The sequence below is a fragment of the Mesorhizobium sp. SP-1A genome (assembly GCF_032460275.1).
Lineage (GTDB): Bacteria > Pseudomonadota > Alphaproteobacteria > Rhizobiales > Rhizobiaceae > Mesorhizobium.
This window is the reverse complement of record NZ_JAVXZD010000001.1, coordinates 625849-680960: the sequence shown is the minus strand read 5'-3', so window position 1 is coordinate 680960 and position 55112 is coordinate 625849. Positions and strand designations below refer to the sequence as shown.

56 protein-coding genes, 1 tRNA gene and 1 pseudogene (1 of these 58 running past the window's edge) are annotated in these 55112 nt (G+C 65.3%); 29 read left to right on the top strand and 29 right to left on the bottom strand.

The features are described 5' to 3' along the window. From QU595_RS03265 to QU595_RS03245, 5 genes are all read left to right on the top strand, one after another. Positions 1 to 33, top strand: partial view of a CerR family C-terminal domain-containing protein gene (locus QU595_RS03265; RefSeq protein ID WP_315919126.1) — the end only. It extends 696 nt beyond the left edge of the window; the window shows 33 of its 729 coding nt (coding positions 697–729); the start codon falls outside the window, past its left edge; it ends in the stop codon at positions 31 to 33. Continuing rightward, entirely contained in the window at positions 30 to 986 is a 957-nt protein-coding gene (locus QU595_RS03260) for an HlyD family secretion protein (protein WP_315919124.1), read from the top strand. Before QU595_RS03265 ends, QU595_RS03260 begins: the two co-directional genes overlap by 4 nt. Before the next feature lie 69 nt (positions 987 to 1055). Further along, entirely contained in the window at positions 1056 to 1979 is a 924-nt protein-coding gene (locus QU595_RS03255; RefSeq protein ID WP_315920668.1) for an ABC transporter ATP-binding protein, read from the top strand. 219 nt (positions 1980 to 2198) lie between these two features. After that, positions 2199 to 3335 (top strand): ABC transporter permease, encoded by a 1137-nt coding sequence (locus QU595_RS03250; RefSeq protein WP_315919123.1) that lies wholly within the window; start codon positions 2199 to 2201, stop codon positions 3333 to 3335. 113 nt (positions 3336 to 3448) lie between these two features. Then, positions 3449 to 3850, top strand: a complete 402-nt coding sequence (locus QU595_RS03245; RefSeq protein WP_315919122.1) for a hypothetical protein — start codon at positions 3449 to 3451, stop codon at positions 3848 to 3850. Between the two features lie 86 nt (positions 3851 to 3936). On the opposite strand, the gene QU595_RS03240 is transcribed toward QU595_RS03245, so the two are convergent. Then, on the bottom strand, positions 3937 to 4257 hold the full coding sequence (locus QU595_RS03240) for a hypothetical protein (RefSeq protein ID WP_315919120.1): 321 nt from the start codon (positions 4255 to 4257) through the stop codon (positions 3937 to 3939). A 155-nt stretch (positions 4258 to 4412) separates the two neighbouring features. Here QU595_RS03240 and mbfA point away from each other — a divergent pair, with 155 nt between their 5' ends. Next, the gene (mbfA, locus tag QU595_RS03235; protein WP_315919119.1) at positions 4413 to 5396 is read left to right on the top strand and encodes an iron exporter MbfA; all 984 of its coding nucleotides are present in this window, start codon (positions 4413 to 4415) and stop codon (positions 5394 to 5396) included. 38 nt (positions 5397 to 5434) lie between these two features. On the opposite strand, the gene ligD is transcribed toward mbfA, so the two are convergent. Both ligD and QU595_RS03225 read right to left on the bottom strand, forming a co-directional pair. Beyond that, entirely contained in the window at positions 5435 to 7945 is a 2511-nt protein-coding gene (ligD, locus tag QU595_RS03230; RefSeq protein WP_315919118.1) for a DNA ligase D, read from the bottom strand. Positions 7946 to 7963: 18 nt separating this feature from the next. Beyond that, the gene (locus QU595_RS03225) at positions 7964 to 8842 is read right to left on the bottom strand and encodes a Ku protein (protein ID WP_315919116.1); all 879 of its coding nucleotides are present in this window, start codon (positions 8840 to 8842) and stop codon (positions 7964 to 7966) included. A 334-nt stretch (positions 8843 to 9176) separates the two neighbouring features. On the opposite strand from QU595_RS03225, the gene QU595_RS03220 reads away from it, so the two are divergent. Then, positions 9177 to 9320 (top strand): hypothetical protein, encoded by a 144-nt coding sequence (locus QU595_RS03220; RefSeq protein ID WP_315919115.1) that lies wholly within the window; start codon positions 9177 to 9179, stop codon positions 9318 to 9320. 180 nt (positions 9321 to 9500) lie between these two features. Here the strand turns inward: QU595_RS03220 and cysK are convergent, their stop codons facing one another. Together cysK and QU595_RS03210 are read right to left on the bottom strand one after the other, a co-directional pair. After that, positions 9501 to 10481: a cysteine synthase A gene (gene cysK / locus QU595_RS03215; protein WP_315919113.1), complete on the bottom strand. Its 981-nt coding sequence runs from the start codon at positions 10479 to 10481 to the stop codon at positions 9501 to 9503. A gap of 154 nt (positions 10482 to 10635) precedes the next feature. Next, entirely contained in the window at positions 10636 to 11253 is a 618-nt protein-coding gene (locus QU595_RS03210; protein WP_315919111.1) for a LysE family translocator, read from the bottom strand. Between the two features lie 220 nt (positions 11254 to 11473). On the opposite strand from QU595_RS03210, the gene QU595_RS03205 reads away from it, so the two are divergent. Further along, entirely contained in the window at positions 11474 to 12730 is a 1257-nt protein-coding gene (locus QU595_RS03205; protein ID WP_315919109.1) for an Hsp70 family protein, read from the top strand. Between the two features lie 16 nt (positions 12731 to 12746). On the opposite strand, the gene QU595_RS03200 is transcribed toward QU595_RS03205, so the two are convergent. The 3 genes from QU595_RS03200 to hrcA form a co-directional block, all read right to left on the bottom strand. Continuing rightward, a complete protein-coding gene (locus tag QU595_RS03200; RefSeq protein ID WP_315919108.1) occupies positions 12747 to 14090 on the bottom strand; it encodes a sorbosone dehydrogenase family protein in 1344 nt (447 codons plus the stop codon). A gap of 78 nt (positions 14091 to 14168) precedes the next feature. Beyond that, positions 14169 to 14354 (bottom strand): hypothetical protein, encoded by a 186-nt coding sequence (locus QU595_RS03195; RefSeq protein WP_315919106.1) that lies wholly within the window; start codon positions 14352 to 14354, stop codon positions 14169 to 14171. Between the two features lie 35 nt (positions 14355 to 14389). Next, positions 14390 to 15475: a heat-inducible transcriptional repressor HrcA gene (gene hrcA, locus QU595_RS03190; RefSeq protein ID WP_315919104.1), complete on the bottom strand. Its 1086-nt coding sequence runs from the start codon at positions 15473 to 15475 to the stop codon at positions 14390 to 14392. Between the two features lie 137 nt (positions 15476 to 15612). Between hrcA and rph the strand changes: the two genes are divergently transcribed. From rph to QU595_RS03155, 7 genes and pseudogenes are all read left to right on the top strand, one after another. Then, positions 15613 to 16329, top strand: coding sequence for a ribonuclease PH (rph, locus tag QU595_RS03185; protein WP_315919102.1), 717 nt, complete (start codon positions 15613 to 15615; stop codon positions 16327 to 16329). Positions 16330 to 16364: 35 nt separating this feature from the next. Further along, positions 16365 to 16793, top strand: a complete 429-nt coding sequence (locus QU595_RS03180; protein ID WP_315920666.1) for a VOC family protein — start codon at positions 16365 to 16367, stop codon at positions 16791 to 16793. Then, positions 16793 to 17440 (top strand): RdgB/HAM1 family non-canonical purine NTP pyrophosphatase, encoded by a 648-nt coding sequence (gene rdgB / locus QU595_RS03175; protein ID WP_315919101.1) that lies wholly within the window; start codon positions 16793 to 16795, stop codon positions 17438 to 17440. The genes QU595_RS03180 and rdgB overlap by 1 nt, the downstream gene beginning before the upstream one ends. Before the next feature lie 76 nt (positions 17441 to 17516). Beyond that, positions 17517 to 18674, top strand: coding sequence for a radical SAM family heme chaperone HemW (gene hemW / locus QU595_RS03170; protein WP_315919099.1), 1158 nt, complete (start codon positions 17517 to 17519; stop codon positions 18672 to 18674). 3 nt (positions 18675 to 18677) lie between these two features. Next, positions 18678 to 18815, top strand: a pseudogene (locus QU595_RS03165) (transporter); the annotation flags it as partial. Between the two features lie 209 nt (positions 18816 to 19024). Further along, positions 19025 to 19939 (top strand): 16S rRNA (cytidine(1402)-2'-O)-methyltransferase, encoded by a 915-nt coding sequence (gene rsmI, locus QU595_RS03160; RefSeq protein ID WP_315919097.1) that lies wholly within the window; start codon positions 19025 to 19027, stop codon positions 19937 to 19939. Continuing rightward, positions 19932 to 20309 (top strand): YraN family protein, encoded by a 378-nt coding sequence (locus QU595_RS03155; RefSeq protein WP_315919095.1) that lies wholly within the window; start codon positions 19932 to 19934, stop codon positions 20307 to 20309. The genes rsmI and QU595_RS03155 overlap by 8 nt, the downstream gene beginning before the upstream one ends. 33 nt (positions 20310 to 20342) lie before the next feature. Here the strand turns inward: QU595_RS03155 and QU595_RS03150 are convergent, their stop codons facing one another. Both QU595_RS03150 and QU595_RS03145 read right to left on the bottom strand, forming a co-directional pair. Then, on the bottom strand, positions 20343 to 20621 hold the full coding sequence (locus QU595_RS03150; protein ID WP_315919094.1) for an acylphosphatase: 279 nt from the start codon (positions 20619 to 20621) through the stop codon (positions 20343 to 20345). Next, positions 20618 to 21988 (bottom strand): cytochrome P450, encoded by a 1371-nt coding sequence (locus QU595_RS03145; RefSeq protein ID WP_315919093.1) that lies wholly within the window; start codon positions 21986 to 21988, stop codon positions 20618 to 20620. The genes QU595_RS03150 and QU595_RS03145 overlap by 4 nt, the downstream gene beginning before the upstream one ends. Positions 21989 to 22195: 207 nt before the next feature. Between QU595_RS03145 and QU595_RS03140 the strand changes: the two genes are divergently transcribed. Both QU595_RS03140 and gyrB read left to right on the top strand, forming a co-directional pair. Next, the gene (locus tag QU595_RS03140) at positions 22196 to 22771 is read left to right on the top strand and encodes an NADPH-dependent FMN reductase (RefSeq protein ID WP_315919091.1); all 576 of its coding nucleotides are present in this window, start codon (positions 22196 to 22198) and stop codon (positions 22769 to 22771) included. 180 nt (positions 22772 to 22951) lie between these two features. Then, positions 22952 to 25429, top strand: coding sequence for a DNA topoisomerase (ATP-hydrolyzing) subunit B (gyrB, locus tag QU595_RS03135; protein WP_315919090.1), 2478 nt, complete (start codon positions 22952 to 22954; stop codon positions 25427 to 25429). 118 nt (positions 25430 to 25547) lie between these two features. Here gyrB and QU595_RS03130 read toward each other — a convergent pair whose 3' ends face one another. The 7 genes from QU595_RS03130 to QU595_RS03100 form a co-directional block, all read right to left on the bottom strand. Further along, positions 25548 to 25748 (bottom strand): hypothetical protein, encoded by a 201-nt coding sequence (locus QU595_RS03130; protein ID WP_315919089.1) that lies wholly within the window; start codon positions 25746 to 25748, stop codon positions 25548 to 25550. A gap of 168 nt (positions 25749 to 25916) precedes the next feature. Continuing rightward, positions 25917 to 26549, bottom strand: coding sequence for a transcriptional regulator BetI (betI, locus tag QU595_RS03125; RefSeq protein ID WP_315919088.1), 633 nt, complete (start codon positions 26547 to 26549; stop codon positions 25917 to 25919). A 218-nt stretch (positions 26550 to 26767) separates the two neighbouring features. After that, complete coding sequence (locus QU595_RS03120) at positions 26768 to 27958, bottom strand: aminomethyltransferase family protein (RefSeq protein WP_315919087.1); 1191 nt, start codon at positions 27956 to 27958, stop codon at positions 26768 to 26770. 67 nt (positions 27959 to 28025) lie between these two features. Next, entirely contained in the window at positions 28026 to 28727 is a 702-nt protein-coding gene (locus tag QU595_RS03115) for a methylenetetrahydrofolate reductase (protein ID WP_315919086.1), read from the bottom strand. 863 nt (positions 28728 to 29590) lie between these two features. After that, a complete protein-coding gene (locus tag QU595_RS03110) occupies positions 29591 to 29827 on the bottom strand; it encodes a hypothetical protein (RefSeq protein ID WP_315919084.1) in 237 nt (78 codons plus the stop codon). Between the two features lie 229 nt (positions 29828 to 30056). Then, a tRNA-Arg gene (locus QU595_RS03105) sits at positions 30057 to 30133 on the bottom strand. 106 nt (positions 30134 to 30239) lie between these two features. Next, complete coding sequence (locus QU595_RS03100; protein WP_315919082.1) at positions 30240 to 31403, bottom strand: M20 aminoacylase family protein; 1164 nt, start codon at positions 31401 to 31403, stop codon at positions 30240 to 30242. Between the two features lie 207 nt (positions 31404 to 31610). On the opposite strand from QU595_RS03100, the gene QU595_RS03095 reads away from it, so the two are divergent. Both QU595_RS03095 and QU595_RS03090 read left to right on the top strand, forming a co-directional pair. After that, positions 31611 to 32726 (top strand): D-alanyl-D-alanine carboxypeptidase family protein, encoded by a 1116-nt coding sequence (locus QU595_RS03095; RefSeq protein WP_315919081.1) that lies wholly within the window; start codon positions 31611 to 31613, stop codon positions 32724 to 32726. 31 nt (positions 32727 to 32757) lie between these two features. Further along, a complete protein-coding gene (locus QU595_RS03090; protein ID WP_315919079.1) occupies positions 32758 to 33861 on the top strand; it encodes a GTP-binding protein in 1104 nt (367 codons plus the stop codon). Here the strand turns inward: QU595_RS03090 and QU595_RS03085 are convergent. The 3 genes from QU595_RS03085 to QU595_RS03075 are packed head-to-tail and all read right to left on the bottom strand — an operon-like array spanning position 33858 to position 36837. Further along, positions 33858 to 35165: an HlyC/CorC family transporter gene (locus tag QU595_RS03085; RefSeq protein WP_315919078.1), complete on the bottom strand. Its 1308-nt coding sequence runs from the start codon at positions 35163 to 35165 to the stop codon at positions 33858 to 33860. The two genes, QU595_RS03090 and QU595_RS03085, sit on opposite strands and share 4 nt — an antisense overlap. Further along, a complete protein-coding gene (gene aroB / locus QU595_RS03080; protein ID WP_315919076.1) occupies positions 35162 to 36277 on the bottom strand; it encodes a 3-dehydroquinate synthase in 1116 nt (371 codons plus the stop codon). Before aroB ends, QU595_RS03085 begins: the two co-directional genes overlap by 4 nt. Continuing rightward, a complete protein-coding gene (locus QU595_RS03075; RefSeq protein ID WP_410000466.1) occupies positions 36274 to 36837 on the bottom strand; it encodes a shikimate kinase in 564 nt (187 codons plus the stop codon). Before QU595_RS03075 ends, aroB begins: the two co-directional genes overlap by 4 nt. 194 nt (positions 36838 to 37031) lie before the next feature. Here QU595_RS03075 and QU595_RS03070 point away from each other — a divergent pair, with 194 nt between their 5' ends. The 5 genes from QU595_RS03070 (at position 37032) to QU595_RS03050 (ending at position 40885) form a co-directional block, all read left to right on the top strand. Further along, positions 37032 to 37181, top strand: a complete 150-nt coding sequence (locus QU595_RS03070) for a histidine kinase (protein WP_315919073.1) — start codon at positions 37032 to 37034, stop codon at positions 37179 to 37181. Continuing rightward, positions 37178 to 38095 (top strand): site-specific tyrosine recombinase XerD, encoded by a 918-nt coding sequence (locus tag QU595_RS03065; protein ID WP_315919071.1) that lies wholly within the window; start codon positions 37178 to 37180, stop codon positions 38093 to 38095. Before QU595_RS03070 ends, QU595_RS03065 begins: the two co-directional genes overlap by 4 nt. 96 nt (positions 38096 to 38191) lie before the next feature. After that, a complete protein-coding gene (locus QU595_RS03060; protein WP_315919070.1) occupies positions 38192 to 39142 on the top strand; it encodes an acetyl-CoA carboxylase carboxyltransferase subunit alpha in 951 nt (316 codons plus the stop codon). A 207-nt stretch (positions 39143 to 39349) separates the two neighbouring features. Further along, positions 39350 to 40648, top strand: coding sequence for a murein L,D-transpeptidase family protein (locus QU595_RS03055; RefSeq protein WP_315919068.1), 1299 nt, complete (start codon positions 39350 to 39352; stop codon positions 40646 to 40648). 9 nt (positions 40649 to 40657) lie between these two features. Continuing rightward, positions 40658 to 40885: a hypothetical protein gene (locus tag QU595_RS03050; RefSeq protein ID WP_315919067.1), complete on the top strand. Its 228-nt coding sequence runs from the start codon at positions 40658 to 40660 to the stop codon at positions 40883 to 40885. A gap of 7 nt (positions 40886 to 40892) precedes the next feature. On the opposite strand, the gene QU595_RS03045 is transcribed toward QU595_RS03050, so the two are convergent. After that, a complete protein-coding gene (locus tag QU595_RS03045; RefSeq protein WP_315919065.1) occupies positions 40893 to 41195 on the bottom strand; it encodes a BolA family transcriptional regulator in 303 nt (100 codons plus the stop codon). Positions 41196 to 41336: 141 nt separating this feature from the next. Between QU595_RS03045 and QU595_RS03040 the strand changes: the two genes are divergently transcribed. The 5 genes from QU595_RS03040 (at position 41337) to QU595_RS03020 (ending at position 46374) form a co-directional block, all read left to right on the top strand. After that, a complete protein-coding gene (locus QU595_RS03040) occupies positions 41337 to 41948 on the top strand; it encodes a J domain-containing protein (protein ID WP_315919064.1) in 612 nt (203 codons plus the stop codon). A 118-nt stretch (positions 41949 to 42066) separates the two neighbouring features. Next, positions 42067 to 43053 (top strand): cobaltochelatase subunit CobS, encoded by a 987-nt coding sequence (cobS, locus tag QU595_RS03035; RefSeq protein ID WP_315919062.1) that lies wholly within the window; start codon positions 42067 to 42069, stop codon positions 43051 to 43053. A gap of 13 nt (positions 43054 to 43066) precedes the next feature. Beyond that, positions 43067 to 43414, top strand: a complete 348-nt coding sequence (locus QU595_RS03030) for a GFA family protein (protein ID WP_315919060.1) — start codon at positions 43067 to 43069, stop codon at positions 43412 to 43414. Between the two features lie 12 nt (positions 43415 to 43426). Further along, complete coding sequence (gene cobT, locus QU595_RS03025; RefSeq protein WP_315919059.1) at positions 43427 to 45325, top strand: cobaltochelatase subunit CobT; 1899 nt, start codon at positions 43427 to 43429, stop codon at positions 45323 to 45325. Next, a complete protein-coding gene (locus QU595_RS03020) occupies positions 45322 to 46374 on the top strand; it encodes an esterase-like activity of phytase family protein (protein WP_315919057.1) in 1053 nt (350 codons plus the stop codon). Before cobT ends, QU595_RS03020 begins: the two co-directional genes overlap by 4 nt. A gap of 90 nt (positions 46375 to 46464) precedes the next feature. On the opposite strand, the gene QU595_RS03015 is transcribed toward QU595_RS03020, so the two are convergent. From QU595_RS03015 to QU595_RS02980, 8 genes are all read right to left on the bottom strand, one after another. Beyond that, positions 46465 to 47790 (bottom strand): NAD(P)H-dependent oxidoreductase, encoded by a 1326-nt coding sequence (locus tag QU595_RS03015; protein WP_315919056.1) that lies wholly within the window; start codon positions 47788 to 47790, stop codon positions 46465 to 46467. Positions 47791 to 47953: 163 nt separating this feature from the next. Further along, the gene (locus QU595_RS03010; RefSeq protein ID WP_315919054.1) at positions 47954 to 49354 is read right to left on the bottom strand and encodes an NAD(P)(+) transhydrogenase (Re/Si-specific) subunit beta; all 1401 of its coding nucleotides are present in this window, start codon (positions 49352 to 49354) and stop codon (positions 47954 to 47956) included. A 1-nt stretch (position 49355) separates the two neighbouring features. Next, on the bottom strand, positions 49356 to 49778 hold the full coding sequence (locus QU595_RS03005) for an NAD(P) transhydrogenase subunit alpha (RefSeq protein ID WP_315919052.1): 423 nt from the start codon (positions 49776 to 49778) through the stop codon (positions 49356 to 49358). Continuing rightward, positions 49778 to 51076: a Re/Si-specific NAD(P)(+) transhydrogenase subunit alpha gene (locus QU595_RS03000; RefSeq protein ID WP_315919051.1), complete on the bottom strand. Its 1299-nt coding sequence runs from the start codon at positions 51074 to 51076 to the stop codon at positions 49778 to 49780. The genes QU595_RS03005 and QU595_RS03000 overlap by 1 nt, the downstream gene beginning before the upstream one ends. Before the next feature lie 84 nt (positions 51077 to 51160). Continuing rightward, positions 51161 to 51406 carry an aa3-type cytochrome c oxidase subunit IV gene (locus QU595_RS02995; protein ID WP_315919050.1) on the bottom strand — a complete coding sequence of 82 codons (246 nt, stop codon included), beginning with the start codon at positions 51404 to 51406 and terminating at the stop codon, positions 51161 to 51163. Between the two features lie 127 nt (positions 51407 to 51533). Continuing rightward, a complete protein-coding gene (locus QU595_RS02990; RefSeq protein WP_315919048.1) occupies positions 51534 to 51683 on the bottom strand; it encodes a DUF3096 domain-containing protein in 150 nt (49 codons plus the stop codon). Positions 51684 to 51783: 100 nt separating this feature from the next. Beyond that, positions 51784 to 52554, bottom strand: coding sequence for an N-acyl amino acid synthase FeeM domain-containing protein (locus tag QU595_RS02985; RefSeq protein WP_315919046.1), 771 nt, complete (start codon positions 52552 to 52554; stop codon positions 51784 to 51786). A gap of 168 nt (positions 52555 to 52722) precedes the next feature. After that, positions 52723 to 55035, bottom strand: a complete 2313-nt coding sequence (locus QU595_RS02980) for a putative bifunctional diguanylate cyclase/phosphodiesterase (protein WP_315919044.1) — start codon at positions 55033 to 55035, stop codon at positions 52723 to 52725. Between the last annotated feature and the right edge of the window lie 77 nt (positions 55036 to 55112).

The following is a 55112-nucleotide window of genomic DNA, read 5'->3' as shown; positions in this document are numbered from 1 at the left end:
GGCCGTGCCGCAGACACGGAGAACGACGCATGAGCCTTTTGTGCGCCCTGCCGCTGGCCGCCCAGCTCTTTTCCGCCTGCGCAACACCGGCGCCGCTGGCCGTGGGCTATGTGGAGGGCGATTTCGTGCTGCTGGCGCCGATCGAGGTCGCGACGGTCGAAACAGTGTCCGTGAAGCGCGGCGACCGGGTCGAACCCGGCGCGCCGCTGGTTAAGCTGGAGGATTCGGATGCCCGCAGCGCGGTGGCGCAGGCGCAGGCGGCGCTTGCCCAGGCACGGGCGCAACTCGCGAACTTGCAGGTCGGCAAGCGGCCCGAGGAAATCGCCGTGCTGGAGGCGGCGGTCCGCTCGGCCAAGGCGCAATCCGACGACGCCAACCGCACGCTGGAACGCACGCGCGACCTTTTGAAGCGCGGGGTGGCCACGCAGGCGCAATATGACGACGCCGCCACCCAGGCCGCGGTCGCGGAGGCAGCGATCGGCCAGAGCGACGCCAATCTGGCGGTCGGGCGACTGCCGGCCCGGCCGGAGGAGATCAAGGCGGCGGAAAACCAGGTGAAGCAGTCGCGGGCCGCGCTCGACCAGGCGAATTGGCGGCTTTCCAAGCGCGTTCTCACCGCTCCCTCGCCCGGCCGCATCAACGACGTCATCCGCAACCCCGGCGACACGGCGGGTCCGACGGCACCGGTGCTTTCGATGCTGCCGGACGGTGCCGTCAAGCTGACCGTCTACATTCCGGAAGCCGCCTTCGCCTCGGTCAAGGTCGGGTCCGAGCTTTCGGTCCGCTGCGACGGCTGCGGCGAGGGGCTGAAAGCCAGGGTGAGCTACGTCTCGCCGGACCCCGAATTCACCCCGCCGGTGATCTACTCGCTCGAGAACCGGCAGAAGCTGGTCTACCTCGTGGAGGCGCATCCGGAAGGCAAAGCGGACGCCCTGCAGCCGGGCCAGATCGTGGATGTGGATATCGCAGCAAAGACAAGGGAATAGGAGGAACAAGGCGGAAGGGAAAAGCATGCTCCCCTGCTTCCTGGATCCCCTGCTCCCCTCATGGCAGCCATGAACGCAATCGACGTCAGGAACCTGGTCAAGCGCTTCGGCGACAGGACCGTCGTGGATCACGTTTCCATGACGGTGGCCGAGGGCGAGATCGTCGGCTTCCTCGGCCCCAACGGCTCCGGCAAGACGACCACCATCCGCATGATGTGCGGGCTGCTGACCCCCGACGAGGGCGAAGGCACGGTGCTTGGCTACGATCTCAGGAGCGAAAGCCTGAAGATCAAGCGCGAGGTCGGCTACATGACCCAGCGCTTCTCCTTCTACGAAGACCTGACCATTGCCGAAAACCTCGAATTCGTGGCGCGGCTCTACGAGCTGCGTCCGGTCGCCGACCATGTGGACCGCACGCTGGAGGATCTGGGCCTGACCTCGCGCCGCGACCAGCTTGCCGGCACGCTTTCGGGCGGCTGGAAACAGCGGCTGGCGCTGGCCGCCTGCATCATGCACCAGCCGAAGCTGCTGCTGCTCGACGAGCCCACCGCCGGCGTCGATCCCAAGGCGCGGCGCGAGTTCTGGGACGAGATCCACCGGCTGGCGCATGGCGGACTGACGGTGCTGGTCTCGACGCACTACATGGACGAGGCCGAGCGCTGCCACCGCATCTCCTACATCTCCTACGGCAAGATGCTGGCCACGGGCACGGTAGACGAGGTGGTGAAGAATGCCGGGCTCACCACCTTCGTGGTGCAGGGACCGAACCTCGATGCCGTGGCGCGCGAACTGGAGAGCCGGCCCGGCGTGGAACAGGTGGCGCCGTTCGGCGCGACTCTGCATGTCGTCGGTTCGGATCGAAAGGCGCTGGAGGCGGCGCTGGCCGACATCGGCAAGGCGCACAAGGGCGTCACCGCCGCCCCCGGCGAGACCAGCCTCGAAGACGTGTTCATCCAGTTCATGGCCGGGTCGAAGGACAACATGGCGCAATGAGAAGCGGTATTTTTTCCTCTGCGCCGGCCAGGCGCGGCGCCCCACCCTCCCCCTTGTGGGGAGGGTCGACGAGAACGCTATGCGAAGCAGAGCGATCAAGGCGGGGTGGGGGTTGGGGATCTAACTTGCTGGCAGACCCCACCCCGTCTCGCGTGTTTTGCCCTGCAAAACACGCGCGCCGACCCTCCCCACAAGGGGGAAGGTAAAGGTGTCGCTCCCATGAACACCGTCTTCTCCCTGTCCCGGCTGCGCGCCCTGCTGGCCAAGGAATTCATCCAGATGCGGCGCGACCGCGTCACCTTCGCCATGATGCTGGGCGTGCCGCTGATGCTTCTGGTGCTGTTCGGCTTCGCCATCAACAACGATCCCAAGCGGCTGCCGGCCGCGCTGCTGGCGATGAGCAACGACCAGTACACGCGCGCCATGGTGGTGGCGCTGGAGAACACCAACTACTACCGCTTCGACCACATCGCGCAGACGCAGGGAGAGGCCGATCTGCTGCTGGCGCGCGGCGACGTCGCCTTCGTGGTCACGATTCCCGCCGATTTCGGCAAGCGCGTCGAACGCGGCGACCATCCGCAGATTCTGGTCGAGGCCGACGCCACCGATCCTGCCGCCGCCAGCGGCGCGGTCGCGACGCTGGGCACCGTCGCTTCCCAGGCGCTGCTGCGCGCCCAGGGCATGGAGGCGATGGCGAAGGAGCAGGCCGCCGGCCAACTACAGATCGTGGTGCACCACCTCTACAATCCCGAAGGCATCTCGCAATACAACATCGTGCCCGGCCTGCTCGGCGTGATCCTGCAGATGACCATGGTGATGATGACGGCCATGGCGCTGACGCGCGAGACCGAGCGCGGCACCATGGAAAACCTGCTGGCGATGCCCGCGAGCCCCGCCGAGATCATGCTGGGCAAGGTGCTGCCCTATGCCGGCGTGGGCGCGGTGCAGGTTGTGGTGGTGCTGATCGCCGCCAAGCTGTTGTTCTCGGTGCCGTTCGTGGGCGGCTTGCCGCTGCTGTTGTCGAGCATCCTGGTCTTCGTGCTCGGGCTGGTGCTGCTCGGCTACACCATTTCCACCGTGTCGCGCACGCAGATGCAGGCCATGCAGCTCACCTTCTTCTTCTTCCTGCCCTCGATCCTGCTTTCGGGCTTCATGTTCCCCTATCGCGGCATGCCGGGCTGGGCGCAGAAGCTCGGCGAAATCTTCCCGCTCACGCATTTCCTGCGCATCGTGCGCGCGGTGATGCTGAAAGGCGCGACGCTGCCCGCCGTGGCGCCCGAAATAATCTGGTTGCTGGGGTTCGTGGTGCTGTTCGCCACGATGGCGCTGCTGCGCTTCCGCCGCACGCTGGACTGACGACGCAAGCCGCCAATACGCGTCCGCTCACCTAATATTTCGGGCATGGGCAAAAAACTGACTTGAACCGGAAGGGATATCCCTGCGTTTAGCCGCAGCAACAGGAGGTACCCATGAACAAGATTCTCCACGCGGCAATACTCGCCATTTCCGTCGCCGCCACGGCCTTTCCGGTTTCCGGGGCTTCCGCCCAGGACCTCAACATCCAGATCGGCCCGGACGGTCCCAAGGTCCGGATGCGGGACAATTGCGATCCCCGCTACGACGACAATTGCTACGATCGGCGCGATAGCCGGCGCGACTGGCGCGAGGATCGCCGCGACGACTATGGCGAATACCGCCGCGACGAATGCACGCCCGATCGCGCGCTGCGCAAGGCCGAGCGCATGGGCATCCGCCGGGCCCGCATCGAGTCGGTCGGACGGCGCACCATCAACATCATCGGCCGTTCGCGCGGCGATCGGGTCATCGTGACCTTCGACCGCAGCGACCGCTGGTGCCCGGTGCTTCGCTGACCGCGGCTCGGCCGAAACCAGGTAAAAAGGGAGCGTTGTTCGGCGCTCCCTTTTCTTTTGGCCCCGGCTTTAGGGCGAAGTGCCCGTCAGCCCAGAAGCGCCCTCTTGCGCTTGGTGCCGCCGACCTTTCGCCAGGCGTTGAAACGGTGGGTGGCGGCGGCGAAGGAGATCTTCATCTGCTGCGCCACCGTGTAGCGCGACTTGCCCTCGTCGAACATGCGGTAGCAGCACTCCACCCCTTCCTCGGTCAGTTTGCCGTCAGGGCTCTTGTTGTGCGGATTGGCCGGATCGAATTTTTCCACCGGCTGGGCCAGCAGGCCCTTGAGGCGTTCAAGATCCGCCTCGATCGACGCGATGAGTTCCAGCGCCGGCTTGGGATCGAACGCTTCGGCACGCTTTGCGGTCATGCTACGGATTTCCTTCCTGATCGTCGGCCTTTTCATATAGGCTAATGTTTGCCGATAAAAAGACCGGCATTACGCATTCGGCGAACCCGCTTCCGGTTGACCCGCACACGCAAACTATCTAGTTTAGAACCATTCTAAACTAGAGTATCACAATCATGCTTTCCCGCGTCTTCGGCTTCGGCCGCCGGTCCTTCGATTCCCTGTCCGAGCAGGAAGTCCTGGCGCTCGCCATCTCCTCCGAGGAGGACGACGCCCGCATCTACCGCGCGTATGCCGACGGACTGTCGCAGGATTTCCCGCATTCGGCCAAGCTGTTCGAGGAGATGGCCGCGGAGGAGGACGGGCACCGCGAGGCGCTGATAGACCTGCACCGCAAGCGCTTCGGCGACCGCATCCCGCTGATCCGGCGCGAACACGTGCGCGGCTATTACCAGCGCAAGCCCGACTGGCTGGTGCGGCCGCTGGGCATCGACCATGTGCGCGGGCAGGCGGCGGAAATGGAACGGCAGGCGCAGCTTTTCTACGTCGCCGCAGCCAAACGGAGTTCGGATGCCTCCACGCGCAAGCTCCTGGGCGCGCTGGCCGCTGCCGAACAGGGCCACGAATCGCTGGCGGAATCGCTGGAGCGCAAGCATGTGCCCGCAGAAGCCAAGGAAGAAGAAAGCGCCGCCGAGCGGCGGCAGTTCATCCTGACCTATGTCCAGCCGGGCCTTGCCGGGCTGATGGACGGTTCGGTGTCGACGCTGGCGCCGATCTTCGCGGCCGCCTTCGCCACGCACGACACCTGGCAGACCTTCCTCGTCGGCCTCGCCGCCTCCATCGGCGCCGGCATCTCCATGGGTTTCACCGAAGTCGCCTCCGACGACGGCAGGCTGTCGGGACGCGGCTCGCCGATCAAGCGCGGCTTAACAACCGGCATCATGACGGCGCTGGGCGGGCTCGGCCATGCCCTGCCCTACCTGATCCCGCATTTCTGGACGGCGACCGGCGTCGCGGCCGTGGTGGTGTTCTTCGAACTGTGGGCCATCGCCTTCGTGCAGAACCGCTACATGGAAACGCCATTCCTGCGCGCCGCCTTCCAGGTGGTGCTCGGCGGCGCGCTGGTGTTCGCAGCCGGCATCCTGATCGGCAACGCCTGAAGGACCCGCCGGCTCGGTGCGGCTGGTTTCTACCGCGCCTATCCGCGCTTCAGCGCCTTGGCCCTCGCAAAGAAATCCGCCCACGGGTCATCGCCGGCAAGCCGCTTCAGCGTGGTCTTGTCGCCGATCGGGAAGGCGTTGGGCGGCAGGCCGTGCTCGATCTCCTTCCACGTCACCGGCATGGACACCGTCGCGCCCTTCTTGGCCCGCGACGAATAGGGCGCCACGGTGGTGGAGCCGCGTCCGTTGCGCAGATAGTCGATGAAGATCCTGCCCGTCCGCGCCTTCTTCGACAGCGTGGCGGTGTAGCGGTCCGGCGCGGCCTGCTCCATGGCCCGGGCGAAATCATGCGCGAAGCCCTTCACCTCGTCCCATTTGGCGGCGGGCTTCAGCGGTACCATGACATGGTAGCCCTTGCCGCCAGAGGTCTTGACGAAGGTGGGCAGCTTCAGTTCCTCCAGCCGGGCGCGGATATCGAGCGCGGCCCGGCGAACGACCTCGACTGCGACGCCTTCGTCGGGGTCCAGATCGAAGACGATCTGATCGGGAGTATCGATCTTGTCGACCGTGCAGCCCCAGATGTGGATTTCCACCACGCCCATCTGCACCAGGGCAGCGACGCCGTCAAAATCCTTGATGAACAGGATCTCCTCGCCATCCTCCGGGTCCTTGGAACGCTGGATATGGTCGCTCATGCCGGGCGAGGCATGCTTCTGGAAGAAGCGCTGGCCGTCCACTCCGTCCGGCGCGCGCACCAGCGCCAGCGGACGGTTGACCACGAAAGGCTCCATGCGCGGCCATACCAGCGCATAATGGTCGAGCAGGTCATGCTTGGACACCTTCTCGGCCGGCCAAAGCAGCTTGTCGGGATGGCTGAGTTTCACCGTGGTTTTCGCGCTCCCTCTCGACGGACCGGCCGGGCGCTTCGATCCAGCCTTCGCCTTGGCGGCGGGCGCGCCCGGCTCTTCCTGCACGACTTCCTCCGCCGGCTTGTCTTCGCGCAGGCCCTGGAAGGAAGCATGGCGGATTATACGATCCGACGTCCAGGCGCGGAACTCCACTTCCGCGACCAGGTCCGGCCTGACCCAGACGAGCCCCCTGCCCCCGGGCACCTTGCCCGCGAAAGGCGATTTCGCCGCCTTCAACGCATCGAGCCGCTTCTTGAGGTCATCCGCGGCCGCGGTCGAAAAACCGGTGCCGACGCGCCCGGCATAGGTCAGCTTGCCGCCCTCGTGATAGCCGACCAGCAGCGAGCGCAGGCCGCGCCCGGTCTTGTCCGAGGGCAGATAACCGCCGATGACGAATTCCTGGCGCTGCGTGCATTTCGACTTGATCCAGCTAAGTCCCCGGCCGCTGCGGTAGGGCGATTCCGCGCGTTTCGAGACCACGCCTTCCAGCCCCAGCCGGCAGGCGTGTTCCAGCATCACCTTGCCCGGCTCCACGAAATGATCGCTGAAGCGCAACGGCGAATCCTGCGGTTGGTCGCCGAGAAGCTCCCTCAGCCGCTCCTTGCGTTCCACCAGCGGCTCGCCGCGCAGATCCTCGCCGTTCAACCGCATCAGGTCGAACACGTAGTAGATCATGCGGTTCGTGCGCTTCGCCGAAAGATCGGCCTGCAGCAGCGAGAAGGAGGAGATGCCGTTGTCGCCCAGCACCACGATCTCGCCGTCCAGCACGGCATCTGAGCATTTCAGCCCGGCCAGCGCGGCCAAAATGCCGCCGCCGAACCTTTCCGTCCAGTCGAGCCCGTTGCGGGTGAGCAGTCTGACCTCGGTGCCGGCGATCTGCGCCTGCATGCGGTAGCCGTCGAACTTCACCTCGTGCAGCCATTCCTTGCCCGACGGCGCGTCCTTTTCCAGCGTGGCGAGCGCCGGCTCGACGAATTCCGGCATGCGCGCCGCCTTGGCGCGCCCCTTGGCCGTCGCCGGCTTATCGGAATGCCAGACCCTGGGCTTTTCGCCTTTGGCCGCCTTGCCTTCGCCGACCTCCTCGACGCTCAGGCCGGACTTCACCGAATCCGGCGCCTCCTGCAGAATGTCCTCGCCGGGGCGGGCCGCCGCGTCGGCCGACTTGATCAACAGCCAGTTGTCGCGCTTCTCGCCGGGGCGCGGCTTCAACCGCACCAGATGCCATTTGCCGTTGAGCTTGTGGCCGTGCAGCTCGAAGTCGATATGGCCCTTCTTCATGCCCAGAGCGGGATCGTGCTCCGGCACCCAGGTGCCCTCGTCCCAGACGATCACCGAACCGCCGCCATATTCGCCCTTGGGGATGGTGCCCTCGAAGGAGGCGTATTCGATCGGATGGTCCTCGACATGGACGGCCAGCCGTTTTTCGTGCGGATCGAGGCTCGGCCCGCGCGTGACCGCCCAGCTCCACAGCACGCCGTCATGCTCCAGCCTGAAATCGTAATGCAGCCGGGTCGCCGCGTGTTTCTGGACCACGAAGATGCCGCCCGCCCCGGACTTCGCGGCGGCGCGCGCCGTCTTGCCCGCCGGTTCCGACGTCCTCGCGAAATCGCGCTTCGAACGGTATTGCTCCAGATCAGCCATTGAGGGGCCGCACCATGCCTAGGCCGACTTGCGCTTCGGGGCGGGTTTGGACTTCGGCTCCGGGGCCTTGCGCTTCGAGGATTTCGTCGCCTTCACGGACGTCGCGTCCTCCTCGCCTTCGTCGGCGGCCAGGCTCTTCTTCAGCGCGTCGAACAGATTGACCACATTGGACGGCTTCTCGGCCGGCTTGGCCTTCGGCGCCTTCTTGCCGGCCTTCTTGGCGCGGACGAGCTCCAGAAGCGCTTCCTCGTATTTGTCCTCGAAGGTCGAGGGATCGAACGTCGTCGCCTTCTTGTCGATGATGTGGACGGCGAGGTCGATCATCTCCTTGTCGATCTTGACCGCCTTGATGTCGTCGAACACGACGCCGGGCTGGCGCACCGTGCTGTCGTAGCGCAACGTGGTCAGCACCATGCCCCTGCCCAGCGGCTCGATCACCACCGGCCGCTCCCGGCGATAGAGCACGATGCGGGCGAGCCCGGCCTTTTTCTTGGCGGCGAGCGCCTCGCGGATGACGGCGAAGGCGTCCTCCGACACCTTGTCGGCGGGACTGAGGTAATAGGGCGTATCGAGATAGATCTGCTGGATGGACGTCTTGTCGACGAAACCGTCGAGGCTGAGCATGTTGGAGGATTCCACCCGCACGGCCTCGATCTCGTCCTCCTCGATATGGACGAATTCGCCGCTGTCGACCTCGTAGCCCTTGATCTCGTCGCCGTCCTCCACCGGCTTGCCCGTCTCGGAATCCACATAGATGCGCTTGACGGTATTTCCGGTCTTGCGATTCAGCACCCGGAACGAAACCTTTTCGGCGTGGGTGACGACGTTGGTCAGTTCGACCGCGCAGGTGACGAGTGAAAGCTTGAGATAGCCTCTCCAGGCCGGACGCGGCGCCATGGCGGACTCCTTCGACAAGCATTAGCAACGCACGGGAAACGGCACGGTTCCTGTCGCCGCGGGATCGCCACGCCAATTAAGGACCTGCAACGAAAAACGAAACAAAACGCAAGCCCAGCGACATAATCACGAAACTTGCGTGTTGGAAAAAGCACACAAGCGTGAAACCCGCCGAAAGGCACCGAAACGCCCCGAATCAGCCGCAATCCAGCCACGATGCGGGGCATTTTTCGGGAAAGATTAACATCGCGTTCACCGAAGATTCACGCATGAACGCTAAGGTGTCCGCAATTCGGAAGGGACATCCGAAAACGGGACAGGGACTGGATTTGTAATGCGTATCTTCACACTGATAACGGGGCTGATCGCCGCCCTTCGCGAGTTCGTTTCACCGACCTACCGGCCGGAGCGCCACTATATGCGCGGCCCCGGCCCTGCCTGCGCACGCCGCGGCGACACGTTCGGGCCGGCGCACTGAACCGAGACCGGGAACTGGTCATGAGCTTCGCAACGACGCTGGAAAGCCGGCACGACAGCCGTGTCTGCCGACCCGGCACGGCCGCACGCCGCGCCACGACCTACAGGCCGCAGCGCCTCAAGTAAGATTCTGCAAGCGCCGCGCCGTTCGCGGCGCTTCGCGCATCCGGAACCGGGACGTTCAGGTTCCAAGCCCCTCGAACAGGATCGTCGACAGATAGCGCTCGGCAAAGGAGGGGACGATCACCACGAGATTCTTGCCCGCATTTTCCGCCCGCGCGCCGACGACGGCCGCGGCCTGCAGCGCCGCGCCGGACGAGATGCCGACCGGCACGCCTTCCAGCCGCGCCACGAGGCGGGCATTGGCCACGGCGTCCTCGTTCGAAACCGTCACCACCTCGTCATAGATCGCGGTGTCGAGGACTTTCGGCGCGAAACCTGCGCCGATGCCCTGGATCTTGTGCGGTCCCGGCTGGCCGCCGGACAGCACCGGCGAGGCTTCCGGCTCCACCGCCACGACCTGAACCGAGGGCTTGCGCTGCTTCAATATCTGGCCGACGCCGGTGATGGTGCCGCCCGTGCCGATGCCGGAAACGAGGATATCGACATCGCCTTGCGTGTCGTTCCAGATCTCCTCGGCGGTGGTGCGGCGATGGATGTCGGGATTGGCGGCATTCTCGAATTGCTGCGGAATGACGGCGTCCGGCAAGGTGGCGGCAAGTTCGTCGGCCTTGGCGATGGCGCCCTTCATGCCCTTGGCGCCCTCGGTCAGCACCAGTTCGGCGCCAAGCAGCACCAGCATCTTGCGGCGCTCCACCGACATGGTTTCGGGCATGGTCAGGATCAGCTTGTAGCCCTTGGCGGCGGCCGCGAAGGCCAGGGCGATGCCGGTGTTGCCCGAAGTCGGCTCGATCAGCGTGGTGCGGCCCGGCATGATGCGGCCGGCAGCCTCCAGCGCCTCGATCATGGCGACGCCGATCCGGTCCTTGACCGAGGCGATCGGGTTGAAGAACTCGAGCTTGGCCATGAGATTGGCGACGACGCCCTTTTCCCTGGCGAACTTGTCGAGCCGCACCAGCGGCGTGTCGCCGATCGTCTCGGTGATCGAATTGTAGACGCGGCCGCGGCCGGGCACGCGCGCGGAGGTGACGGGCTTGTTCATCTGCTATGCTCCAATGCGCGAAGGCGACACGCGCTGTTCCGAAGCGCCGAAGATAGGGCGAGGCAAGCGATTATCCGAGTGGGCCGCATGCTGAAAGCGGCATGTTTCCGGTAAAATATTCCGGATACTCCAGGTTAATCGGAATGATTTCGCGCTACTGGCGCGCAGCGATGGCGGCGGCCGCGCCCATCATGAAGGCGGCGGCGGTGCGGTTCAGCCTTTTCAGCGCACGCGGCGAACGCAGGAACCCGCGCGCCTTGGCCGCCAGCACCAGATAAGGCACCAGAACGATGACCAGCGTGACCAGCGTGATGGCCGCGAGCAGGGCGTAGTCGGCCAGCGTGACGCTGTTGAGGTCGATGATGGTCGGCGTGATGGCCAGATAGAAGATCATGGTCTTCGGGTTGCCGAGGGTGAGCGTCAGCCCGGACACGAAGCAGCCCGCCAGTCCGTCCCTGGCGGCCTGCGCCTCGATCGCCTCGGGCGTGATGCCGCCGGTCCAGAAGCGCCAGCCGAGCCAGGCGAGATAGGCCGCGCCCGCCCATTTGATGGCGAGGAAGACCATGCCGAAGCTTTGCGCGACGAGGGCAAGCCCCAGCACCACGGCGGTCAGATAGGTGAGATCGCCGACCATCAAGCCGACCGACATCGCGAAGGAGGCGCGAAAGCCCGAACCGAGGGCGCGCGCCACCAGCGCCGTGATGCCGGGACCGGGAATGGCGGCGGCGAAGGCCAGCGCCGCGGTGTAGGCAAGAAATCCGGTAAGCGTCATCGGCGTCGGCCTTCTGGAGGAGGCGCTCCTTTTCGCATGAAAGTCGCCCGCGTGGAACGCGGGAATGTTGGGCCAGCCCTTCGCACCGAGACGCTTCACGTTTCAGGAAAATCGGAGATCGGGCATCGACATCCGCCCCCCGGTCATGTAGGCGCACGGTCCCGCTGCGGTCTCGATCAGCCGGACCGCGCCTTTTCATGCATGAATCCAGGACACCAAGATGCGACCGGCTTTCGGCGGCATAGACTTCGGCACTTCCAATTCCACCGTCGGCGTCATCGAGAACGGCCGTCCGCGGCTGGTGGCGCTGGAAGGCGACAGCGTCACCCTGCCCTCGGCCATCTTCTTCAACTTCGAGGACAACAGCACGGCGCTCGGCCGCCGCGCCATCGGCGACTACACCGACGGCGTCGAAGGGCGACTGATGCGGGCGCTGAAGAGCGTGCTGGGCTCCTCGCTGGCGCATGAGAAGACCCGCATCAAGGCGCGCAGCATCGCCTTCACCGACATCATCGGCCTGTTCGTGCATCACCTGAAGGAGCGGCTGGAAAGCCATGCCGGCGAGGCGGTCGAAAACGTCGTGCTGGGCCGGCCGGTGCAGTTCGTCGACGACGACCCGAAGGCCGACGCCGAAGCGCAGGCAGAACTGGAAAAGGCCGCCCGCAAGCAAGGCTTCAAGCATATCGATTTCCAGTACGAGCCGATCGCGGCCGCGCTGGACTACGAGCATGGGGTCAACCGCGAGGAACTGGCGCTGATCGTGGACATGGGCGGCGGCACGTCCGATTTCTCCATCGTGCGCGTGTCGCCCGAGCGCGCCGCCGCGAGCGACCGCAAGGGCGACATATTGGCCAATCGCGGCATCCATATCGGCGGTACGGATTTCGACCGGCTGCTTTCCATCGCCCATGTCATGCCCGAGCTCGGCTATCTGACGCCGACCAAGGACGGCAAGCGCAACCTGCCGGCCGGCTATTTCATCGACCTCGCCACCTGGCAGCGCATCAACCTGCTCTATACGCCCAAGGCGATGCTGGACCTGCGCCAGATCCGCTTCGAGGCGGCGCGGCAGGACCTTGTGGATCGCATGATCGAGGTGGTCGAGCAGCGCTACGGGCACGCGCTGGCGACCAAAGTGGAGCGGGCAAAGATCGCGCTGACCGACGGCGACGAAGCCGAGATCGAGGTGGCGCTGCCCGGCGCGAAATTCGCCGCAGCGCTTACCAGGCAGGGACTTGAGGACACGATCCGCGCCGAGGTCGGCCGGGTGACGAAGACGGTTGCCGACACGCTGGCGCAGGCCGGCGTCAGGCCGGCCGACATCACCGCCGTGTTCCTGACCGGCGGCTCGACCGCCATACCGCTGGCGCGGCGCAGCATCCTGTCGCTGGTGCCGCAAGCCGAGGTGGTGCAGGGCGACGCCTTCGGCTCGGTCGGGCTCGGCCTGGCGCTCGACGCGCAGCGCAAGTTCGCCTGATCTATTGGGCCCTGATCTATTGGCCTTTGTAGCTGACGCGCCAGATCGTGCCGTTGCCGTCCTCGGTTACGATCAGGGAGCCGTCCTTCGCCACGGCTACGCCGACGGGGCGTCCCCACACCCTTGAATCGGAGAGGACGAAGCCGGTCATGAAGTCCTCGTATTCGCCGGTCGGCTTGCCGTCCTTGAAGCGCAGCCGCACAATCTTATAGCCGGTGCGCTTGCCCCTGTTCCACGAGCCATGCAGGGCAACGAACGCATCGCCCTTGTACTCGGCCGGGAACTGGCCGCCTTCATAGAAGGCGATGCCGAGCGGCGCCGAATGCGCCTGCATCAGCACGTCGGGGACGGTGGCCTTGTCCTTCAGGTCGGGCCGTTCGCCGGCGTGGCGCGGGTCCTCATGCGAGCCGATATAGTACCAGGGCCAGCCATAGAAGGCGCCCTGCTGCACAGCCGTCGCATATTCGAACGGCACGTCGTTGCCCAGCTCGTCGCGCTCGTTGACCACGCACCAGAGCGCGCCCGTGGCCGGCTGCACGGTCAGGCCCGAGCAATTGCGCAGGCCGGTGGCCACGACGCGGCCGTTTCCGCCGTCGGGATCGTAGGCGCGCACTTCGGCGCGGCCCTGCTCGGCGCCCCAGGCATAGCCCAGCGGCTTGTCGCGCGCCCATCGCTCGACGCCGCCCTTCGGCGCCTTGCCCATGTCCTCCGCTATGTTGGAGCCCGAACCGACCGACAGGTACAGGGTTTTCCCGTCCGGCGAGAAGGCGATGTCGCGCGTCCAGTGATGACTGGCGGGAATGTCCGCCACGACGGTTTCCGGCCCGCCGGAAGCTTTCAATTCGCCGTCCTTGTAGGGAAAGCGCACCACGCTGTCGGAGTTGGCGACATAGACCCATTTCGGGTCGTCGGGAGGATGGAAGGCGATGCCGTAGGGTTGGTGCAGGCCGGTGGCGAAGACGCCTTGTTCAACCGGCCTGGCGCCGTTCTGCCCAAGCCGGTACACGCGGACCTGATCGGCGCGCGAATCCGCCACGAACAGGTCGCCGTTGGGAGCTACCCGCACCGCGCGCGGATTGCGGATGCCGGAGGCGACCAGTTCGGCCGAAAAGCCGGGCGGAAGGTGGAGCCTGGCGTTTTTCGGCATTTGCGCCCGCCCGGGTCCGTTGGACGCGGATTGGCCGGGCGTTGGCTCCGGCAGGTCCTGCGGCCGGATCAGCCGAACAGCGCCCGGGCGGTCTGCGCGCCAGTCGCCGAAGGCGGCCTTGCCTTTCAGGACATTTTGTTCCTGCGCGAACGCCACCGCGCAGCCGGCCGCAAAGACGACAACGCCGCAGGCCACCAATGGCAGGATTTTCATGTCGTCCTCCCCGCTTTGCGTCCGACGTCGAACGCAGGGACGACAAAGCCGTTCCATCCAAACGGCTGCCGGAAGCGATTATCCTGCGTTTTCGTTCAGGCGCTTTTCCAGTTCGACCAGGTCGGCCGGCAGCGGCAATCCCATGGCGCGCAATTCGCCGAGCCGCTCGCGCAATTGCTCGCGCACCTCGTCCGCGTCCTCGGGCTGGTTCACCATCTCCTGAAGCAGAAGGCTGATCTCCGCCTTGATCGCTTCGAGCGCCATTTCGAACCCTCCGGTCTGTTTACCCGTCCAGTCCCTCAGCGCAGCATGCGCGAGATAAGCTGCGCGGTATAGTCCACCATCGGCACGATGCGGGCGTAGTTCAGCCGCGTCGGGCCTATGACGCCCAGCGCGCCGACCACGCGCGCATCCTTGTCGCGATAGGGGGCGACGACCAGCGACGACCCCGACAGCGAGAACAGCTTGTTCTCCGAGCCGATGAAGATGCGCACCCCGGGCCCCTGTTCGGCAAGGTCGAGCAGTTGCAGCAGCCCGTCCTGCGTCTCCATGTCCTCGAACAGGTGCTTGAGCAGTTCGATATCGGCCTGGGCGGTAACGTTCTCCAGAAGGTTGGCGCGGCCGCGCACGATAAGCCGCGCCGGCAGATCGCTTTCGGTGCCGGCCCAGACGGCCAGTCCCCGCTCGACCAGTTCCTGCGAGAGCGTGTCCAAGGCGGCGCGGGTCTCTTCCTTCAGCCGCACGATCTCCGTGCGCGCCTCGGCCATGGTGCGCCCGCGAATATTGGCGTTGAGGAAGTTCGAGGCTTCGTGGAGCTGGGAAACCGTGACGCCGGGCGGCAGGTCGATGATGCGGTTCTCGACATCGCCGGTCTGCGAGACCAGCACGGTGAGCGCCTTGGTCGGCTCGAGCTGGATGAACTCGATGTGCTTGAGCGGCGCCTCGTGCTTGGCCGCCAGCACCAGCCCGGCGCCACGCGACATGCCCGACAGCATCTGGCTGGCTTCCGTCAGCATGTGCTCCAGCGAGGCGCCCTCGCCCGACGCCTTGACCTGCGCCTCGATGGCGCGGCGCTCCTCGTCGGACAAGTCGCCGAGTTCCATAAAGGCGTCGACGAAGAAGCGCAGGCCGGCCTGCGTGGGCAGGCGTCCGGCCGAGACATGCGGGGCATAGATGAGGCCCAGATGCTCCAGGTCGCTCATGACGTTGCGGATCGTGGCCGGCGACAGGGACGAAGGCAGGATGCGCGACAGGCTGCGCGAGCCGACCGGCTCGCCGTCGCGCAGATAGGAATCGACGATGCGCCTGAAAATGTCGCGCGAGCGGGTATCCAGCGCCTGCAAGGCGGATGCCTGTGTCATGTGATCGGAAACGGGCTTCGTCATCTGGCGCAAGGACCTCCGGGATTGAGGATATAGACATCCCAACAAGCGGTGCAAGCCGGCCGTTTTCCTTTGCGCGGCACGGTGCGGAGGGGTACAAGCCGGCCACGAACACGGCAAAGATCACGGAAAGACACCGAATGCGCCCCTCCAGACGCCAGAACGACGAAATGCGCGCCATCTCCTTCGAGCGCGGCGTTTCCAAGCATGCGGAAGGCTCATGCCTGGTCAAGTTCGGCGACACGCATGTGCTTTGCACCGCGAGCCTGGAGGAGAAGGTGCCGGGCTGGATGCGCAATTCCGGCAAGGGCTGGGTGACCGCCGAATACGGCATGCTGCCGCGCTCCACGGGCGAGCGCATGCGGCGCGAGGCCTCCTCCGGCAAGCAGGGCGGCCGCACGCTGGAAATCCAGCGCCTGATCGGCCGCTCGCTGCGCGCGGTGGTGGACATGCAGGCGCTGGGCGAGCAGCAGATCACGGTGGATTGCGACGTGCTGCAGGCCGACGGCGGCACCCGCACCGCCGCCATCACGGGCGGCTGGGTGGCGCTCTACGACTGCCTGCGCTGGATGGAGGCGCGCCAGATGGCGAGCGTCTCCAGGGTGCTGAAGGACCATGTCGCGGCGATCTCCTGCGGCATCCATGACGGCCAGCCCGTGATCGACCTCGACTATCTGGAGGATTCGTCGGCCGGCACCGACGCCAATTTCGTCATGACCGGCAAGGGCGGCATCGTCGAGATCCAGGGCACGGCCGAGGGCGAGCCCTTCTCGGAGGACCAGTTCGCCACGCTGATGACGCTGGCCAAGAAAGGCATTTCGCGGCTGGTGGACCTGCAGAAGATGGCGGTGGGGTGAACAGGCCGATGAAGGCGGCTTTTCATATTGCCCGGATGCAACCCTCCGCCATTCTCGAGTCCGCGCTCTACGTCACCGATCTCGACGCCGCGGAAGCCTTCTATAGCGAGGTTCTGGGGCTGGAACGCATCGCCAAGGCGGAAGGCCGGCACGTGTTCTTCCGCTGCGGCCACGGCGTGCTGCTGCTTTTCAACGCCGAGGCGACGAAGCACCCGCCCGCCCCTGGCGCCCGCCTGCCCGTGCCGCCGCATGGCACGGCCGGCGAAGGACATCTGTGCTTTTCGGCCACGGCAGAGGAAATCGACCGCTGGAAAGCGCATCTGGAAGCGAAAGGCGTCGCCATCGAAGCCGATTTCGAGTGGCCGCCAAAGCCCGGACAGGCCAAGGGCGGCCGCTCCATCTATCTGCGCGATCCGTCCGGCAACTCGCTGGAGTTCGCCGAGCCGAAAATCTGGGGTTTCTGATGCATTCGCTGAACGGGAAAAAGATCGTCGTGGCCAGCCACAACGCGGGCAAGCTGCGCGAGTTCTCCGACCTGATGGCGCCGTTCGGCTTCGAGGCCGGATCGGCCAAGGAATACGGCCTGCCCGAGCCCGACGAGACCGGCACCACCTTCGAGGAAAACGCCTACATCAAGGCCCATGCCGCGGCCATGGCCACCGGCCTGCCGGCGCTTTCCGACGATTCGGGCCTGTGCGTGGATGCGCTCGACGGCGCGCCCGGCGTCTACACCGCCAACTGGGCCGAAAAGGAAGACGGCACGCGTGATTTCGGCATGGCCATGCAGCGCACCGAAGTGGCGATGCAGGAGGTCGGCGCCAGCGAGCCGGCGCAGCGCACCGGGCGCTTCGTCGCCGTGATCTGCCTCGCCTTTCCCGATGGCGAGGCGGAATATTATCGCGGCGAGGTGGAAGGCACGCTGGTGTGGCCGCCGCGCGGCGAACTCGGCTTCGGCTACGATCCGGTGTTCCTGCCCGACGGCTACGACAAGACCTTCGGCGAGATGAGCGCGCAGGAAAAGCACGGCTGGAAGCCCGGCGATGCGCAGGCGCTTTCGCACCGCGCCCGCGCTTTCAAGAAGTTCGCCGAGGCGCGGCTGGGGGCAAGGTGATCTTGCAGACAGAAACGGGTACTGCGGTTACCGAAAAGCGCTTCCGGTCCCAAGATCGGTCTGGAGGTCACAACGCATGATCCTCGACCGTTCTCCCGGCTTCGGCGTCTACATCCACTGGCCGTTCTGCGCGGCCAAGTGCCCCTATTGCGACTTCAACAGCCATGTCCGCCACCAGCCGGTGGACCAGGAGCGGTTCGCGCGCGCCTTCGCCGCCGAACTGGCGACCATGCGCGCCCGCACCGGCCCGCGCGAGGTGACCTCGATCTTTCTCGGCGGCGGCACGCCTTCGCTGATGAAGCCGGAGACCGTGGGGGCTGTGCTGGAAGCGGTGGCGAAGAACTGGAGCGTGCCTTCCGGCATCGAGGTGACGCTGGAGGCCAACCCCTCCTCGGTCGAGGCCGAGCGCTTCAAGGGCTACCGCGCCGCCGGCGTCAACCGCGTTTCGCTCGGCGTTCAGGCCCTGAACGACCGCGACCTGAAGTTTCTCGGACGCCTGCACAACGTGTCGGAGGCGCTGCACGCCATCGAACTGGCGCGCGCCACCTTCCCGCGCCTGTCCTTCGACCTGATCTATGCGCGGCCGGGCCAGACGCTGGACGCGTGGGCGGCGGAACTGAAGCAGGCCATCGGCCATGCGGCCGACCACCTGTCGCTCTACCAGCTCACCATCGAGGAGGGCACGCCCTTCTTCGCCCTGCATGCGGCGCACAAATTCGAGATACCCGACCCCGATCTCGCCGCCGACCTCTACCAGCTCACGCAGGAAGTCACCGCCGCGCACGGCCTGCCGGCCTACGAAATCTCCAACCATGCCCGGCCCGGCGCGGAAAGCCGCCACAACCTGACCTATTGGCGCTACGGCGAGTATGTCGGCGCCGGCCCCGGCGCGCACGGCCGCTTCGTGGAGAACGGCACGCGCGTGGTCACGGTCGCGGAAAGGCTGCCCGAGCGCTGGGCCGAACTGGTGGAAACGAAGGGCCACGGCGTGACCGGGGGCGAGACGCTGACGCGCTCGGAGGAAGCCGACGAGTTCCTGCTGATGGGACTTCGTCTCGCGGAGGGCATCGACCTCGCCCGCTACGAGGCGCTTTCGGGGCGCGGGCTCTCGTCGTCGCGCCTGGCCATCCTGCAGGAGGAAGGGCTCGTGGCTCCGATCGGCAATTCGCGCCTGCGCGCAACGCCGGCCGGCATGATCGTGCTGGACGCGGTGGTCGCGGATCTGGCGCGATAAGAGCCCTTTCGAAAAGCGTCAGGCGTCGTGCTTGTTGCGGTGTTTGGCGCGGTTTTTCTCGGAGAGCGCCTGTCCGGAGCGAACCGGCTTGGCGTCGGCGTCATCGCGGCGGGCGCGATTCTGGTCGCCTATCGGGTGTAGCGGCGCGCCTTCGCGCGCACTTTTGGATTCCAGGCGGGTCATGAAGATGTCGAAGCGATTGGGCATTGGCCGTTGGTGCTCCGTCGTGCCGTTTCGTCAAGGAAATCTGCGCGGCCGATCATCTTGCGCAGTGTGGCAAAGCGATGGCAGGTCTTGCTGGGTCGCGCTCACGTTTTGCAACAGGCGCCGAACCGTGCCAGAGAAACGGCATGGAAGACCATGCAGATGTCGCCCCGGCGAAGCGCTCATACCTGATCGGGCAGACCGAGTTCCACGCCCGCCCGCTGGAGCCAGCGCTCTATCTGGTGGCGACGCCCATCGGCAATCTGGCCGACATCACGCTGCGCGCGCTGGAGACGCTGGCTGGCGCAGACGTCGTGGCGGCGGAGGACACGCGGGTTTCGCGCGTGCTTCTGGAGCGCTACGGCATCCGCCGGCGCACCATGGCCTATCACGAGCACAATGCCGCGCAGGCGGGGCCCAAGCTGATCGAGGCGCTTGAAGCCGGGCAAAGCGTGGCGCTGATTTCCGACGCCGGCACGCCGCTGGTGTCGGACCCCGGTTACCGGCTGGTCGGCGAAGCGCTGGAAAAGGGCCTCCGCGTGGTGCCGATCCCCGGCCCGTCCGCCGCGCTTGCCGCGCTGACCGCCTCCGGCCTGCCCTCGGACGCGTTCCTTTTCGCCGGTTTCCTCTCGGCCAAGGCCGGTCAAAGACGGAGCCGGCTGGAGGAACTGAAGGCGGTGCCAGCCACCCTCATCTTCTTCGAATCGCCGCGCCGGCTGGCCGAAACCCTCGCCGCGATGGCGGAAACGCTCGGCGGCGCACGACATGCGGCGATCGGGCGCGAACTGACGAAGACCTTCGAGGAAATGCGGCTCGGCACGCTGGCGGAACTCGCCGCGCATTATGAGGCGGCCGGTGCGCCCAAGGGCGAGATCGTCATCTGCGTCGGGCCGCCGGCAGCGCGGCAGGAGGGCCCGGCCGATATCGACCGGCTGCTGCTTTCGCTGGTCGCGGAAATGCCCGCTTCCAAGGCGGCGGCGGAGGCGGCGAAGATGACCGGCGGCCAGAAACAGGCGCTCTACCGGCGCCTGCTGGAACTGAAGGAAACAGGCGGTGACTGATGCCGCCGCCGGCCGCCGTCGCAAGGCCTACCGGCGCGGGCATCGGGGGGAATGGCTGGCTGCGGCGGCCCTGATGGCCAAGGGCTATCGCATCCTCGCCCGGCGCTACAGGACGAAACTCGGCGAGATCGACCTGATCGCCCGGCGCGGCGACCTGGTGCTGATCGTCGAGGTCAAGGCACGGCGCACGCTGGTCGAAGCCATGGAAGCGATAGCGCGGGAATCGGAATGGCGTATCGAGCGCGCCGCCGACCTCTGGCTGTCGCGCCAGCCGGACTACGGACGGCTTTCCGTGCGTTTCGACATGGTGGCCGTGCTGCCCTGGCGCTGGCCGGTTCATGTGGAGAACGCCTTCTACGGGCGCAGGTGACTCGCCTCACCCCGATGAGGGGGTCGATCGGATTCACCGCACGATGCGGAAATCCGCCGGTGCCACGACCGGGCCGGCAGGCTCCGTCGCGACATCGGCAACGGCCGCACCGCGCGGCCCCTGGCGCAGGCGTTCCAGCATGTTCTCCACCGCATCGTCCGGCCCTGTCAGAAGCGCCTTCACCGAACCGTCCGGCTCGTTGCGCACCCAGCCGCGAAGGCCGAGCGCTTCGGCCTCCTCCAGCGCCCAGTAACGGAAGCCGACGCCCTGCACGCGTCCGGTGACCCGCACGATGACGGCGCGGCCGCTCATCGCCTCGTCACCCGCATCGGCAGCCCGCCTTGCGGCTGCGTGGTCAGTTTTTGCACCGGCCAGGGCTTTGTCTCGGCGATCGTGTCGAAGCGGAAACGCGACATCAGCACCGCAAGTGCGATGATCGCCTCCTGCATGGCGAAGGAGGCGCCGATGCACACGCGCGGACCGGCGCCGAAAGGCAGGTACTGGAAGCGGTCTATCCTGTCGCGGTTGCCGGGATGGAACCGCTCCGGCAGGAAGGCGTCCGGCCGGTCCCACAGCTTGCGGTGGCGATGGACGACCCATGGCATGACCAGCACCGCCGCGCGCGGCGGGATATAGAGGCCGTTGAAGGTTTCGGGCTCGATCGGCTCGCGGTTGATGGAAGGGGCCGGCGGATAGAGCCTGAGCGCCTCGTCGAAGGCGGCGCGCGTCAGCGGCATGGCGTCCAGCCATTTCGTGGGATCCGCTTCGCGCGCCAGCACCGCATCGATCTCGGCTTCGACGGGATCGCGCTCCCACGGCGCCTCGGCCAGGCAATAAAGCGTCCACCCCAGCGCGCGGGCGGTGGTTTCATGACCCGCGCCGATGAAGGTGATGATGTTGTCTTCCACTTCCGCGCGCGTCAGCCCTTCCGGCCCTTCGGCACGCAGCAGCAGCGTCAGGAAATCCTGCGGCGCGCTGTCGGGATCGCGTTTCAGCCGTTGCTCGCGCATGGCCACCGTGTCGGTGACGATCTTGCGGAAATAGGCCATGGTCTTGCGGCCGCGGATGCGGGTGAGGCGCGGCAGCCAGTCGGGCGCGCGCAGAAGGTCGAGCGGATCGACGCGGCCCATCGTCTCGAACAGGCGGTCGATCTCGTGGGAAAAGCTGCCCGGTTCTCCCGCGATCTCGCCGGAGAACAGCGTCTCGGCGAGGATGTCGTAGGTCAGCATCGTCATGTCCTGGGCGATGTCGGACACGGCGCCGTCCTGGTAGCGCTCGGCGAATTCCAGCGTGCGCTTCAACATCGGCCCGGCGAAGCCATGGATGTGGCGGGGCGTGAAAACCGGCGCCATGGCCTTGCGCGAGCGCTTCCAGACCTCGCCTTCCGCCGTCAGCAGCCCGTCGCGCAGGATCGGGCGCAGGATCTTCTGGCGCACCGTCGCCATCTTGTAGTTCTTCGCATTGTCCACCAGTACATGGCGGATCAACGCCGGATCGTTGGCCACCACCAGCGGCCCGCCGACGCCGCCGCCGATGGAAATCCACGGCTCGTTGTAGGAAGGCTCGCCCCACAGTTCGAGCGGGTTGCGGTAGACGATGCGCATCATCTCCAGCGTCGAGGGCGGCCTGGTGCGCGGCCTCGGCGCAGGCGGTACGAAGGGGGAAGGCTTGCCGTCCATGAACTGCTCCGCTGACCCGTGCAATGTAGGACCCGCAGAAGCGGGCGTCCAATGCAACGGTCCCAAAAGCAGGAACAACCGCCCAGCCGCTTCAGCATCTGCCGCCCGTCCGGTGACGGTTCGTCAAGGCGTGGCTTCTTGCCAACATGACCGTCGGGGCTTATTTCGCGGTCACCAATGGATACTGAAAGTGACAGGAGCCTCCCCTTGAAGCATCGCCTCAACATCATCACCGGTAGCACCCGTCCAGGTCGCGCCGGACCCGTTTTCGCCGAGTGGCTGGAGAAATTCGCCCGCGAGCACGGCAAGTTCGAGCCGGTGCTGACCGATATCGCAGCCTTCGACCTGCCGCTGATCGACGAACCGCTGCACCCGCGCCTCGGCAAATACGAAAAGGAACACACCAAGGCCTGGTCCAAGGCGGTCGATGCCGCCGACGCCTTCGTGTTCGTGACGCCGGAATACAACTATTCCGCCGCGCCGGCGATCGTGAACGCGGTCGACTACCTGCTGCGCGAATGGCAGTACAAGCCGGCCGGCTTCCTGAGCTATGGCGGCGTTTCGGGGGGCATGCGCGCGGTGCAGGCCACCAAGCCGCTGCTCACCACGGTCAAGGTCGTGCCGATTCCGGAGGCGATCGCCATCCCCTTCTACCAGAAGACGCTCGACGAAGACGGCGCCTTCCAGCCGACCGAGCCGGTGCTTGCCAGCGCCAACTCCATGCTGGACGAACTGCATCGCTGGAGCGTGGCGCTGAAGCCGATGCGCGCTCCGGCGCAATAGCTTTCCCCATCATTCGGATCACGGGCGGCGGCCATGAACGGCGCGCCGCCTGGCTTGTGGGTCAAAGGCCTGCAAAACTTGGAAAATCGGCCGCGAAGGCCTATATCTAAACCATCAAAAGGGCGCGATTCGGGGACAGTTTCTGCGCCGTCCTGAACGACATCGAACGAACGGATTTTCATGAGCGACCAGGCTGAGAACGTCAACGGCGGCAGTGCCGAGTATGGCGCCGATTCCATCAAGGTCCTCAAGGGCTTGGATGCCGTACGCAAGCGGCCGGGCATGTATATCGGCGACACCGACGACGGCTCGGGCCTGCATCACATGGTCTACGAGGTGGTGGACAACGCCATCGACGAGGCGCTGGCCGGCCATGCCGACCTGGTGACGGTGACGCTGAACCCCGACGGCTCCTGCACCGTTGCCGACAATGGCCGCGGCATCCCGACGGCCCTGCACCCTTCCGAGGGCGTCTCGGCGGCCGAGGTCATCATGACCCAGCTCCATGCCGGCGGAAAGTTCGACCAGAATTCCTACAAGGTTTCCGGCGGCCTGCACGGCGTCGGCGTCTCGGTGGTGAACGCGCTGTCGGTGTGGCTGAGGCTCGCCATCCGCCGCGACGGCAAGATCCACGAGATGGGCTTCACGCACGGCAACGCCGACGCGCCGCTCGCCGTCACCGGCAGCTATGAGGAAAATGCCCTGCCCGGCACCTATGAGGGCCGCAGCGGCACGGCCGTGACCTTCCTGCCATCGCCCGAGACGTTCAAGGGCGTCACCGAATTCGACTACGCCACGCTGGAGCACCGGCTGCGCGAGCTGGCCTTCCTCAATTCGGGCGTGCGCATCGTACTGGCCGACAAGCGCCATGCCGACATCAAGGTGCAGGAACTGCACTATGAGGGCGGGCTGGACGAGTTCGTCAAATATCTCGACCGCGCCAAGAAGCCGCTGATCGACAAGCCGATCTCGATCCGCAGCGAGCGCGACGGCATCACCGTCGAGGTCGCGATGTGGTGGAACGACAGCTACCACGAGAACGTGCTGTGCTTCACCAACAACATCCCGCAGCGCGACGGCGGCACGCATCTTGCCGGCTTCCGCGGGGCATTGACCCGTCAGGTCACGAGCTATGCCGACAGCGCCGGCATTTCCAAGAAGGAGAAGGTCTCGCTGACCGGCGACGACTGCCGCGAGGGGCTGACCGCCGTGCTCTCCGTGAAGGTGCCGGACCCGAAATTCTCCTCCCAGACCAAGGACAAGCTGGTTTCTTCCGAGGTGCGCCCGGTGGTGGAAAGCCTCGTCAACGAGGCGCTGGGCACCTGGCTGGAGGAGCATCCTTCCGAGGCCAAGACGCTGATCGGCAAGGTGGTCGAAGCCGCCGCCGCGCGCGAGGCGGCACGCAAGGCGCGCGAACTGACCCGCCGCAAGGGCGTGCTCGACATCACCTCGCTGCCCGGCAAGCTGGCCGACTGCCAGGAGCGCGACCCGGCGAAGTCCGAAATCTTCATCGTCGAGGGCGACTCCGCCGGCGGCTCCGCCAAGGGTGGACGCTCGCGCCAGAACCAGGCGATCCTGCCGCTGCGCGGCAAGATCCTCAACGTGGAGCGCGCCCGTTTCGACCGCATGCTGTCGTCGGACATGATCGGCACGCTGATCACGGCGCTCGGCACTTCGATCGGCAAGGACGAGTTCAACGCCGACAAGCTGCGCTACCACAAGATCATCATCATGACCGACGCCGACGTGGACGGCGCCCACATCCGCACGCTGCTGCTCACCTTCTTCTTCCGGCAGATGCCGGAACTGATCGAGCGCGGCCATCTCTACATCGCGCAGCCGCCGCTCTATAAGGTTTCGCGCGGCAAGAGCTCCCAATATCTGAAGGACCAGGCCGCCTTCGAGGACTACCTGATCGAATCGGGTCTCGAAGAAGCCTCGCTCACGCTGGCCTCGGGAGAGGTGCGGACCAGCCAGGACCTGCGCGCGGCGGTCGATGACGCGCTCTCGGTGCGCAGCCTCATCAACGGGCTGCACACGCGCTACAACCGCGCCGTGATCGAGCAGGCGGCCATAGCCGGCGGCCTGAACGCCGATATCGCCGCCGACATCGGCCGTGCCGACGCGATGGCACAGCGCATCGCCAAGCGCCTCGACATGATCGCGGAGGACACCGAGCGCGGCTGGGAAGGACGCACGTCGACTTCCAACGAGGGCCTCGGCGGCTATGTGTTCGAGCGCACGGTACGCGGCGTGAAGGAGTTCGCGCAGATCGACATGGGCCTCATCAACTCCGCCGATGCGCGCGCGCTCGACCGCTACGCGACCCGCCTCGGCGAAATCTATGGCGAACCGCCGGTGCTGCGCCGCAAGGAGCTGTCGGAGACGATCTCGGGGCCGCTGGCGCTGCTCGACGCCGTCTTCGCGGCTGGGCGCAAGGGCCTGACCATGCAGCGCTACAAGGGCCTTGGCGAAATGAACGCCGAACAGCTCTGGGAAACCACGCTGGACCCGAACGTGCGTTCGCTGCTGCAGGTCAAGGTCACCGACGCGACCGACGCCGACAGCCTGTTCTCGCGCCTGATGGGCGACGAGGTCGAGCCGCGGCGCGAGTTCATCCAGGACAACGCCCTGTCCGTGGCCAATCTGGATATCTGAAGCGGCAGTTTCCCGGCGCAGGCATCTGCCTGCCGGCTCCCGTTTTGCGCGGATTGCCTAAGCTGGAGGCGTGCCGGCCGCGCTGTCCATGCGACGAGAATATCGCCCGCCAATCCGTTCAGCGCGCGGAATCGACCAATTGTCCGGTCGAACTGGTCATGGTGGGATCGAGCGTATCGGGAACGGTCTTGCGCTCGTGCCCGGCGAGCGCCGCGACGATCGCGAGGCCGACGGCAATCGGCACGAAAAGCGCGCCGATACGTGCCTGCAGATAAAGGATTTCGCGCCAGTCGCTTCGCTTCTTAGGGCTCACACTCATAGTCCCGATATGATGTTGCGCCCCCGCGCAGCACGACCTTATCCGCAAACGGTTAAGCAACTCCTGCGGACCTCGGGCAGGCGGTGCATTCTCCACGTCCATGGACATGCCGAAGCCCGGCGGCGGGATTGTGGCGGCGGCGCCTAAAGCGCGGCGCGGGATCGCGCGTCAGACCCCTTCCGGAAACGACGTTCTCTCGGCGAGGTGGAGATTCTTCTGCCACGCCATCTGCACACGCGCCTCTATGACCTGGAGCGCCATGCGATGGGCGCGGGCGACGTCGAACTCGCCCTGACGGTGGGCGAACTGAAGCCAGAAGCCATAGGACAGGCAAACGATGGTTTCGGCGATGTCGTCCGCCTCGTCCTGCGTGACGATGTCCTTGAGCGAGTTCCGCAGATATTTGCGCAACTGGTAATCGCATATGCGCTGCATGCGGTCGAAGGCGGGATCGTAAGGCACCCGGCTCCAGAAATAGAGCCACGCCGAAACCGCCATCGGTGACACCTGCGACGGCGCGAAATTGCCGTCGACGATGGCGACGACCTCGTCGATCGTGCTGGCGGCCTGCCGGCGCCGGTCGCGGACTTCCCGCAGCAGGCTGCCGACCAGGTCCGACATGGTCGCTGCGATCAGGGCTTCCTTGGTGCCGAAATAGTGGGTGATGATGCTGGTCGCGACGCCGGCTTCCACGGCAATCTTCTTGAGCGTCAGGTCATCGATGCCGTCGCGGTGCAGAACCAGATATGTCGCTTCGATCAATTGCCTTCGGCGAATGGGCGCCATGCCCAATTTTGGCATTTCAAAGATTCCCCATGCGCGATCGGATCGCAATCCATAGGCAATATCCGGTTTCGCGTCATATCTCCAGCGCGGAGGCGAGAGATGGGGGCGAAGGCGACCGCCTCGAAAGGCATAACCTCGTGAACGGCAAAATCGCCGGACCGCGGCGGCGCATGGAGCGGCCACGGTCCGGCGAGGCCGGAAGTAAGTCGGCCGCAAAGCGGCCGACGAAGGCCCTATTCGGCCGCGTGCTGGACCGGAATGCTCGCCTCGAGGCCGCGCGGGATCTTCTTTTCCTTGTCATAGAGCGGCATGAAGTCGAGGACCGCGGCATGGGCCTTGCCGTCACGGCAGACCACGTCGACCGCCGTGCCGGCAGCCATGGCGCTGTCGAGGCGGACGATGGCGACGCCCTGCTTGAGATAAGGCGACCAGGCGCCGGCCGTGACGAAACCGACCTTCTTGCCGGCGACCGAAACGGCTCCCTCGCGCAGCGGCTCGCCGCCCGGGCACTTCAGGCCGACGACCCGGTTCGACCCCGTGGCCTTGGCAAGCGCGGCCTTGCCGATGAAATCGTCCTTGGTCAGGTCCACGAACGCGCCGAGACCGGCTTCAAACGGCGTCATGGTGTCATCCATGTCCGACCCGTTGTTGAGGATACCGCCTTCGATGCGGCGGATATCCATGCTGTCGAGCGCGCAGATCTCCATGCCATGCGGCTTGCCGGCGGCGAGGAAACGCTCCCACATCGCGGCGGCGTCGAACTTGCCGCCATTGGGCAGGGTGTAGACCTCGAAGCCCATCTCGTTGGTCCATCCGGTCCGCGACAGGATCACCGGCTGCCCGCCGATCGTCGCCCTGGCGACCGAGAAATACTTGAACTCGTCCGGAATGCCGGTGTCGCTCAGCTCCGCCAGGATTTCGAGCGAGGCGGGCCCCTGGATCTGCGTCACCCAGGAGTCCGGGTCGGAAATTTCGACGTCGAGATCCTGCGAATGGGCGATGAACCAGGAATAGACGCCACCGTCGGCCTGGACATACCAGTAGGTGTCCTCCTCCAGCCGCATCAGCACGCCGTCGCACAGGATCTTGCCGTTGGGATAGCAGAGCAGCCCGTAGCCGGCGCGGCCGGGCCTCAGCTTGGCGCAATCGCGGGTGAAGACGCGGTTGCAGAACCTGGCGGCATCGGGACCCTTGATCTGGATCGGGCGTTCTCCCGTATCGAAAAGGCCGGCCTTGGTGCGCAGGGCCCAGTAGCCGTCCAGGCGGTCGATCTTCTGCGACACCGGCATCAGCCGGTTGTTGTAGACGCAGTATTTGGCGCCGTTCGCGATGTGGAACCGCGAATAGGGCCCGCGGATGGTGCCATAATCCCAGCCGGGTTCCTCATGGGCCGAGACGACGAGGCGGGTCAGATTGTCCGTCATGCAAGTTCCTCCTTTTGACGACAAATTGTGTTCGGATTGAAAGCAGTCTGTCCTGGACCGGCGGCGCTCAAAGCGCCGTGGCCATCTCCGGCGCCTGATTGGCGGGGCCGGAGCGCAGGCTCGCCAGCCATTCGGCTGTCCGCTCGAAGCTGCCGAACGGATAGAAGTGGACGGAACGGAACACGGGCCGGCCGGCGGCTTGCATGCCTTTCGCCAGTTCGAGCAACGTGTCTTCCGGAGAGAACGCGGTGGCGAGCCTGAAGGCGCGGGCCGCGTTGCGGGTGAGCATGCCGAGGGAAGCGCCGACACCGCAATCCTTGGCGAAGCGCATCAGCGTCGTCATCCGGGCAAGGCCCGGCAGCCCGACATCGACGGCAGTGCCAGGTACGGTCTTTTCCACGAAATCGGCATGCCAGGCGAAAAGCCTGTCTATGTCGAACAGAAACTGCGTCGTGATCGACGCCTGGATGCCAGCCTTCGCGGCATATTCGCACTTGCCGATCAAGGCGCTGCGCAATTCCTCCCGCGCCACCGTGGGGTGGCCCTCGGGATGCCCGGCCAGACCGACCGCCTCGATGCCGTGCCCCTCGAGCATCCCCGTTTGCATGACATCCAACGAGGACGAAAACGGTCCGGCGGGCCGCGCAACGTCGCCGCCGACGAGAAGCACCTGCCTGACGGCAGCGCGGGAAGTCAGGGCGCCGAGGAAATCCGCGAGTTCGGCCCGGCTTTGGAACCGGCGGGCGGGAATATGCGGCACCGGAACCATGCCTTGGCTCTGCAACCGTACGGCCGCATCGACAATCTCCGCCGTCGATCCTGACGTATATGCGATATAAACCCGCGTCCTCTCCGGTAATCTGTCCGCTATATCCGGAAACTTTATAGTATCGTTCGGCAATATCTCGACGGAAAACCCTTCGGTTAACCTTTCGATATGCCCGTTTGTTTTCTCTCCACTTCTAGGCAAATCCATCTCCTCCCTCCATCTTGCGATGTGGCGCCAAATAGTCGCATTTCCTGTCGATCAACTTGCCGATCCGTATTTAGTACGATTGTACGATAACCGCAAGGCGGATCGTTGAGATAGTGACCAAATATACGGGTACGAAGCCGCGCTGCCGCCGACCTTGGCACGCGCACTGAAAGCCAATTACATCAGTCTCGAAAAATAATACTCATGTTTATCAATTAGATAACTGGCAATCTCGTAACCGATCCGCCCCAGAGGTAACTTTTCTGCAATGCGATCTCCGGTACAAAAACGAACGGAAAAGCCATCGCAATCCAGCTACGGCTGAACAGCGCGCGCCTTGAGCGCCATCTTTATCGTACGGCAAGACAACAGATGCGAACATGTCCGGCGCTAACCGGCCGGCATCGGCGGCGTGGATCAAGCGAGCGAAAGTGCGGAGATCAGCACGGCGGCGCGTCCGATGTTCGGTGGCATTGGCCGGCGCGAATCGGCATGTCAGTCTTGAACACTGCCCCCGTCGAGGGAGATGTCAGGGAAGCTATAAAATCCGATCAGCCGAAGGACGGCACGCGTCCCTCCGAAACGGCTCCAAAGCCATACTCCCCCCGACTGACCCGGTATTTTTCCGTCTCAGCCGGCCTGTGCGAACCCGGCGGTCAATGAGCGCTTTGGCCGACCGCCTCTGGTGAAGCGGCGACGCGGGAATGCTCGTGTTCCGGCCACAGCTTGGCGGCAACCTCGCTGACTGTATGGCTGACGATCAGTTCAGAACCGCCGACGAAATGCACCTTGGCGCGTTGAGGACCCATGCAGGTGACGTGGGTCACCTTGTCCGCCACCACGGTCACCGGTTCCCCGATGTGGTCGGTGAGGTTCACGATGCGCAGTTCCATGGCAAATCCTCCTATGCGCAATTTCAACGCTTTCGCCAGGCTTTGGTTGCATTCGCCCTGCCCCACCGCGCATTGGTTGCGAAACCGCTCTGCCGCGTCGCGCTGATTACCGGGTTGCGAAAACCCGGCGTGAGAACGGCCCAACAATGCATAGTCACATTTGTGACGTGTGACGCGTCACACGCTCACGCCACGTGCGCTAATACCATGCCTAAGTGGCTGATTTCGTTGGTGATCCCGGCAGGAATCGAACCTGCGACCTACAGATTAGGAATCTGCCGCTCTATCCTACTGAGCTACGGGACCACGCGGCCAGACACATAGCGGCTTCGTGGCCGTTCGCCAAGAGCGAAGGTGGACGCCGGCGCATGTCTCGGCGGCCGGCTCCGCCGCGCCACCGTTTGCCGCGCGGTCAGGCCGCCAGTGCCGTTTCCGCCAGCTTCACCCAATAGCTCACACCGTGCGCAATGGCCTCGTCGTTGAAGTCGTAGGCCGGATGGTGCAGGCCAGCCGTATCGCCGTTGCCCAGGAAGATGAAGGCGCCCGGCCGCGCTTCCAGCATATAGGAAAAATCCTCGCCGCCCATCAGCGGCTGGATCGCCCGGTGCACCTGGGCGTCGCCGGCAACGGCGGCCGCGACGTCGGCGGCGAAGGCCGTCTCCTCGGCATGGTTGAAGGTCACCGGATAGTTGGCGTCGTAGTGGACGTCGATGGTCGCCCCGAAGGCGGCCGCCAGCCCCGCGCAGATGGCGCGCATGCGCTCCTCCGCCTTCCTGGCCATCTCCTTTTTCAGCGTGCGCACGGTGCCGGCGATCTCGGCCGTCTCTGGAATGACGTTGTAGGCATCGCCGGCGTGGAACTTCGTCACCGAAACCACCAGCGCCTCCACCGGGTCGGCGCTGCGGGAGGTAATGGTCTGCAGCGCGCCGACAAGCTGGCTGGCGACGACGATGGGGTCGATGGTGCCGTGCGGCATGGCCGCATGGCCGCCGCGCCCCTTCACGCTGATGGTGAACTCGGCCGTGGCGGCCATGATCGGGCCCGGCCGGATGGCGAATTGCCCGACCGGCAGGCCGGGCATGTTGTGCATGCCGAACACCCTGGAGATGCCGAAGCGCTCCATCATGCCGTCCTTGACCATCTCGTTGCCGCCGCCGCCGCCCTCCTCCGCCGGCTGGAAGATGACGGCGACGGAACCGGCGAAATTACGTGTCTCGGCCAGGTATCTGGCGGCGCCCAGCAGCATGGCGGTGTGCCCGTCATGGCCGCAGGCATGCATCTTTCCGGTATTTTGCGAGGCATAGGGCTTGCCGGTGACCTCGACGATCGGCAGCGCATCCATGTCGGCGCGCAGGCCGACAGTCTTGCCGCCGCCCTTGCTGCCGCGGATGACGCCCACAACGCCGGTGCGGCCGATGCCGGTCGCCACCTCGTCGCAGCCGAAGGCCTTGAGCTTGTCGGCGACGAAGGCGGCCGTCTCCACCACATCGAAATTCAGTTCGGGATTGCTGTGCAGATGGCGGCGCCAAGCGGCCACCTCTTCCTGCATCTCGGCGGCGCGGTTCAGGATCGGCATGGCTTTCCACTCGCGTTCTGCCGGGGGCTGCGGCACCGGCGCTGTTTCAATTGTGATCGGTCGCACTTTGCCATGTTGAGGTCACATAGGCTAAATAGCTCCCGCAAGGCTGCGGTCCGTTTCAGAGGGCGGCCACCACGGGTGGTCCAGTAGCGAAATCTTACGGAGCGCGCGGTGACTACGGCAAGAGCGATTTTGGATTTCATGATGAGGCCACGACATTTCCTTGGGCTGCTTGCAGCGGGCGCGTTGGCGCTGCCGCTCGGCGCCGGCGCGGCGCTGGCCAATCCCTCCGTGCTTTTCGACCTGGGAAGCGGTCGCGTCATCGAGCACCAGGACGCCTTCAAGCGCTGGTATCCGGCCTCCCTTTCCAAGCTGATGACGGCCTATGTCGCCTTCCGTGCCATCGCCGCCGGCGAGGTGAAGCTCGATTCTCCGATCACGATGACCCGGCACGCGGCCATCGAGCCGCCTTCCAAGATGGGTTTCAAGCCCGGCCAGGTGATGCGGCTGGACAATGCGCTGAAGATGATGCTGGTGAAGTCGGCCAACGACATCGCCATGGCCATAGGCGAGAACATCGGCGGCACGCAGGACGCCTTCGCCGCGCGCATGAACGCCGAAGCCGCGCGGCTCGGCATGGCCGGCACGCATTTCGTCAATCCCAACGGGCTTTTCTCGCCCGAACAATACACCACCGCGCGCGACCTCGCCGTGCTGGTGACGGCGATCCGCCGCGATTTCCCGCAATATGCGCCATGGTTCTCGATCGAGGGGCTGGCGCTCGGCAAGCGTGCGATCCCCAACTACAACCTGCTGGTCGGCCGCTATCCCGGCGCCGACGGCATGAAGACGGGTTTCGTATGCGAATCCGGCTTCAACATGATCGGCTCGGCGACCCGCAACGGTCGCACGCTGGTGGCCGTGGTGCTCGGCGAGAAATCGGCGGTGAGCCGCGCCGAGGCGGCAGCCAAGCTGCTCGACCAGGGCTTTGCCGCCACAATCGCCAGCGATTCCACCGTCGCCACGTTGCAGCCTTATGGCGACACGAAGTCGCCCACCAGCATGCGCGAGGAGATCTGCACCAAGAAGCCGGCATCGCATCAGTCGGAAGCGCCGGTGCAGGCCGACGCCAAGGCGCCGAAATCGCCCTATCGGCAGAAACTGGCCGCGCCCACGCTGGTCGCGGTCGGCCTCGGCGGCGCGACCGGCCCGGTGCCGCCGGCCATGGCCGCGCAGGTGCAATATGCCGACGTGCCGATCCCGCAATGGCGACCCGACAAGCCGGCGCCGGCGGGGATCACCGCGCAAGGCGACCAATAGACCCGTACAGGCGGCCGGCAGGATATCGAGCATGTTCCCCATCCCCGTCTCGGTGCTGACCGGATTCCTCGGCGCCGGCAAGACCACGCTGCTCAACCGGATGCTGAAGGATCCGGCGCTGGCCGACACCGCCGTCATCATCAACGAATATGGGGAAGTGGCCATCGATCACCTGCTGGTCGAGCAGGCTTCGGACGGCATCATCCAACTTTCGGACGGCTGCCTGTGCTGCACGGTGCGCGGCGAACTGGTCGACACGCTGGCCGATCTTGTGGACCGGCTGCAGACCGGCCGCATCGCGCGGCTGTCGCGCATCGTCGTTGAAACGACCGGCCTTGCCGACCCCGCGCCGGTGCTGCAATCCATCATGGGCCACCCGGCGCTGGTGCAGGCGTTCCGGCTGGACGGCGTGGTGACGCTGGTCGACGCCGTCAACGGCGAGACCACGCTCGACAATCACGTCGAGGCGGTGAAACAGGCGGCCGTCGCCGACCGGATCGTTCTGACCAAGACCGAACTGGCCGGCGACGCGGAAGCTCTCGACCGGCTGAAAGCCCGGCTGAGGGCGCTCAATCCCGGCGCGCGCATCCTCGAAGCCGGCGATGCAGCCGTTACGGCGCTGCTCGACTGCGGCCTCTACAATCCCGCGACCAAGACGGCGGATGTCCGCAACTGGCTCGGCGAAGAAGCGGGACACGATCAGGACCATTGCGGGCACGATCACCGGCATCACGAGCATGAACACGAACATCATGGCCATCGCCACGATTCCAGGGTGCGCACGCATACGCTCGTCCATGACGGGCCGGTGCCTTTCGCGGCCATAGAGATGTTCCTCGACCTGCTGCGTTCTGCGCATGGCGACAGGCTTTTGCGCATGAAGGGCATCGTGGAACTGAAGGAAGACCCTTCGCGGCCGCTGGTCGTGCATGGCGTGCAGCGGCTGCTGCATCCCCCCGCTCGGTTGCCCGCCTGGCCCGACGGACAGCGTGGCACGCGGCTCGTGCTGATCACGCTCGACATGCCGCAAGACTATGTAAGGCGGCTGTTTTCGGCCCTCACCGACCAGCCGGCCGTGGACACTCCCGACCGCGCCGCGCTGTCGGAAAATCCGCTCGCGATTCCGGGGCGCTAGGCCCCTCCGCCTTCGGCGTTGGGAGCGGCGGGCGCATTCACCACCGCCGGCCGGATGCGCAGGCGCGCGATGCGGTTCTTGTCGCGCTTCATGACGATGAAGCGCTTGCCGTGGAAAGTGAAAGCCTGCTTCTCTTCCGGTATCGACTGCGTTTCGTGGATGACGAGGCCGGCTATGGTGGTGGCTTCGTCGTCCGGCAGGTTCCAGTCCAGCGCCCGGTTGAGATCGCGGATCGGCACCGAACCGTCCACCACGACCGAACCGTCCGCCTCCTGCTTGACGCCCTGCATGTCGATATCGTGCTCGTCGGCGATCTCGCCGACGATCTCCTCGATGATGTCCTCCAGGGTCACCATGCCTTCCACCTCGCCATATTCGTCCACGACGATGGCGAAATGCGCCTTGCGACGTAGGAAGGCGTTGAGTTGTTCCTGAAGCGTGGTGGTGTCGGGCACGAACCAGGGCTTGGACGCGATCTTCATCACGTCGATCCGCGAGAAGTCGTTATCGGCTTCGTTGAGCGCACGCAGAAGATCCTTGGCGTGCAGCACGCCCACGATGTTGTCGAGCGAGCCCTTCCACAGCGGCATGCGCGTATGCGGGCTCTGCAGCACCTCGCGCACGACGACCGCCGGCGGGTTGTCTGCATTGACCGAGCGCATGTTGGTGCGGTGGATCATGACGTCCGAGACTTCCAGCTCGTGCAGGTCGAGCAGGCCGCCGAAGCGGTCGCGGTCCTGCTTCACCACCTGCCCTTCGTTATGGAACACCTCCAGTGTGCCGCGCAGTTCCTCATGCGCGCTGAGCATCGGCTCGCTGCGCGACAGGTTGACGCCGCACAAGGCCAGTATGCCGCGAACGGCGGCATTGGCCGCCGTCGAAAACGGCCCGAATACGAGGATCACGAACCGGGCGAAACCGGAGACGGCGAGCGCGAAACGTTCCGGTCGCGCCAGCGCCCAGGACTTCGGCAGGATCTCCGAGAAGATGACCAGCGTCACGGTCATGATGATCGTGGCGTAAAGGACGCCGGCTTCGCCGAACATGCGCAGGAACAGGCTTGTGGCCAGCGCCGAGGCGAGTATATTGGCGAGATTGTTGCCGATCAGCAGGGCGCCGATCAGCCGGTCGCGCCGCTCGATCAGCCGCTCCACCAGCGAGGCCCGCCGATCCCCGCCGATCTGCAGCGAATGCAGCCGGGCACGCGAGGCGGCGGTCATGCCCGTCTCGGTGCCCGAAAAAAGAAACGACAGCACGACCAGAAGGAGGATGAAAGCGGCGGTAAGCCACATTCCCATGGTCATCCCGGGTGGTTCTCCTTGAGGAAGGACAGCACCTCGGAAGCCGGCACGTCCCTTGCGATGAAGGACTGGCCGACGCCGTGGGTGAGAATGAAGGTCAGCATGCCCCGGCTGACCTTCTTGTCCTGCGTGATGTAGTCGAGCAGCGTTTCCGCCGGTGGCAGCTTGCCTGGAATGTCGGCCATGCGCCATGGCAGGCCGACTGTCTTCAGATGCGCTTCGACGCGGGCGGCGTCGTCCGGACTGGCAAGGTTCAAGCGCGTCGAGAAGCGATGCGCGAGCGCCATGCCGATGGCCACGCCCTCGCCATGCACCAGCCTGCTGCCGTCATACCGCACCGCCGCCTCGAGCGCGTGGCCGAAGGTGTGGCCGAGATTGAGCAGCGCGCGGTCGCCAGTCTCGAATTCGTCGCGCGCCACCACATCCGCCTTGGCGCGGCAGGACTGCGCGATCGCCTCGGTTCGCGCCGGCCCGCCGGCAAACACTTCCTGCCAGTTCTTCTCCAGCCAGGCGAAGAAATCCGGGCGGTCGATCAGCCCGTATTTGGCGACTTCCGCATAGCCGGCGCGGAATTCGCGGGCCGGAAGCGTGTCGAGCACGTCGGTGTCGGCAAGCACCAGCTTCGGCTGGTGGAAGACGCCGATCAGGTTCTTGCCGCGCGCGCTGTTGATCCCGGTCTTGCCGCCGACGGAGGAATCGACCTGCGCCAGCAGCGAGGTCGGCATCTGCACGAACTGCATGCCGCGCCGCACGATGCCGGCCGCGAAACCGGCGAGATCGCCGATGACCCCACCGCCCAGCGCGACCACCGCGTCTCGGCGTTCGAGCCTGGTGGACAGGACATCGTCCACCACCTCCAGCAAATGTTCGAAGCTCTTTGTCTTCTCGCCGGCCGGCAGGATGACGGCCGTGGAAGCGATGCCGGCCTTTTCCAGCGCGGTTTCGAGCGCCGCAAGGTGCGATATGGCGACGTTCTCGTCAGTGACGATGGCAACGCGGGCGCCCGGCAGGCGGGCGGCGATCTCCTTGCCGGCGCGGGCCAGCAGGCCGGATCCGATCAATATATCGTAGGCGCGCTCGCCCAGACCGACTTCCACCTTGACCGTTTCGCTCATCGTCCTGTCTCCCCGTGCGCGGAGGCGCGAGCCACGCCGAGATGCCGGCACAAGGCCTCGATCACCTCGGCCGCTATGGTTTCCTTGCGCTCGTCTCGCGTCACGACCGTGACCTCGGCAAGAGCATAGACGGGATAGCGCTCGTCCATCAGCCGCTTCAGGACGCCGCGCGGGTCGTCGTTCTTCAGGAGCGGCCGGTTCTGCTTCTTGGAAACGCGTTCCATCAGCAGATCGAGATCGGCCTTCAGCCACACCGGCACGCCATGCGCGGAAATCGCCTCGCGCGTCTGGGCATTCATGTAGGCACCACCGCCGGTCGAAAGCACCTGCGGCCCGTTTTCTAGCAGGCGCAGGATAACGCGTTGCTCCAGCGCGCGAAACTCGGTCTCGCCATATCGCTCGAACAGTTCCGGTATGGTCATGCGCGACACGGCCTCGATCTCGTGGTCGCTGTCGATGAATGGAAGCGAGAGCGCGGCGGCGACCTTGCGGCCGATCGCCGTCTTGCCGGCACCCATCAAGCCGACGAAGACGATGGAACGGGCGCCAAGGCTTTCCATGAGGGCGACAGAAACTTCGCCCGGCAAAACGGTCGCTTGAGCATTCATCGCCCGCGTATCGACATGAAAAGGCCGGTGCCGTCAAGCATTGGCTGCTTGCCGCCGGCTTCATGGCTCCGCTTGAAAAGCCTTGTCCGCCGTCCCATAACGGCACGGATTTCCGCAACGCTTCGACAGGACGCATCGAAGACCCCATGCCGACACTGTTCCGCTTCGTCGTGACGCTGGCGATCCTCGCCGGCATAGCCTACGGCGCCATGTTCGCGCTGGTCATGTTCGTGCAGCCGAAGCAGGCGGAGCTGTCGGTGCGCATCCCCGCCGACAAGCTCGTACCGAAGAAATGAGCAGCGCCGCCCGCATCGAAGCCTTCCTGGAGATGATGAGCGCCGAACGCGGCGCCGCCGAAAACACGCTGGCCAGCTATCGCCGCGATCTGGAAGACGCCTCGGGAGAGATCAAGGGCGGGCTTGCAACGGCCTCGGCCTCCGACATCCGCACCTATCTCGACGGCATCGCCGCGCGCGGCTTCGCGCCGACCTCGCAGGCGCGGAAGCTTTCGGCGATGCGGCAGTTCTTCAAGTTCCTCTACGCCGAGGGGCTGCGCGGCGACGATCCGACCGGCACGCTGGACAGCCCCAAGAAGGGGCGGCCGCTGCCCAAGACCATGAGCGAGGCAGAAACCGGCCGCCTGCTCGACCGTGCCGCCCTGGAAGCGGCCGACCCGGCGCTCGGCAACGGCGATGCGCTGGCCGCGCTCAGGCTGCATGCGCTGGTCGAGGTGCTTTATGCGACCGGCCTGCGGGTGTCGGAACTTGTCGGCCTGCCTGTCGCCGTGGCCCAGCGCGACGACCGCTTCTTCATGGTGCGCGGCAAGGGCGGCAAGGAACGCATGGTGCCGCTTTCGGCCAAGGCGCGAACGGCGATGAAGGGCTGGCTCGACGCGCGTGCCAAGGTTTCGGCGCTGGCGGACGGCCCGTTCCTGTTTCCGGCCTTGTCGGACAGCGGGCATCTTTCACGGCAGGTCTTCGCCCGCGACCTCAAGGGGCTTGCCGCGCGCGCCGACATCGCGTCCTCCAAGATCTCGCCGCACGTGCTTCGCCATGCCTTCGCAAGCCATCTTTTGCAGAACGGGGCGGACCTGCGCGCCGTGCAGCAGCTTCTCGGCCATGCCGACATCTCGACCACGCAGATATATACCCACGTGCTGGAGGAGCGGCTGGTGCGGCTGGTCAACGACCACCATCCGCTTGCCGACTAGGTCCCTTGCCGCTATGTGAGGGCGACGTTTCATTGCCCGGACCCTGTTCAGGTTCCTTTTCAATCATCGTTCCACGGCGCATTGGTCCGCTCACGCATGTACAATTATCTCGACTTCGAAAAACCCGTCGCCGATCTCGAAGGCAAGATCCTCGAGCTGAAGAAGCTGGCCGAGAACGGCGAAGCGGTGGACGTTGCCGACGAGATCGCGCGACTGGAGAAACGCTCCCGCGACGCGCTGCGCGACGCCTACAAGGCGCTCACCCCTTGGCAGAAGGTGCAGGTGGCGCGCCATCCGGACCGGCCGCATTGCCTCGACTACATCAAGGGCCTGTTCAAGGACTTCACGCCGCTGGCCGGCGACCGCGCGTTTGGCGAGGACCAGGCCATCGTCGGCGGCTTCGCCCGCTTCAACGGCGAATCGGTGGCGGTGATCGGCCAGGAAAAGGGTTCGGACACGGCCAGCCGCCTCAAGCACAATTTCGGCTCGGTGCGACCTGAAGGCTACCGCAAGGCGGTACGCATCATGGAGCTTGCGGACCGCTTCCGGATTCCGCTCATCACCCTGGTCGACACCGCGGGCGCTTTCCCCGGCGTCGAGGCCGAGGAGCGCGGACAGGCCGAGGCCATCGCGCGCTCGACCTCGGCGGGACTGTCGATCAAGGTGCCCTCCATCTCCGTCGTCATCGGCGAGGGCGGCTCGGGCGGGGCGATCGCCATCGCGACCGCCAACCGCGTCTACATGCTGGAACATGCGATCTATTCGGTGATCTCGCCCGAGGGCGCGGCCTCCATCCTGTGGCGCGACACCACGCGCTCCAAGGACGCGGCCACCAGCATGAAGATCACCGCCCAGGACCTGCTGGAATTGAAGATCATCGACGCCATCATCCCCGAACCGCTCGGCGGCGCACATCGCGGACCGGAGGCGGTGATCGCGGCGACCGGCGACCTGTTGTCGAAGACGATGAAGGATTTCGCGGTCTCCAACGTCGATTTCCGCGAGCAGCGCCGCGAGAAATATCTGGCCATGGGCCGCAATCTCTGACGCGAAACCGCCGGTCCGGCGGGCCCGATCCCATTTTCGCCACAAAAAAGCCGCCGGTTTCGGCTCTATCACGGCTTCGGGGATGACGGGCAAATCACTTGCGGTAAGAATTTTTCAAGGTTAACGAGCCTACGGTCTCCCTTATTCGGCATTGCGCCTGCGGCAACGCGTGGCTGTGGCGCGAGAAATGAGACGATTGCTGCAATCATGTTCGCCAAACTTGCCCGTACCGGATTCGTGATCGCCGCCCTTGGCATTTCCGGCTGCACCAACTCCTCGGTGGAGGACTTCGCGCCGCAATACGCCAACAAGCAATTGCCCGAGAAGATCCTGGCCTCGATGCGGGCCAAGAGCATGAACCGCAACTCGCCGGTCATGGCGCGCATCTTCAAGGAAGAGGGCGTGCTGGAAATCTGGAAGCAGAAGACCAACGGCCGCTACGACATCGTCGCCACCTATCCGATCTGCAAATGGTCGGGCAAGCTCGGGCCGAAATACACCGAAGGCGACCGCCAGGCGCCGGAAGGGTTCTATACCGTGCGGCCTTCGCAGATGAATCCGAAGTCGAACTACCACCTGTCGTTCAACATCGGATTCCCCAACGCCTATGACCGCGCCAACGGCCGCACCGGCGCCAACCTGATGGTGCACGGCGCCTGCTCCTCGTCGGGCTGCTATTCGATGACCGATCCGCAGATCGAGGAGATCTACGCGTTCGGCCGCGACGCGTTCCAGGGCGGCCAGACCGAGTTCCAGATCCAGGCCTTCCCCTTCCGCATGACCGCGGCCAACATGGCGCGCTACCGCAACGACCCGAACTACGAGTTCTGGAAGATGCTGAAGGTGGGCTACGACAATTTCGAGATCACCAAGGTGCCGCCGAAGGTCGACGTGTGCGAGAAGCGCTATGTCTTCAACCAGATCCCGGCCAACGGCGAAACCTTCAATCCGACCGGCGCCTGCCCCGCCTCGACGCAGCCGGATTCGCTGAAGGTCGCCTATTCTTCCTATCAGAAGAGCTACGATTCGGCATTCGCGAGCGCGAGCAAGATGAGCGTGCCGGCCAAGCCGACGATCGCGGGCCTCAAGGAGGCCAACATCGTCGCCGACTGGTCGAAGCGGCGTGCCCGCGGCGAGCGGGTGCCGATCGAACCGCCGTCGCTGAACGCCGACGGCACGATCAGCGAGACCCAGCGCATGGGCCGCATCGACTCTCCCGCCGGCCGCAAGATGGCCGCTCTGGACGCGGAGAAGGCGGCCAAGAAGAAGGCCGAGGAAGAGAAGGCCGCGGCCATCGCGGCGGCCAAGGCCGCGAAGGAGGCCGAAAAGGCCCAGAAGCTGGCGGCAAAGGAAGCCGCCAAGCACCCTGCCGCGCAGGATATGGCGGCTGCCCCGGCGCCGGCCGATGCCGCCGCGCCCGAGAACGCCACCCAGACCGCCAGCGGCGAACCGGACGGAGCCGTCTCGAAGCTGAAGAAGCGCCTGCTCGGCATGTTCGGCGGCTAAGGCCGCCGTTTGCCCGGTCCTGCGGGCATCTACGACCTCAAGGGCCTGGACTGCCCCCTGCCCGTGCGCAAGGCGCGCAAACGGCAGGGTATGCCGACCGGCAGCCGCCTGTGGCTGGAGATGGCCGATCCGCTCGCCGCGATCGATAATACCGCGTTCCTGGCGCAGGACGGGCATGTGCCGGTCGAAACGCAGGCGGTGCGCGGCGGCCGCCGGTTCCTGGTCGAACGCGGATAGGCGGCCGCTACCAGCGCGTGGGCTCGCCCGGCGCGGCCGGTTCGATGGCGAGCGCGTGCACGCCCGCCTTCAGCTCTTCGGCCAGCAGCGCGTTGACGGCGCGGTGGCGCTCCACGCGGCCCATGCCGGCGAAGGCCGGCGAGACGATGCGGACGCGGAAATGCGTCTCGCCCGCGCCGTCGAACGTCGAATGGTGGTCCGAGTCATGGTGATGGTGACCCGCATGCAGATGGCTTTCGTTCACGACCGACAGCCGCTCCGGCGAAAACGCATCCCTCAGCTTCTTTTCGATCGTGGCCTGTATGGACATCGCCGCTCTCCTTCACCACATTGCCCCTGGCAGCAGACGGGGCGCCTTGCGCCCTTCTCAAACCGCGATTCAGCGGTTAGGGCCATCATCGCAAATGTCAATTCTTGTTTCGCAACAGCGAAGGGATCATAGATCGGTACGATGAAGCCGTACCCGAAATATTTCGACAAAATCCGCGTGCGCCAGGACCGGGACGCGGAGGTGAAGTCGCACGCGCCGCTGTGCCAATGGGACGGGTGCAAGGAGCCGGGCACGCACCGCGCACCGGTCGGCAGGATGAAGGAAGGCGAATATTTCCGCTTCTGCTTCGACCATGTGCGCGAATATAACAAGGGTTTCAACTACTTCTCGGGCCTGGCGGACAGCGACATCGCCCGCTTCCAGAAGGAGGCGCTGACCGGGCATCGCCCCACCTGGAAGATGGGCGCGAGCGCGGGAACGCGTTCGGCGCCCGATTTTGCGCAGCACCGCTCCGGCAGGGCCGGCTACTATCGCAATATCGGCGATCCCTTCAATCTGTTCGGCGAGAGCCATGCGGCCCCGCGCGAGCGCAAGGCCAGGCCGCTTGAGGCCAAGGCGCTGGAAACGCTTGGCCTCGACGCCAGGGCGACTGGCAAGGACATCAAGGCGCGCTATAAGGAACTGGTGAAGCGCCACCATCCCGACGCGAATGGCGGCGACCGGGGGTCCGAGGACCGGTTCCGCGACGTGCTGCAGGCCTATCGCGTGCTCAAACAGGCCGGTTTGTGTTGAGCCAGCGCGGGCTTCGGCGTTTTCCAACTTTCATCCGGCTGGAAAAGGTCTTAATACCGCCCCGGACAAATTCGATTGCCGGCGAAGCCCATCCTCGCCCTGGAGACGTTGAGACGCAATGAACAAGGTCGAACGCGATATCGCCAATCTGCCCGACACGACGGTGTCGGTTAAGGACATTTTCGGCTTCGATTCCAAGATGGTCGTGCCGGCCTATTCCGTGGCCACAGAGCATGTGCCGGACGTCGATCCGGATTATCTGTTCGATCCGCAGACCACGATGGCGATCCTGGCCGGCTTCGCCTACAACCGCCGCGTGATGGTGTCGGGCTACCATGGCACCGGCAAGTCGACCCATATCGAGCAGGTCGCCGCCCGCCTCAACTGGCCTTGCGTGCGCGTCAACCTCGACAGCCATGTCAGCCGCATCGACCTCGTCGGCAAGGACGCGATCGTGCTCAAGGAGGGCAAGCAGGTCACCGAGTTCCGCGACGGCATCCTGCCCTGGGCCTACCAGCACAATGTCGCGCTGTGCTTCGACGAATATGATGCCGGCCGCCCGGACGTGATGTTCGTCATCCAGCGCGTGCTGGAATCGTCCGGCCGCCTGACCCTGCTCGACCAGAGCCGCGTCATCCGCCCGCATCCGGCCTTCCGCCTGTTCGCCACCGCCAACACGGTCGGCCTCGGCGACACGACCGGCCTCTATCACGGCACGCAGCAGATCAACCAGGCGCAGATGGACCGCTGGTCGATCGTGACCACGCTGAACTACCTGCCGCACGACAACGAGGTGAACATCGTTCTGGCCAAGGCCAAGCACTATCGCGACGCCAAGGGCAAAGAGATCGTCAACAAGATGGTGCGCGTGGCCGACATGACCCGGCAGGCCTTCATCAACGGCGACCTGTCCACGGTCATGAGCCCGCGCACGGTCATCACCTGGGCGGAGAACGCCGAGATCTTCAACAATGTCGGCATCGCCTTCCGGCTGACCTTCCTCAACAAGTGCGACGAACTGGAGCGCCCGGTGGTGGCCGAGTTCTATCAGCGCGCCTTCGGCGAGGACCTGCCCGAGAGCGCGGCCAACGTCGTGCTGGGCTGAGCGGGAGAAGACCGTGAACTATCAGGGCGGCTGCCACTGCGGGAAGGTCCGCTTCAACGTCGAAATCGACCTTGCCAGTCCCATCACCTGCAATTGCTCCTACTGCGTCAAGCGCGGCAGCATCCTTGCCTTCACGCCAGCGCAGAACTTCACGCTGGAACACGGGGCCGACGATCTGAGCGAATATCGCTTCAATTCCAGGACCATCCAGCACCTGTTCTGCTCGGACTGCGGCATGGAATCCTTCGCGCGCGGCGCGATGCCCGACGGCACGAAGATGGTCGCGGTGAACGTGCGCTGCCTTGACGGGGTCGACCTCGATGCGCTCCAGCCGCATCAGGTGGACGGCCGCTCCCGGTAATCGGCAGGCATCATGGCAGGCCCCGGCGACAACACGCGAAACAGACCCAAGACAGGCTCGGAGGCCGATGGCTTCAAGCGCGCCGTCACCGTGTGCATGCGCGCCATTTCCGGCGACAAGGAGCTGGAGGTCGGCTTCGCCAAGGACAAGCCGGCGCTGGCCGGCAGCCGCGCCCGCCTGCCGGAACTGCCCAAGAAGGCCTCCAAGGCCGACATCGCCATCACGCGCGGCATCGGCGATTCGATGGCGCTGCGGCGCGCCTGCCACGACAACCGCATCCACACCCGCCTGGCGCCCGAGGGCAAGCAGGCGCGTGCCGTGTTCGACGCCGTGGAACAGGCGCGCGTGGAAGCGATCGGCTCGCGCGCCATGGCCGGCATCGCCGAGAACATCGGCTCCATGCTGGAGGACAAATACGCCCGCGCCAATCTGGCCGACGTGCGCGACCGCGAGGACGCCCCACTGGAGGAGGCGCTGGCGCTGGTCGTGCGCGAGAGGCTGACCGGACGGCCCGCGCCCAGGAGCGGCGAGAAGCTGGTGGAGTTGTGGCGGCCGTTCATCGAGGACAAGGCCGGCGAGGGTCTCGACCACCTGGCCCAGAACCTGAACGACCAGAACGCATTCGCGCGCGTGGTGCGCGAGATGCTGGCGTCCATGGAGATGGCCGAGGAACTGGGCGACGACCAGGAAACCGAAGAGTCCGAGGACGAAGAGAACCAGCCGCAGGGCGAAGACCAGAACGAGGAAGGCGGCGAGGACGATAGCGGTTCCGAGCAGGCGCAGGCCGAGGAAGCCGACGAGAGCGGCGACCAGGAGGAACTGTCGGAGGCGGAAGCCGCAGACACCACTTCCGAGGACCTTTCCGACGAGGAAGACGCCGACGCGGAGACGCCCGGCGAGGCCAAGCGCAACGACAACCCCTTCGCCAACCTGGCCAGGGAGGTCGACTACAAGGTCTACACCACGAGCTTCGACGAGACGGTCGGCGCGGACGAGCTTTGCGACGAGGAGGAACTGGACCGGCTGCGCGCGTTCCTCGACAAGCAGCTCGCCAATCTTTCGGGCGTGGTCGGGCGGCTGGCCAATCGCCTGCAACGCCGCCTGATGGCGCAGCAGAACCGCTCCTGGGACTTCGACCTCGAGGAAGGCTATCTCGACCCGGCCCGCCTGGTGCGCGTGGTGATCGACCCGATGCAACCGCTGTCGTTCAAGCAGGAACGCGACACCAAGTTCCGCGACACGGTGGTGTCGCTGGTGCTCGACAATTCCGGCTCCATGCGCGGCCGGCCGATCACGGTGGCGGCCACCTGCGCGGACATTCTGGCGCGCACGCTGGAACGCTGCGGCGTTTCGGTGGAGATCCTCGGTTTCACCACCCGCGCCTGGAAGGGCGGGCAGGCGCGCGAAAAGTGGCTGAAGGACGGCAAGCCGCCGAACCCCGGCCGGCTGAACGATCTGCGCCACATCGTCTACAAGTCTGCCGACGCGCCGTGGCGCCGGGCCCGCCGCAATCTCGGACTGATGATGCGCGAGGGCCTGCTCAAGGAGAACATCGACGGCGAGGCCCTGCTTTGGGCGCACAACCGGCTGCTGGCCCGGCCCGAGCAGCGCAAGATCCTGATGATGATCTCGGACGGCGCGCCGGTGGACGATTCCACGCTTTCGGTCAATCCGGGCAATTATCTGGAGCGCCATCTGCGCGCGGTGATCGAGCTGATCGAAACGCGTTCGCCGGTCGAGCTGCTCGCCATCGGCATCGGCCATGACGTGACGCGCTACTACCGCCGCGCCGTGACCATCGTGGATGCCGAGGAACTGGCGGGCGCCATGACCGAGCAGCTCGCCTCGCTGTTCGGCGAGGAGACGCCGCGCGAAATGCGCCGCGGCGGTGGCCTGCGGCGCGCCGGATGAGGCTGCGCGCCGGGCTCCGGCACGCGCTCGCCTCGGCCGCCCTGGTTCTTGGGCTGTGCTGTCCCGCGATTGCTTCCGAAGTCGCGCCGGTCCAGCACTTCGCCGTCTCGTCGCGACCCATCACGCAATTCCGCATCGGCCATGACGAGGCGCGGTTCGGGCCGCTGGAATTCGTCGGCGGGCTGGAGATGACCGCCGCGGCGCGGGATTTCGGCGGTCTCTCGGCCTTTCGTTTCCTGAAACCCGGCAGTGAATTCATCGGCGTGGCGGACACCGGCTTCTGGTTCTTCGGCGCCATCCTCCGCGACGCCGAGGGTCGCCCGGCCGGGATCGCCGATTTCAGTATGCAGCAGATGGTCGACAAGATGGGCCGGCCGATCGATCGGAAATGGGAGGCCGATGCCGAGGCCCTCGCGGTGAAAGGCGACGTCGCCACCGTCGGCTTCGAGCGCGATCACCGGGTGGCCCAGTTCCGCATCGACCGCTCGGACATGAAGGGGCCGTTCCGGCTGCTCGACTTCCTCGTGCCGGTGCGGGAACTGCGCAAGAACCGCGGCTTCGAGACCGTCGCCTACGCTGCGGCCGACGGCCCGCTGAAGGGTTCGGCGGTGGTGGTTTCGGAAAAGAGCCTCGATGCTGAAGGCAACATGTTCGCCGCCGTGCTGGACGGGCCGCGGAAAGGCGTCTTCACCGTCAGGCGTTCCGGCGAGTTCGACATCACGGACGGCGCGTTCCTGCCGGATGGCGACCTGCTCGTCCTCGAACGCAGCTTCTCTATCCTCGGCGGCCTGCGCATGCAGATGCGCCGCCTTGACCGGGACAGCATAGGAAAAGGGCGACTGGCGGACGGCCCGGTGCTCATGCAGGCCGACCTGGGTTACCAGATCGACAACATGGAGGGGCTGGACGTCTGGCGGCGCGGCGACGGCGCGACCATGGTCTCGCTCATTTCAGACGACAACCAGTCGATCCTGCAACGCAGCCTCTACCTGGAGTTCATCCTCCGCGACTACGAGCGGCAGGCATCGGGCTCACAACCCAAATCGTAAGGTGGCGACAATACTTGACCAAGCTTGTCGCATCCGGGCAAAGCCGCTCGCCCGGGACCCGACCCGGACCGCCCTCGCCCGCCAGGCCGGCTATGCACTCTCGCCGTAGATAAGCCTGTCCTGACGCGCCCTTAGTTCGGCGATCCGGGAACCGGGCGCCACGGCGGCATTGGCATAGGTGATGAGCTCGCCCTTCCTGATCGGCGCCGTCACCGAGCCGCCTTGCAGCAGGCCGCAGGGAATGGCTCTCGCGGCGCGCGCGTCCGGCGCCGCCATGATCCAGGCGCGGTAGCAATATTCGCCGATGGCATCGAGCGTCTCGCCCGGGCGCATGTCCTTCTTGGCGACGGCGCAGACGTCGGCGACCGGCTTCGACAGCGGCACCATGTCGGCCTTGCCGTAAAGCACGACGCGGGCACAGGTCAGCGGCACCTCCAGCGAGGTGAGGTGATAGGGCCGATGGAAGGTGAAATACGGGCCGTGGCCCATCTTCAGGTCCTCCATGCGTTCGGTGACGCGCGGATGCGACATGTCGGCGATGACGAAGACGCCCGGCGCGACGCCCTTGCCGATGGAATAGTCCACCACGCCGACCCTGGACAGCACGCCGCCGTCCTTTTGCGGTACCAGCGTCCGGGAAAGCTCGCCCAGCGTCGCGGCGGGGCCATGCATGCCCGGCTTGTCGGGAACCAGGCCGGTGGCATTGGCGATCGCAGCCATTTCCACCATGGTCTTGGAGCCGTCGACGAACTCGACCAGCATGCGCACGTTCATATTGCGGCGATGCGCCTCCTCCTCATAGTCGGGCGGCGTGGCGTCGACGTTCAGCGGATTGTTCTTGCCCTTGCCGGCGGCGACGACCGGGTAGCCCATGGCCGACACGAACTCGATCAGCTCCATGCAGGCCGACGGCTCGTCCCCTGCGCCGAGCGAATACACCACGCCCAGCCGCTCGGCCTCGGCCTTCAGGTAGGCGCCGATGGTGACGTCGGCCTCGACATTCATCATGACCAGATGCTTGCCGTGCTCCATGGCATGCAGGCCGATCTCGGCGCCCACGGCCGGAACGCCCGTGGCATCGACCACCACGTCGATCTGCTCATTGGCGATGATCATTCGGGCATCGGAGGTCACGGCGATCTTGCCGGCTTCCATGGCGGCCGCCATGGCCGAGGCCGTTTCAGCCTCACGCGCGTGGCCGCCCTCGCCGTAAGCGATCTCGGCCGCCCTGAGCGCCGCCGGAACCTTGCGCTCCGCCACCGCGCCGACCACGACACCGCTCATGCGGGCGACCGCGGTGACGATGTCGGTGCCCATCTCGCCGCAGCCGATCAGGCCGATCCGTACCGGCTTTCCGCTCTTTTGCCGCTCGATCAGATCGCGAGCCAGTCCCGTCGGCGAAACGTTGATGCTCATGACGGATTTCTCCCTTGGCTCTGCTTGTCTCATAACTAACGGGCGCCCGTTTTCCTGGCAACCGCCGCGCGGCAGGCAGGGACCGGCCCACCGGCAAAGTGCCGTAAAGAAAAAGCCCGGCGCGAACCGGGCTTTCGACCATAGCGACCGGCGTGGCCGCAGATCAATGGTCCATCGCCTTGACGATTTCCTCGGTCATCTTCTTGGCGTCGCCCAGCAGCATCATGGTGCCGTCCTTGTAGAACAGCGTGTTGTCGATGCCGGCATAACCGGAGCCGAGCGAGCGCTTGACGAACAGGCAGGTGCGGGCCTTGTCGACGTCCAGGATCGGCATGCCGTAGATCGGCGAGGACTTGTCGTCGCGCGCGGCCGGATTGGTGACGTCGTTGGCGCCGATGACATAGGCGACGTCGGCCTGCGCGAACTCGGAGTTGATGTCCTCCAGCTCGAACACCTCGTCATATGGCACGTTGGCTTCCGCCAGCAGCACGTTCATGTGGCCGGGCATGCGGCCGGCGACCGGGTGGATGGCGTATTTCACCTCGACCCCGTTGGCCTTCAGCTTGTCGGCCATCTCGCGCAGCGCGTGCTGGGCCTGGGCGACCGCCATGCCGTAGCCCGGCACGATGATGACCTTCTGCGCGTTCATCATCAGGTAGGCGGCATCGTCGGCCGACCCCTGCTTGACCGTGCGCTCGATGCCGTCGTCGCCGCCGGCGCCCGCCGTCTCGCCGCCGAAGCCGCCGAGGATGACGGAGATGAAGGAGCGGTTCATGCCCTTGCACATGATGTAGGACAGGATCGCGCCCGACGAGCCGACCAGCGCGCCGGTAATGATCAGCGCCAGATTGCCGAGCGTGAAGCCCAGCGCCGCCGCCGCCCAGCCCGAATAGGAGTTGAGCATGGAGATGACGACCGGCATGTCGGCGCCGCCGATCGGGATGATGAGCAGCACGCCGAGCAGCAGCGAGAGCAGGACGATCAGCCAGAAGACCAGCTTCGATTCGGTCGTCACCAGCAGCACGATCAACACGACCAGGGCGATGCCGAGCGCGACGTTGATGAGATGGCGGCCGCCGATCATGATCGGCTTGCCGGACATGCGGCCGTCGAGCTTGAGGAAGGCGATGACCGAGCCGGTGAAGGTGATGGCGCCGATGGCGACGCCAAGGCTCATCTCGACAAGCGCCTGGCCGTGGATCTCGCCGGGCAGGCCGATGCCGAAGGAGGCCGGCGCATAGATGGCGGCTGCCGCCACCATGACCGCCGCGAGGCCGACCAGCGAGTGGAAGGCGGCGACGAGCTGCGGCATGGAGGTCATGGCGATGCGGCGCGCGATGTAGGCGCCGACGCCGCCGCCGACGGCCAGGCCCAGCACGATCAGGCCGAACCCGCCTGCCGAGGGCAGCGCCAAGGCCAGCGTGGTGACGATGGCGATCGCCATGCCGATCATGCCGTAGAGGTTACCCTGCCGGCTGGTGGTCGGATGCGACAGGCCGCGCAGCGCCAGGATGAACAGGATGCCGGAGACGAGATAGAGGAAGGAAGCGAGATTGGCGCTCACGTCACTTTTCCTTCTTCTTGTACATGGCCAGCATGCGCTGGGTGACGAGGAAGCCGCCGAAGATGTTGACCGAGACCAGCACCAGGGCGATGAAACCGAAGCCCGTCGCGGCGCCTGCCGCCGAGACGCCCACCGCCAGCAGCGCGCCCACCACGATGACCGATGAGATGGCGTTGGTGACCGCCATGAGCGGCGTGTGCAGCGCCGGCGTCACCGACCACACGACATAGTAGCCGACGAAGATCGCCAGCACGAAGATGGCGAAGCGGAACACGAACGGATCGATGGCCCCGCCCGAAAGCGCGTGCGCGGCACCGCCGGCCGCTTCCGCGGCGCCCGAGCTGTTGGCGAGGTCCTGCACGGCCAGGCGCACGGCGGCGCTCGCCGCATCCAGTTGGTCGAGAGCTTTCTGCAATGCGTCCATCAGGCAGTCCCCTCATTCTTGGTGGACTTCTTCGCTGCCGTCCTTTTCGGAGCGGCGGCATTCTTCGGCGCCGCCGGCTTTTTGCCGGAGCCGGCATCCGCGACCATGGTCTTGGCGGGGATTGCCGCCGGCTCGACATGTTGCCCCTTCGGCTGCTCTTCGGCGGCCTTGGCGAAAGCGGGATGCACGACCTTGCCGGCGTCGGTGAGCATGGTCGCCTTGACCAGCTCGTCGTCACGGTTGATGGCGAGGCTTTTCGAGGCCTTGTCGATCATCGTCTCGAGGAAGGCGAACAGGTTCTTGGCATAGAGCAGCGACGCCGAGGCGGCGATGCGGCCGGGCATGTTGAGGTGGCCGACGATCTTCACGCCGTTGGCCGTGGTCACCACCTTGCCGGCCTCCGCGCCCTCGACATTGCCGCCGCGCTCGACGGCGAGGTCGACCAGCACCGAACCCGGCTTCATCGAGGCGACCATCGCCGCCGACACCAGCTTGGGCGCCGGGCGGCCTGGAATGAGCGCCGTGGTGATGACGATGTCCTGCTTGGCGATGTGCTCGGCCGTAAGCGCTGCCTGCTTGGCCTGGTATTCCTTCGACATCTCCTTGGCGTAGCCGCCGGCCGTCTCGGCCGCCTTGAACTCCTCGTCCTCAACGGCCAGGAATTTCGCGCCGAGCGACTGCACCTGCTCCTTCACCGCCGGGCGCACGTCCGTTGCGGTGACGACCGCGCCGAGGCGGCGCGCGGTGGCGATGGCCTGCAGGCCGGCGACGCCGACGCCCATGACGAAGACCTTGGCCGCCGGCACCGTGCCGGCCGCCGTCATCATCATCGGCAGCGCACGGTCATATTCGGAGGCTGCGTCGATGACGGCCTGGTAGCCGGCCAGATTGGCCTGCGAGGACAGCACGTCCATCACCTGCGCGCGGGTGATGCGCGGCATGAATTCCATGGAGAAGGCGGTGATGCCGGCTTGGGCCATCGCGGCGACGGCAGCGTCGTTGCCATAAGGGTCCATGGTGGCCAGCACGGCCGCCCCCTTCTTGTAGCCCTTCAATTCAGCTTCGGTCGGGCGGCGCACCTTCAGCACCACGTCGGCCTTCGCCGCATCGGCCACCTTGCCGATCACGGCGCCCGCCTTGGCGAACTCGTCATCGGGAATGCGCGACAGAAGCCCCGCACCCGCTTCCACGACCACGTCGAAACCAAGACCGGCCAGACGCTTCACCGTATCCGGAGAGGCGGCCACGCGGCCTTCGTTCGGGTCCAATTCACGGGGAATGAAAACCGTCTGTCCCACCGCTCGATCCTTTCGGCTGGAACCTCGACCGGCCGCGGAAACCTCCACGGCGGCGGAAAACTATCGCTGGTCTGCTGAAAAGCGTCAGGTGATATGCGCGGGCAGATCGCGGATCAGGTAGCCGACGACCGCGCAGATGACCAGGAACAGTATGGTGGCCGAGAAGAAGCCGCCGACGAAAAAGCCGAACGCCATGGCGATCATCAGGGCGACGCAGACAAGCGTTCCATATTTGGCGAGCGAGAGAAAGGCGCGATAGGTGCCCTCATGCTCGGCATAGTCCATATCAGCGCCCAGTTCGGCCGGACCTGCCGGCGTATGATCAGCCATGGGAATACCCCTCCGAAAACATCCTCAGGGCACATACCGAAAAGCCGCGGCAAGGGCAACAACACTGTTGCCGCATAGTGCCACTCGTCCAGTTGATTTCGATGCGAAATCCGCTGGAGCGGATCGCTCAGCCGGCAAGGTGGGGAAACAGGCCGAGCAAGCCGGCGATGATGAGGTAGATGGCGATGATGTAGTTCAACAGGCGCGGCATGATCAGGATGAGCACACCCGCAATCAGCGAGATCAGTGGCGTGAGGGCGAATGGAGGGATCGTCATGTCGGAGGCTCCTTTCGGCAAGACGTAGCGATGCGCGCTTCCACGGCGCCATCGATAACGGCCGGGAGCCGATAAAGCTCCCTGCCGCGAACGTCGGACCTCAGGCGGCGTCGGAGAAATACTTGGCCGTCGGCAGGATGGTCAGCGGCGCCAGCTCGCCGCGCGGCGCCTTGGCAAACAGCATGCGGCGTTCGAACGCGGTGGAACGGAAGAACGGGAAGCGCTCCAGCGTCGGCGCCATGTTCACCGCGCAGACCGATTCATAGAAATAGATGGGCATGGTGAAAGGCGGATAGAGCCTGGGGTCACCGTTCTGCTCGGATCCGAACACACGATGATAGAAGGCCGTATGCTCCTCGCGGATCATCGAAATGCAGCTTGTGACGTCAAAATAGGTGTTGGCGATGACTGCCAATCGAAGGGTCACATAGGGCAGCGCGCGAAAGCGGGACGACAATTGCGGATCGATGGCCAAGCGGCTTGGATCGACGAAGGTCTCGCCTGAGGCAAGGCGTGGCCATAACCTGTCGCCGAAGACCGTCATGATCGGTGCGTCAGGCGTTTCCAGGGTCAAGTGATGCAGCCTGACGGTGCTGACCAACTCTCCGTCCATGAACACGCCGAAGCAATAGCAGTTTCTCGCCTCGTCGAGGCGATCGACCAGTTTCTGTTCTACGATAGTGTCGAGAAGGCCATGCGTGTGAAAGGCCTCGTAACGCAGCCGGTAGACCGCTTCTAAATCTTCGCCGCTTTCGCAACGCCGATATTCGACGTGTTCAAGCAAGTCCATGACATTGCGAACAAAGACGGATTGTCCGCCGCGACCGCTGCCTTCGACGGCCGCGGGGCCCCGGAACTTGTAGCCTGCCATAATGTGTCCCCGTCTCACCGCCAGTGAAAATGATATCCGACGGGCTAATCAAGGCGAAGATAAAACTGCGACCGTTTCCGTTTACCGAATATTAAGGTTAACTGTCGGTTAACGCCGCAGGCGATAAGCACCCCGGATGCGAGGTCTCAAAGGCAAGGACGAAGGAAGCTAGACGCGGGCGTTTTGGGCCAGAGACGCCATATCCGCGGTGAAGGGCCAGGTTACGGCTGACATCGTTTCTATGCCGGACGCGCTGAGGGCAGAGCCGAACAGGAAGCCTTGAAGCAGGTCGGGATGCAGTTGCTGCGACAAGACCTTGAGCTGCTCGAAGGTTTCCACGCCCTCGACCGTGACGGTCAGCCCAAGCGTGCGGGTGAGGTCCACGATGCCCCTGAGCAGGTCGAGCGAGCGCGGATTCTGCGGAACGTCGCACAGGAAGCTGCGGTCGATCTTGACCTTGTCGAGCGGCAGCTTGTGAAGGTAGCTCAGGCTGGAATAACCGGTGCCGAAATCGTCGAGAGCGATGCGAACCCCCAGCGCGCGGATCTCCTCCACCAGTTCCCGCGTCTGGGACCTGTCGTCCAGCAGCGCCGTCTCTGTGACTTCGATTTCCAGGCGCGCGGGTTTCAAGCCGGTTGATGCAAGGGTCTCGCGCACCTTGCGCACCACATCGCTCGAGCGGAAATCCTTCGCCGAGAGATTGATCGAAACGGTTATCTGCTCGGGCCATTTTACGCACTCGGCACAGGCTGCCTGCAGGACGAACGAACTGATATCGGAAATGATGCCCATTTCCTCCGCCAGCGGAATGAAGATCGCCGGCGAAACCGGTCCGAGTTCGGGATGATCCCAGCGGCAAAGCGCCTCGCAGCTTGCGATCCGCATGGTCTTCATCGACACGATCGGCTGGTAGACGACGCGAAGAGCGCCCGCTTCGACGGCGCTGCGCAGATCGGCCTTCATGAGCTGCTTGTTGCGGAAGGCCGCGTCCATGGAGGCTTCGAACAGCCGCCACCCGTTCTTGCCCAGTTCCTTGGACTTGTAGAGCGCAAGGTCGGCCTTGACGATCATGTCGTCCACGTCGCCGGTGTCCGCCCGCGCCAGCACGGCACCGCCGCTTGCCTGGATGCGCAGCATATGGCCGGCGACGTCCACGTCGCCCTGAAGGCTGGCGAATATACTGTCCAGCACCCCGGCCAGGTGGCTTTCGTCCTCGACCTGATCGAAGAACAGCATGAACTCGTCCCCGCCGAAGCGGCTGACATAAACCCCTTCGGCCGAGAAAGCGGCCAGTCTTTCGCCGACGGCATAGATCAGTCCGTCGCCCACCGGATGACCGAGCGTGTCGTTCACGCTCTTGAAATCGTCGAGGTCGATGACGGCCAGCGAGCACAGGCGCTCCCTGTTGCCGCCCGCCATCGATCCCCTGACCATTTCGTTGAAATAGGCGCGGTTCATCAATCCAGTCAGGCTGTCGTAACGGGCCATGAACCGGATCTTCTCCTCGGCTTCGACGCGCGCGGTGACATCTTCGAAGGTGATGACGCCGAGTTCCTGGCTGCCTTCGCGGGCTGAAAATTCGTAGTGCTGGCCATTGCTGAAGGAGACCAAGACCTTCCGGTCCCGCCCCTCGCGCAGGGCGCGCGTCAACTGCGCCTCGACGTACCGGCAATCCTTATAGGCCAGCATGCCCCCCGCGACACCGCGCCGGAGCAGCGAATGCACCGAACGTCCGAGCAGCGCATCTGGGGACTGCACCAGCATCAGGTTGGCGGCTTCCGCGTTGGCGACGACCACCTTGCCATGCGGATCCAGCATCACCAGGCCGTGGGACATGGTGTTCAGCGCGCGATTGAAACGCTGGGCCAGTTCCGCAGAGAGCTTGCGCTCCGTGATGGCATTGAACAGCACCGTTCTGACATGCCTTGCCATCCGCGTGATGACGAAGATGAACGGCACGATGTAGAGGCCGAGAATGAAGTTGTTGATATCTCCCTTCAGCATCAGGCCAACGGCGATGGGCAGCACGGCGGCCAAGGCCTGCACAGCGACCATCCTTTTGGAACCGTAGTTACGGCCAACGATCGTCACCGTGGAACCCATGATGACCGCGATCGCGGCGCTTTCCCCGAAGACGTTCGGCTTGAAATAAATGCTGACAAAGCAGAACAGGCCCATGAAGAAGGCCTGCACGGTTCCGCCTATGAGATAGTAGCGCTCCCATCTCTTCGCCGCGTCGGCGTTGTCGAAGGAGCCGATACGCTGCCCCTTCCGAATGCCGTAGTAGCGATAGAGGCCGGCAGCCAGCATCGCCACAGCCAGGGCAAGGTAGATAGGCTCGCGCGATGCGAAATAGACCAGGAAACCAATGAGGCCGTGGCACAACGCGCCGATCAGCAGGATGCCGGGATCGTTGAAAAGCGATCGCACGAACCCTGCGTAGACGTCCTCAGCAATGTCCTCGGTCTTGTTGTTTTGCATGCCTGCGGTGCCGCGCGAACCGCCCTTCATGGCATGGCAGGCTTTAAGAAAGGCTTAGAACGGCGGTTTTCCGCGGG

Excerpts from the sequence above, each read along its gene's own strand:
- QU595_RS03045 (WP_315919065.1), bottom strand. The coding sequence starts at position 41,195 with ATGTCCATACAGGCCACGATCGAAAAGAAGCTGAGGGATGCGTTTTCG.
- QU595_RS02995 (WP_315919050.1), bottom strand. The coding sequence starts at position 51,406 with ATGGCTGATCATACGCCGGCAGGTCCGGCCGAACTGGGCGCTGATATG.
- QU595_RS03210 (WP_315919111.1), bottom strand. The coding sequence starts at position 11,253 with ATGACGCTTACCGGATTTCTTGCCTACACCGCGGCGCTGGCCTTCGCC.
- QU595_RS03095 (WP_315919081.1), top strand. The coding sequence starts at position 31,611 with ATGAGGCCACGACATTTCCTTGGGCTGCTTGCAGCGGGCGCGTTGGCG.
- QU595_RS03205 (WP_315919109.1), top strand. The coding sequence starts at position 11,474 with ATGCGACCGGCTTTCGGCGGCATAGACTTCGGCACTTCCAATTCCACC.
- QU595_RS03200 (WP_315919108.1), bottom strand. The coding sequence starts at position 14,090 with ATGAAAATCCTGCCATTGGTGGCCTGCGGCGTTGTCGTCTTTGCGGCC.
- QU595_RS03085 (WP_315919078.1), bottom strand. The coding sequence starts at position 35,165 with ATGACCATGGGAATGTGGCTTACCGCCGCTTTCATCCTCCTTCTGGTC.
- mbfA (WP_315919119.1), top strand. The coding sequence starts at position 4,413 with ATGCTTTCCCGCGTCTTCGGCTTCGGCCGCCGGTCCTTCGATTCCCTG.
- rsmI (WP_315919097.1), top strand. The coding sequence starts at position 19,025 with ATGGAAGACCATGCAGATGTCGCCCCGGCGAAGCGCTCATACCTGATC.
- QU595_RS03110 (WP_315919084.1), bottom strand. The coding sequence starts at position 29,827 with ATGGAACTGCGCATCGTGAACCTCACCGACCACATCGGGGAACCGGTG.
- QU595_RS03180 (WP_315920666.1), top strand. The coding sequence starts at position 16,365 with ATGCAACCCTCCGCCATTCTCGAGTCCGCGCTCTACGTCACCGATCTC.
- QU595_RS03115 (WP_315919086.1), bottom strand. The coding sequence starts at position 28,727 with ATGGTTCCGGTGCCGCATATTCCCGCCCGCCGGTTCCAAAGCCGGGCC.
- betI (WP_315919088.1), bottom strand. The coding sequence starts at position 26,549 with ATGCCAAAATTGGGCATGGCGCCCATTCGCCGAAGGCAATTGATCGAA.
- rdgB (WP_315919101.1), top strand. The coding sequence starts at position 16,793 with ATGCATTCGCTGAACGGGAAAAAGATCGTCGTGGCCAGCCACAACGCG.
- hrcA (WP_315919104.1), bottom strand. The coding sequence starts at position 15,475 with ATGACGAAGCCCGTTTCCGATCACATGACACAGGCATCCGCCTTGCAG.
- QU595_RS03055 (WP_315919068.1), top strand. The coding sequence starts at position 39,350 with ATGTTCGCCAAACTTGCCCGTACCGGATTCGTGATCGCCGCCCTTGGC.
- QU595_RS02985 (WP_315919046.1), bottom strand. The coding sequence starts at position 52,554 with ATGGCAGGCTACAAGTTCCGGGGCCCCGCGGCCGTCGAAGGCAGCGGT.
- QU595_RS03195 (WP_315919106.1), bottom strand. The coding sequence starts at position 14,354 with ATGGCGCTCGAAGCGATCAAGGCGGAGATCAGCCTTCTGCTTCAGGAG.
- QU595_RS03020 (WP_315919057.1), top strand. The coding sequence starts at position 45,322 with ATGAGGCTGCGCGCCGGGCTCCGGCACGCGCTCGCCTCGGCCGCCCTG.
- QU595_RS03260 (WP_315919124.1), top strand. The coding sequence starts at position 30 with ATGAGCCTTTTGTGCGCCCTGCCGCTGGCCGCCCAGCTCTTTTCCGCC.
- QU595_RS03090 (WP_315919079.1), top strand. The coding sequence starts at position 32,758 with ATGTTCCCCATCCCCGTCTCGGTGCTGACCGGATTCCTCGGCGCCGGC.
- QU595_RS03255 (WP_315920668.1), top strand. The coding sequence starts at position 1,056 with ATGAACGCAATCGACGTCAGGAACCTGGTCAAGCGCTTCGGCGACAGG.
- QU595_RS03070 (WP_315919073.1), top strand. The coding sequence starts at position 37,032 with ATGCCGACACTGTTCCGCTTCGTCGTGACGCTGGCGATCCTCGCCGGC.
- hemW (WP_315919099.1), top strand. The coding sequence starts at position 17,517 with ATGATCCTCGACCGTTCTCCCGGCTTCGGCGTCTACATCCACTGGCCG.
- QU595_RS03060 (WP_315919070.1), top strand. The coding sequence starts at position 38,192 with ATGTACAATTATCTCGACTTCGAAAAACCCGTCGCCGATCTCGAAGGC.
- QU595_RS03225 (WP_315919116.1), bottom strand. The coding sequence starts at position 8,842 with ATGGCGCCGCGTCCGGCCTGGAGAGGCTATCTCAAGCTTTCACTCGTC.
- aroB (WP_315919076.1), bottom strand. The coding sequence starts at position 36,277 with ATGAGCGAAACGGTCAAGGTGGAAGTCGGTCTGGGCGAGCGCGCCTAC.
- cobT (WP_315919059.1), top strand. The coding sequence starts at position 43,427 with ATGGCAGGCCCCGGCGACAACACGCGAAACAGACCCAAGACAGGCTCG.
- QU595_RS03015 (WP_315919056.1), bottom strand. The coding sequence starts at position 47,790 with ATGAGCATCAACGTTTCGCCGACGGGACTGGCTCGCGATCTGATCGAG.
- QU595_RS03100 (WP_315919082.1), bottom strand. The coding sequence starts at position 31,403 with ATGCCGATCCTGAACCGCGCCGCCGAGATGCAGGAAGAGGTGGCCGCT.
- gyrB (WP_315919090.1), top strand. The coding sequence starts at position 22,952 with ATGAGCGACCAGGCTGAGAACGTCAACGGCGGCAGTGCCGAGTATGGC.
- rph (WP_315919102.1), top strand. The coding sequence starts at position 15,613 with ATGCGCCCCTCCAGACGCCAGAACGACGAAATGCGCGCCATCTCCTTC.
- cobS (WP_315919062.1), top strand. The coding sequence starts at position 42,067 with ATGAACAAGGTCGAACGCGATATCGCCAATCTGCCCGACACGACGGTG.
- QU595_RS03150 (WP_315919094.1), bottom strand. The coding sequence starts at position 20,621 with ATGAGCGGCCGCGCCGTCATCGTGCGGGTCACCGGACGCGTGCAGGGC.
- QU595_RS03240 (WP_315919120.1), bottom strand. The coding sequence starts at position 4,257 with ATGACCGCAAAGCGTGCCGAAGCGTTCGATCCCAAGCCGGCGCTGGAA.
- QU595_RS03005 (WP_315919052.1), bottom strand. The coding sequence starts at position 49,778 with ATGGACGCATTGCAGAAAGCTCTCGACCAACTGGATGCGGCGAGCGCC.
- ligD (WP_315919118.1), bottom strand. The coding sequence starts at position 7,945 with ATGGCTGATCTGGAGCAATACCGTTCGAAGCGCGATTTCGCGAGGACG.
- QU595_RS03065 (WP_315919071.1), top strand. The coding sequence starts at position 37,178 with ATGAGCAGCGCCGCCCGCATCGAAGCCTTCCTGGAGATGATGAGCGCC.
- cysK (WP_315919113.1), bottom strand. The coding sequence starts at position 10,481 with ATGAACAAGCCCGTCACCTCCGCGCGCGTGCCCGGCCGCGGCCGCGTC.
- QU595_RS03220 (WP_315919115.1), top strand. The coding sequence starts at position 9,177 with ATGCGTATCTTCACACTGATAACGGGGCTGATCGCCGCCCTTCGCGAG.
- QU595_RS03245 (WP_315919122.1), top strand. The coding sequence starts at position 3,449 with ATGAACAAGATTCTCCACGCGGCAATACTCGCCATTTCCGTCGCCGCC.
- QU595_RS03145 (WP_315919093.1), bottom strand. The coding sequence starts at position 21,988 with ATGGACGGCAAGCCTTCCCCCTTCGTACCGCCTGCGCCGAGGCCGCGC.
- QU595_RS03040 (WP_315919064.1), top strand. The coding sequence starts at position 41,337 with ATGAAGCCGTACCCGAAATATTTCGACAAAATCCGCGTGCGCCAGGAC.
- QU595_RS03130 (WP_315919089.1), bottom strand. The coding sequence starts at position 25,748 with ATGAGTGTGAGCCCTAAGAAGCGAAGCGACTGGCGCGAAATCCTTTAT.
- QU595_RS03250 (WP_315919123.1), top strand. The coding sequence starts at position 2,199 with ATGAACACCGTCTTCTCCCTGTCCCGGCTGCGCGCCCTGCTGGCCAAG.
- QU595_RS02980 (WP_315919044.1), bottom strand. The coding sequence starts at position 55,035 with ATGCAAAACAACAAGACCGAGGACATTGCTGAGGACGTCTACGCAGGG.
- QU595_RS02990 (WP_315919048.1), bottom strand. The coding sequence starts at position 51,683 with ATGACGATCCCTCCATTCGCCCTCACGCCACTGATCTCGCTGATTGCG.
- QU595_RS03075 (WP_410000466.1), bottom strand. The coding sequence starts at position 36,837 with ATGGAAAGCCTTGGCGCCCGTTCCATCGTCTTCGTCGGCTTGATGGGT.
- QU595_RS03120 (WP_315919087.1), bottom strand. The coding sequence starts at position 27,958 with ATGACGGACAATCTGACCCGCCTCGTCGTCTCGGCCCATGAGGAACCC.